Source organism: Mesorhizobium sp. LNHC209A00 (assembly GCF_000502915.1).
GTDB lineage: Bacteria > Pseudomonadota > Alphaproteobacteria > Rhizobiales > Rhizobiaceae > Mesorhizobium.
In genome coordinates, this window is record NZ_AYWT01000010.1 from 1 (window position 1) to 57,671 (window position 57,671).

At 56.3% G+C, this 57,671-nt stretch carries 52 protein-coding genes and 3 pseudogenes (1 of these 55 running past the window's edge); 37 read left to right on the forward strand and 18 right to left on the reverse strand.

The window, feature by feature from the left end:
• From X739_RS1000000169430 to X739_RS144640, 11 genes are all read left to right on the forward strand, one after another.
• Window positions 1–987, forward strand: a 987-nt coding sequence (locus tag X739_RS1000000169430) for a calcium-binding protein (protein ID WP_031252170.1), incomplete at its 5' end; no start/stop codon positions are given.
• 376 nt (window positions 988–1,363) lie between these two features.
• The gene (locus X739_RS144685) at window positions 1,364–3,103 is read left to right on the forward strand and encodes a type I secretion system permease/ATPase (protein WP_023795309.1); all 1,740 of its coding nucleotides are present in this window, start codon (window positions 1,364–1,366) and stop codon (window positions 3,101–3,103) included.
• 94 nt (window positions 3,104–3,197) lie between these two features.
• Entirely contained in the window at window positions 3,198–4,460 is a 1,263-nt protein-coding gene (locus tag X739_RS144680; protein WP_245273920.1) for an HlyD family type I secretion periplasmic adaptor subunit, read from the forward strand.
• A gap of 551 nt (window positions 4,461–5,011) precedes the next feature.
• Window positions 5,012–5,467, forward strand: coding sequence for a MucR family transcriptional regulator (locus tag X739_RS144675; RefSeq protein ID WP_023795311.1), 456 nt, complete (start codon window positions 5,012–5,014; stop codon window positions 5,465–5,467).
• 533 nt (window positions 5,468–6,000) lie between these two features.
• The gene (locus tag X739_RS144670) at window positions 6,001–7,746 is read left to right on the forward strand and encodes a DUF6538 domain-containing protein (protein WP_023795312.1); all 1,746 of its coding nucleotides are present in this window, start codon (window positions 6,001–6,003) and stop codon (window positions 7,744–7,746) included.
• Between the two features lie 299 nt (window positions 7,747–8,045).
• Window positions 8,046–9,014 (forward strand): hypothetical protein, encoded by a 969-nt coding sequence (locus X739_RS144665; protein WP_156939895.1) that lies wholly within the window; start codon window positions 8,046–8,048, stop codon window positions 9,012–9,014.
• A gap of 196 nt (window positions 9,015–9,210) precedes the next feature.
• Entirely contained in the window at window positions 9,211–9,657 is a 447-nt protein-coding gene (locus X739_RS144660; RefSeq protein ID WP_023795314.1) for a hypothetical protein, read from the forward strand.
• 93 nt (window positions 9,658–9,750) lie between these two features.
• Window positions 9,751–10,659 carry a hypothetical protein gene (locus X739_RS144655; protein ID WP_156939897.1) on the forward strand — a complete coding sequence of 303 codons (909 nt, stop codon included), beginning with the start codon at window positions 9,751–9,753 and terminating at the stop codon, window positions 10,657–10,659.
• Between the two features lie 156 nt (window positions 10,660–10,815).
• Window positions 10,816–12,405, forward strand: coding sequence for a DUF927 domain-containing protein (locus X739_RS144650; RefSeq protein WP_023795316.1), 1,590 nt, complete (start codon window positions 10,816–10,818; stop codon window positions 12,403–12,405).
• A 263-nt stretch (window positions 12,406–12,668) separates the two neighbouring features.
• Complete coding sequence (locus X739_RS144645) at window positions 12,669–13,022, forward strand: hypothetical protein (protein ID WP_156939901.1); 354 nt, start codon at window positions 12,669–12,671, stop codon at window positions 13,020–13,022.
• Window positions 13,023–13,141: 119 nt separating this feature from the next.
• Window positions 13,142–14,497, forward strand: coding sequence for a hypothetical protein (locus X739_RS144640; protein ID WP_023795318.1), 1,356 nt, complete (start codon window positions 13,142–13,144; stop codon window positions 14,495–14,497).
• A gap of 137 nt (window positions 14,498–14,634) precedes the next feature.
• Here X739_RS144640 and X739_RS144635 read toward each other — a convergent pair whose 3' ends face one another.
• From X739_RS144635 to X739_RS144620, 4 genes are all read right to left on the reverse strand, one after another.
• Window positions 14,635–15,276, reverse strand: coding sequence for a hypothetical protein (locus tag X739_RS144635; RefSeq protein ID WP_023795319.1), 642 nt, complete (start codon window positions 15,274–15,276; stop codon window positions 14,635–14,637).
• On the reverse strand, window positions 15,273–16,100 hold the full coding sequence (locus X739_RS144630; protein ID WP_156939903.1) for a hypothetical protein: 828 nt from the start codon (window positions 16,098–16,100) through the stop codon (window positions 15,273–15,275). Before X739_RS144630 ends, X739_RS144635 begins: the two co-directional genes overlap by 4 nt.
• Window positions 16,101–16,353: 253 nt before the next feature.
• Window positions 16,354–16,545 (reverse strand): DUF4238 domain-containing protein, encoded by a 192-nt coding sequence (locus X739_RS144625; RefSeq protein WP_023795321.1) that lies wholly within the window; start codon window positions 16,543–16,545, stop codon window positions 16,354–16,356.
• A gap of 92 nt (window positions 16,546–16,637) precedes the next feature.
• A complete protein-coding gene (locus tag X739_RS144620; RefSeq protein ID WP_023795322.1) occupies window positions 16,638–17,123 on the reverse strand; it encodes a hypothetical protein in 486 nt (161 codons plus the stop codon).
• Here X739_RS144620 and X739_RS144615 point away from each other — a divergent pair.
• The 9 genes from X739_RS144615 to X739_RS144575 all read left to right on the forward strand — a co-directional run bounded on the left by X739_RS144615 (window position 17,089) and on the right by X739_RS144575 (window position 26,266).
• Window positions 17,089–18,978: a RecQ family ATP-dependent DNA helicase gene (locus tag X739_RS144615; protein WP_245273912.1), complete on the forward strand. Its 1,890-nt coding sequence runs from the start codon at window positions 17,089–17,091 to the stop codon at window positions 18,976–18,978. The genes X739_RS144620 and X739_RS144615 overlap by 35 nt on opposite strands.
• 412 nt (window positions 18,979–19,390) lie before the next feature.
• Window positions 19,391–19,723 (forward strand): hypothetical protein, encoded by a 333-nt coding sequence (locus tag X739_RS144610; RefSeq protein WP_031252176.1) that lies wholly within the window; start codon window positions 19,391–19,393, stop codon window positions 19,721–19,723.
• 31 nt (window positions 19,724–19,754) lie between these two features.
• Entirely contained in the window at window positions 19,755–21,173 is a 1,419-nt protein-coding gene (gene hxsB / locus X739_RS144605; protein WP_198026153.1) for a His-Xaa-Ser system radical SAM maturase HxsB, read from the forward strand.
• A 1-nt stretch (window position 21,174) separates the two neighbouring features.
• A complete protein-coding gene (hxsC, locus tag X739_RS144600; RefSeq protein WP_023795326.1) occupies window positions 21,175–22,335 on the forward strand; it encodes a His-Xaa-Ser system radical SAM maturase HxsC in 1,161 nt (386 codons plus the stop codon).
• Window positions 22,336–22,369: 34 nt separating this feature from the next.
• Window positions 22,370–23,128, forward strand: coding sequence for a nucleotidyltransferase (locus X739_RS144595; RefSeq protein ID WP_023795327.1), 759 nt, complete (start codon window positions 22,370–22,372; stop codon window positions 23,126–23,128).
• A complete protein-coding gene (locus tag X739_RS144590; RefSeq protein WP_023795328.1) occupies window positions 23,125–23,847 on the forward strand; it encodes a DUF6602 domain-containing protein in 723 nt (240 codons plus the stop codon). The genes X739_RS144595 and X739_RS144590 overlap by 4 nt, the downstream gene beginning before the upstream one ends.
• Window positions 23,848–23,940: 93 nt before the next feature.
• Complete coding sequence (locus X739_RS144585; RefSeq protein WP_023795329.1) at window positions 23,941–24,648, forward strand: hypothetical protein; 708 nt, start codon at window positions 23,941–23,943, stop codon at window positions 24,646–24,648.
• Between the two features lie 19 nt (window positions 24,649–24,667).
• Entirely contained in the window at window positions 24,668–25,594 is a 927-nt protein-coding gene (locus X739_RS144580; protein ID WP_031252179.1) for a hypothetical protein, read from the forward strand.
• A gap of 129 nt (window positions 25,595–25,723) precedes the next feature.
• Window positions 25,724–26,266 (forward strand): recombinase family protein, encoded by a 543-nt coding sequence (locus tag X739_RS144575; protein WP_023795331.1) that lies wholly within the window; start codon window positions 25,724–25,726, stop codon window positions 26,264–26,266.
• A 1,332-nt stretch (window positions 26,267–27,598) separates the two neighbouring features.
• Here the strand turns inward: X739_RS144575 and X739_RS1000000169440 are convergent.
• Both X739_RS1000000169440 and X739_RS1000000170030 read right to left on the reverse strand, forming a co-directional pair.
• Window positions 27,599–28,309, reverse strand: a complete 711-nt coding sequence (locus tag X739_RS1000000169440) for a peptide-binding protein (RefSeq protein WP_023795332.1) — start codon at window positions 28,307–28,309, stop codon at window positions 27,599–27,601.
• Window positions 28,293–28,559, reverse strand: a complete 267-nt coding sequence (locus X739_RS1000000170030; RefSeq protein WP_198026154.1) for a hypothetical protein — start codon at window positions 28,557–28,559, stop codon at window positions 28,293–28,295. The genes X739_RS1000000169440 and X739_RS1000000170030 overlap by 17 nt, the downstream gene beginning before the upstream one ends.
• A gap of 818 nt (window positions 28,560–29,377) precedes the next feature.
• On the opposite strand from X739_RS1000000170030, the pseudogene X739_RS1000000170660 reads away from it, so the two are divergent.
• Together X739_RS1000000170660 and X739_RS1000000168340 are read left to right on the forward strand one after the other, a co-directional pair.
• Window positions 29,378–29,554, forward strand: a pseudogene (locus X739_RS1000000170660) (IS21 family transposase); the annotation flags it as partial.
• Window positions 29,547–29,771: pseudogene (locus X739_RS1000000168340) on the forward strand (ATP-binding protein); the annotation flags it as partial. The pseudogenes X739_RS1000000170660 and X739_RS1000000168340, both read left to right, overlap by 8 nt.
• Before the next feature lie 117 nt (window positions 29,772–29,888).
• Here the strand turns inward: X739_RS1000000168340 and X739_RS1000000171370 are convergent.
• Window positions 29,889–30,074, reverse strand: a complete 186-nt coding sequence (locus X739_RS1000000171370) for a hypothetical protein (protein WP_348625763.1) — start codon at window positions 30,072–30,074, stop codon at window positions 29,889–29,891.
• A gap of 183 nt (window positions 30,075–30,257) precedes the next feature.
• On the opposite strand from X739_RS1000000171370, the gene X739_RS144565 reads away from it, so the two are divergent.
• Window positions 30,258–30,806 (forward strand): recombinase family protein, encoded by a 549-nt coding sequence (locus X739_RS144565; protein ID WP_023795334.1) that lies wholly within the window; start codon window positions 30,258–30,260, stop codon window positions 30,804–30,806.
• A gap of 200 nt (window positions 30,807–31,006) precedes the next feature.
• Here X739_RS144565 and X739_RS144560 read toward each other — a convergent pair whose 3' ends face one another.
• A complete protein-coding gene (locus X739_RS144560) occupies window positions 31,007–32,584 on the reverse strand; it encodes a TcdA/TcdB catalytic glycosyltransferase domain-containing protein (protein WP_023795335.1) in 1,578 nt (525 codons plus the stop codon).
• Between the two features lie 1,366 nt (window positions 32,585–33,950).
• On the opposite strand from X739_RS144560, the gene X739_RS144555 reads away from it, so the two are divergent.
• Both X739_RS144555 and X739_RS1000000167165 read left to right on the forward strand, forming a co-directional pair.
• Window positions 33,951–35,048 (forward strand): helix-turn-helix transcriptional regulator, encoded by a 1,098-nt coding sequence (locus X739_RS144555; RefSeq protein WP_023795336.1) that lies wholly within the window; start codon window positions 33,951–33,953, stop codon window positions 35,046–35,048.
• A 999-nt stretch (window positions 35,049–36,047) separates the two neighbouring features.
• Entirely contained in the window at window positions 36,048–36,362 is a 315-nt protein-coding gene (locus X739_RS1000000167165; protein ID WP_156939907.1) for a hypothetical protein, read from the forward strand.
• Between the two features lie 162 nt (window positions 36,363–36,524).
• On the opposite strand, the gene X739_RS144550 is transcribed toward X739_RS1000000167165, so the two are convergent.
• Together X739_RS144550 and X739_RS144545 are read right to left on the reverse strand one after the other, a co-directional pair.
• Window positions 36,525–37,136: a DUF4339 domain-containing protein gene (locus tag X739_RS144550; RefSeq protein WP_023795337.1), complete on the reverse strand. Its 612-nt coding sequence runs from the start codon at window positions 37,134–37,136 to the stop codon at window positions 36,525–36,527.
• Window positions 37,133–37,525, reverse strand: a complete 393-nt coding sequence (locus X739_RS144545) for a hypothetical protein (protein WP_245273913.1) — start codon at window positions 37,523–37,525, stop codon at window positions 37,133–37,135. Before X739_RS144545 ends, X739_RS144550 begins: the two co-directional genes overlap by 4 nt.
• A 61-nt stretch (window positions 37,526–37,586) precedes the next feature.
• Here X739_RS144545 and X739_RS144540 point away from each other — a divergent pair, with 61 nt between their 5' ends.
• Window positions 37,587–37,817, forward strand: coding sequence for a helix-turn-helix transcriptional regulator (locus X739_RS144540; RefSeq protein ID WP_023795339.1), 231 nt, complete (start codon window positions 37,587–37,589; stop codon window positions 37,815–37,817).
• Window positions 37,818–37,876: 59 nt separating this feature from the next.
• Here the strand turns inward: X739_RS144540 and X739_RS144535 are convergent, their stop codons facing one another.
• Together X739_RS144535 and X739_RS0134920 are read right to left on the reverse strand one after the other, a co-directional pair.
• Window positions 37,877–38,131 (reverse strand): DUF3768 domain-containing protein, encoded by a 255-nt coding sequence (locus X739_RS144535; protein ID WP_245273914.1) that lies wholly within the window; start codon window positions 38,129–38,131, stop codon window positions 37,877–37,879.
• A 186-nt stretch (window positions 38,132–38,317) separates the two neighbouring features.
• Window positions 38,318–38,932 carry a hypothetical protein gene (locus X739_RS0134920; protein WP_032924355.1) on the reverse strand — a complete coding sequence of 205 codons (615 nt, stop codon included), beginning with the start codon at window positions 38,930–38,932 and terminating at the stop codon, window positions 38,318–38,320.
• A 613-nt stretch (window positions 38,933–39,545) separates the two neighbouring features.
• On the opposite strand from X739_RS0134920, the gene X739_RS144530 reads away from it, so the two are divergent.
• The gene (locus X739_RS144530; RefSeq protein ID WP_156939909.1) at window positions 39,546–40,244 is read left to right on the forward strand and encodes a hypothetical protein; all 699 of its coding nucleotides are present in this window, start codon (window positions 39,546–39,548) and stop codon (window positions 40,242–40,244) included.
• Between the two features lie 28 nt (window positions 40,245–40,272).
• Complete coding sequence (locus tag X739_RS0134925; protein WP_031252187.1) at window positions 40,273–41,253, forward strand: hypothetical protein; 981 nt, start codon at window positions 40,273–40,275, stop codon at window positions 41,251–41,253.
• Window positions 41,254–41,432: 179 nt separating this feature from the next.
• Here X739_RS0134925 and X739_RS144525 read toward each other — a convergent pair whose 3' ends face one another.
• Together X739_RS144525 and X739_RS144520 are read right to left on the reverse strand one after the other, a co-directional pair.
• Window positions 41,433–42,038 (reverse strand): hypothetical protein, encoded by a 606-nt coding sequence (locus X739_RS144525; RefSeq protein WP_023795344.1) that lies wholly within the window; start codon window positions 42,036–42,038, stop codon window positions 41,433–41,435.
• A gap of 2 nt (window positions 42,039–42,040) precedes the next feature.
• A complete protein-coding gene (locus X739_RS144520; protein ID WP_023795345.1) occupies window positions 42,041–42,526 on the reverse strand; it encodes a hypothetical protein in 486 nt (161 codons plus the stop codon).
• 609 nt (window positions 42,527–43,135) lie between these two features.
• Between X739_RS144520 and X739_RS144515 the strand changes: the two genes are divergently transcribed.
• The gene (locus tag X739_RS144515; protein ID WP_084056413.1) at window positions 43,136–43,453 is read left to right on the forward strand and encodes a M81 family metallopeptidase; all 318 of its coding nucleotides are present in this window, start codon (window positions 43,136–43,138) and stop codon (window positions 43,451–43,453) included.
• Between the two features lie 422 nt (window positions 43,454–43,875).
• Here the strand turns inward: X739_RS144515 and X739_RS1000000170665 are convergent.
• A pseudogene (locus X739_RS1000000170665) lies at window positions 43,876–43,989 on the reverse strand (IS1595 family transposase); the annotation flags it as partial.
• 825 nt (window positions 43,990–44,814) lie between these two features.
• Between X739_RS1000000170665 and X739_RS144510 the strand changes: the two are divergent.
• Genes X739_RS144510 through X739_RS144500 form a run of 3 tightly spaced genes read left to right on the forward strand, consistent with a single transcriptional unit; the run spans window position 44,815 to window position 48,447 of the window.
• Entirely contained in the window at window positions 44,815–46,029 is a 1,215-nt protein-coding gene (locus tag X739_RS144510; RefSeq protein WP_023782143.1) for a glycosyltransferase family protein, read from the forward strand.
• Between the two features lies 1 nt (window position 46,030).
• Complete coding sequence (locus tag X739_RS144505) at window positions 46,031–47,275, forward strand: glycosyltransferase (RefSeq protein WP_023770938.1); 1,245 nt, start codon at window positions 46,031–46,033, stop codon at window positions 47,273–47,275.
• Window positions 47,272–48,447, forward strand: coding sequence for a glycosyltransferase (locus X739_RS144500; RefSeq protein WP_023782144.1), 1,176 nt, complete (start codon window positions 47,272–47,274; stop codon window positions 48,445–48,447). Before X739_RS144505 ends, X739_RS144500 begins: the two co-directional genes overlap by 4 nt.
• 206 nt (window positions 48,448–48,653) lie before the next feature.
• Here X739_RS144500 and X739_RS144495 read toward each other — a convergent pair whose 3' ends face one another.
• Window positions 48,654–49,325: a class I SAM-dependent methyltransferase gene (locus tag X739_RS144495; RefSeq protein WP_031240451.1), complete on the reverse strand. Its 672-nt coding sequence runs from the start codon at window positions 49,323–49,325 to the stop codon at window positions 48,654–48,656.
• Between the two features lie 272 nt (window positions 49,326–49,597).
• Here X739_RS144495 and X739_RS144490 point away from each other — a divergent pair, with 272 nt between their 5' ends.
• The 3 genes from X739_RS144490 to X739_RS144480 all read left to right on the forward strand — a co-directional run bounded on the left by X739_RS144490 (window position 49,598) and on the right by X739_RS144480 (window position 53,877).
• On the forward strand, window positions 49,598–52,312 hold the full coding sequence (locus X739_RS144490) for an ABC transporter ATP-binding protein (RefSeq protein ID WP_023795348.1): 2,715 nt from the start codon (window positions 49,598–49,600) through the stop codon (window positions 52,310–52,312).
• 83 nt (window positions 52,313–52,395) lie between these two features.
• Window positions 52,396–52,845, forward strand: a complete 450-nt coding sequence (locus X739_RS144485) for a cyclic nucleotide-binding domain-containing protein (RefSeq protein ID WP_023770941.1) — start codon at window positions 52,396–52,398, stop codon at window positions 52,843–52,845.
• A 177-nt stretch (window positions 52,846–53,022) separates the two neighbouring features.
• Entirely contained in the window at window positions 53,023–53,877 is an 855-nt protein-coding gene (locus tag X739_RS144480) for an MBL fold metallo-hydrolase (protein WP_023795349.1), read from the forward strand.
• A gap of 1 nt (window position 53,878) precedes the next feature.
• On the opposite strand, the gene X739_RS144475 is transcribed toward X739_RS144480, so the two are convergent.
• Complete coding sequence (locus X739_RS144475; protein WP_023795350.1) at window positions 53,879–54,640, reverse strand: polysaccharide deacetylase family protein; 762 nt, start codon at window positions 54,638–54,640, stop codon at window positions 53,879–53,881.
• A complete protein-coding gene (locus X739_RS144470; RefSeq protein ID WP_023795351.1) occupies window positions 54,637–55,725 on the reverse strand; it encodes a glycosyltransferase family 4 protein in 1,089 nt (362 codons plus the stop codon). Before X739_RS144470 ends, X739_RS144475 begins: the two co-directional genes overlap by 4 nt.
• A 92-nt stretch (window positions 55,726–55,817) precedes the next feature.
• On the opposite strand from X739_RS144470, the gene X739_RS144465 reads away from it, so the two are divergent.
• Both X739_RS144465 and X739_RS144460 read left to right on the forward strand, forming a co-directional pair.
• Window positions 55,818–56,978 (forward strand): DUF3095 domain-containing protein, encoded by a 1,161-nt coding sequence (locus tag X739_RS144465; RefSeq protein ID WP_023782151.1) that lies wholly within the window; start codon window positions 55,818–55,820, stop codon window positions 56,976–56,978.
• Between the two features lie 111 nt (window positions 56,979–57,089).
• A protein-coding gene (locus tag X739_RS144460; RefSeq protein WP_023795352.1) for a nucleotide sugar dehydrogenase crosses the window boundary here: on the forward strand, window positions 57,090–57,671 show its beginning. Its footprint extends 762 nt past the window's final position; the window shows 582 of its 1,344 coding nt (coding positions 1–582); it begins with the start codon at window positions 57,090–57,092; the stop codon falls past the right edge of the window.

A 57,671-nucleotide genomic window follows, 5' to 3' on the forward strand; every position in this document is an offset into this window, starting at 1 on the left:
ACGGCGGCCCAGAACACCATCGGGGCCGGCAGCGATACCATCTCCGCTTTCGAGAACCTGATCGGATCGGGCTTTGGCGACACGCTGACGGGAAGCACGGCAGCGAACGTCATCTCCGGCCTGGGCGGCGACGACCTCATCAATGGCGGCGCTGGTGCCGACACCATGGTCGGCGGCACAGGCAATGACATCTACGTCGTCGACAACACCGGAGACATCGTGGACGAGACCGGCGGTGACGGCACTGATCTGGTTCGCTCGTCGATTGCTTTCAACCTTTCCGATGCTGTGCACGTCATTGGGAGTGTCGAGAACCTGACGCTGACGGGGACGGGCAACCTGGCCGGCACCGGCAATGCGCTCGCCAACGTGATCACCGGCAACACCGGCAACAACACCTTGGCGGGACTCGGCGGCGCCGACGCGCTCATCGGTGATGCCGGTACCGACACGGCCAGCTATGCGGCCTCGGCGGCTGGCGTGAATGTCAGCCTGACGACCGGTGTGGCGCACGGCGGCGATGCCGAAGGCGACACCTTCTCCAGCATCGAGGGGCTTCTGGGCTCTGCACAAAACGACACCCTCGAGGGGGATGGCGGCAACAACGTTCTAAACGGCGGCGCCGGCATTGATACGTTGAGCTACGAGCATGCAGCCGCGGCAATCACGGTGAGCCTTGCGACGACGGCGGCCCAGAACACCATCGGGGCCGGCAGCGATACCATCTCCGCTTTCGAGAACCTGATCGGATCGGACTTTGGCGACACGCTGACGGGAAGCACGGCAGCGAACGTCATCTCCGGCCTGGGCGGCGACGACCTCATCAATGGCGGCGCTGGTGCCGACACCATGGTCGGCGGCACNCATCTCCGCTTTCGAGAACCTGATCGGATCGGACTTTGGCGACACGCTGACGGGAAGCACGGCAGCGAACGTCATTTCCGGCCTGGGCGGCGACGACCTCATCAATGGCGGTGTTGGCGCTGACATCCTCATCGGCGGAATCGGAAACGATCGTTTTCTCTTCAAGGCTACAGCGGACAGCAATTCTTCAAACTGGGATACGCTGAACGATTTCCAACATGGGGCCGACAAGATCGATGTCTCGGTAATCGACGCAAATTCCTCTACTGGAGGGAATCAGACTTTTGCGTTCGGAGGGCAGAATAGTAGCGTCCTGGCCCACTCGTTGACGTGGTTCGAGGACGCCACCAATACGATAGTTCAGGCAGACATTAACGGAGATGCCGTGGCCGACTTTATGGTCATTCTGTTAGGGAAGAACCTAAATCTCGATCAGAACGATTTCGCTCTGTAGCTCATTCATCAGTTGAGCACTGGAAATTTCGGGGGCAATTCGGAGATGTCAAAAAGCAGCAACCTGTTATCCGGAAGCGTGATCCACATTGGTGTCTTTTCCGCCGTGACAAATGTCGTCATGCTGATTCTGCCCCTCTACATGCTACAGGTATACGATCGGGTTTTGCCGGCAGCAAATCTGGACACACTCGCCTATCTGACCTTATTCGCTCTCTTTTCGCTTGCGCTTTTTGGAGCCCTCGAAGTCGTTCGCGGCGTGTATGCAAGTCGGCTAGCCGCTCGACTGGACGTGTCCTTGGGTCCATCGTCTTTCCTGGGAGCGATGAGTGGGCCCCGTGCTGGGCTTGGCGACGTGCAGGCGTTGCGCGACTTGGCTACAGTGAGAAGCTTCATCGCTTCAAGAACAGTGTTTGTCCTCTTCGACCTCCCATTCGGCCCAATCTTTGTGGGTCTGCTTTATTTCATCCACCCGCTGCTTTTCCTGGTGACGGTGGTCGGGGCGACTCTATTGCTTTCGGTTGCCGTCCTAAATCAGGCGGCCAGCGCGAGGCCATCTAAGGAGGCAGCAGAATGTCTCGGCGCCTCAATGAACTCGGCGCAGGCGTTCGCGAGGAACTTCGAAACAGTACGCGCACTCGGCATGGTCGCGAACGCATTAGAGTTCTGGGGCACTCGCTTTTCTGACTCTCTGAGTGCCACCGACAAAGTCGCTCGCATAAACGCGTTTTACGGAGCGGTATCTCGTACCGCACGCTCGGTACTGCAAATAGCGATTTTGGGCACTGGCGCCTATCTGGTTTTGCACAACGAGATGACTGCCGGAATGATATTTGCATCTTCAATGATGTCGGCGCGAGCCCTCCAGCCTCTCGATCAGATCATTGGAGGTTGGCGGCAGATCATAGACGCCAGGAGTGCTTGGAAGCGGCTTTCGAGCCTTCAATGGAAGCCCGGGAAAGAAGGCGTGGCGTTGCCAACGCCTCAAGGGGTAATAGGCGCGGACCAAGTTATCTACTATCTTCCGGGCTCGGCCGATGGCGCGCCGCCGCTGATAAAGCGTTTGACGTTCGAAGTTCCCGCAGGCCAGGTAGTTGCCGTCGTCGGGCCAAGCCAGGCTGGAAAATCAACTCTTGCGCGCTTGCTAGTAGGTGCAATTGAACCTCGGTCGGGGGCTGTCCGCGTAGATGGCGGCAACATCCGGAACTGGAATCCCGAAGAACTTGGGCGTCAAATCGGATATCTCCCGCAGGATGTAGAACTTTTCCCCGGGACCATAGCGCAGAACATTTCCCGTTTCGAACCCGACGCGCCTGATGAGAAATTGATTCAGGCCGCGCAGCGCGCCCAAGTGCATGAACTCATTCTTGCTCAGAGGGACGGGTATTCCACGCAGATCGGCCCTACCGGCGTTCGGCTCTCCGGTGGGGAGCGTCAGCGCATTGGGCTTGCCCGTGCGTTCTACGGCGATCCCAAGATCCTGGTTCTCGACGAGCCCAACGCGAATCTCGATTCTGAGGGTGAAGCCGCGCTGGAGCGAGCAATCAGTCAGGCGCGGCTGCGAAGCACGACCGTGCTGGTCATAACTCATCGCCCGTCGCTCGCTTCCATATGCGATCGAATACTCATGCTGCGCAATGGCCAGATCGAGATCTACGGCTTGACCCAGGATGTGCTTGGCAGGAATGCCGAGCGAAAAGCCCAGACTCCACCGTCCAAGGTGTCTCCGTCAAACGACGACGGAGGAGTGGTGCCATTCCCTTCACCGGCTCGCGCTGAGGTATAGTTTACCCATGACGGCTACAAGCCACACGATCCAGACGGCTGCCAGATCCTATCGCTGGCAACGGAACCTCGTTACGCGGACAGATCGGATTACGCTGGCGGGGTACGGAAGCATCGCAGTTTTCTTGCTCGGCTTCGGCTCTTGGGCAGTAACAGCACCAATCGCCGGGGCAACTATAGCGCCGGGAGTAGTGGCTGCAGCAGCGGGTCAGAATGTGATGATACAGCATCTCGAGGGGGGGGTGATCTCAAGGATCAATGTCCGAGAAGGCGATAGAGTGGCGAGAGGTCAGGCGCTGATCGCAATCGACCCAACGCTGGCTCAGTCTCAGCTCAACCGTGTCGTTAAGCAGTGGGTCGCTCAGAAAGCCGAGATTGCACGCCTCGAAGCCGAGCGAGACGGTCTTGAGCAGATCGTATTTCCAAGTGATATAGCGATGCATTCGGACGGTTCCGTTTTCAGCACAGTCTTTATCGAGCAAACGAAGGAATTTCAGGCTCGACTTGCCCGCTATGCCGCGGAACAGCAGATATTGGAGCAACGAGTGGCTGCTCTCCAAGAGGCGATCGTCGGGCTGCGAGCGCAGAAAAAGTCGGTGGAAAATCAACTAGCAATTGTTAGCGAAGAGGCGGATCGAAAGAAAGGTCTATTGGAACGGGGGCTTACGAACAGATCCGAATATACGGATCTCCTCCGAAGTACGGCTGAATTGGTAGGGCAAGCAGGATCACTCGAGGCGCAGATCGCAAGCTCAGCTACCCAGACGGTAGAAGCGCGTCAACAGATCGAGCGGCTAACAACCGGCCGGGTTGAGGACGCCGTCACAGAACTGAACAAAGCACGAGCGCAGGTAGCCGACTTAGAAGAGCAAATAAACGCGGCTCACTCTGTCTTGGACAGAACCACGATTCGAGCCCCGGTCGACGGTGTCATCGTTCGGTCGGTGTTCAGTTCTGAAGGCAGTGTTATTCGGCCAGGTGAGGTTGCGATAGAACTTCTCCCAACGACGGATGAGCTGATAGTCGAGGCAAGGATTAAGCCTGAGGACATCGATTCCATTCATGTGGGCCAAGAGGCTAACATGATGTTTACGGCACTCAATGCTCGCACGACTCCTAAAGTGTCAGGAAAGGTATTTTATATTTCGGCGGACCGACTGGTTCCCACCAGCACGGGGCAGCCATACTACATTGTTCGACTCAAGATAGCGGGAAAGCTGCCGCCACAGGTGAAACCCGAGCAGGTATATCCAGGAATGCCTGTCGAGACGTTCATCTCAACGGGCGAACGGACATTTTTGGCTTATCTGACCAAACCGTTGAGAGATTCGTTCAGCCGCGCGTTTCGGGAAAGATAGCCCGGGCCCTGTCACGGTGAATGTCGCTGCAGTACGTCGTGCTGGCCAAAAGTCTCGCCAGGGTAAGCCTAGTTGATGACGCTTTGGTTTCGTAGCTCGGTCCTTGGATCCTGGAAATTGTTCTGGAGTCTTCGAGACCGCCCCAACTCGGGATCAGACAGACAACCTCTGCTTTCGGTCGGCGGAAGAGGTCATCTCTATGACCGGGACGCGGCTCAAAGCAGCTGCTTGAAACGTAGACCACTAGTCTAGGGTCACGCAGACGCGTTATCAGTAAGGCACATGTGCCAGATCGGTGCGTGCAAATTGTCCAAAACCGAATCTTAATATCCCACTTTGTCCATAAGCACCCGCAATTCCGGCTGAGGCGCGACCCAGAAAGTTCGAAAAGCTTCCAGGAACCCCAGGCGAATTGGACGCGCTCTGTGGCTTGGTCTCGGCGACGGCCATCTAACAGTATCCGATGGTGGAATTTCTCTCGGCATCGGTCACAATTGCGGTATAGGACAGATGCGTGGGGCGAGCTTTATCCCTATCGTAGGAGCTGATACTTGAGCGATCAAAACGAAGCCCAAACGGCCGATCTCGTCGGGCTGACTGCAGACATTGTCTCTGCCTATGTAAGCCAAAATCCACTACCCGTTGCTGGGTTGCCAGATCTCATCGCGTCGATTCATTCGTCACTGACAGGCCTTGGCCAGCCGAATGTGGTTGAGCTGCCGAAACAGGAGCCAGCCATCAATCCGAAACGGTCGGTAGCGCCGGACTACATCATCTGCCTCGAAGACGGGAAGAAATTCAAATCGCTAAAACGGCATCTCTCGGTACACTACGGACTCTCTCCGGACGAATATCGCGAGAAATGGGGATTGAAACCGGATTACCCGATGGTTGCGCCGAACTACGCGGCTCAAAGATCAACGCTTGCGAAGGCGGCGGGGCTAGGACGCAAACCGCAGCCGGTCTCTGCTAGGAAAGTTCCTGCCAAGCGCAAGCCCAAGGCCTAGTAGAGACAAGCTTCCGGAGCGTCCCACCTCGGGCGCTCTGGTTTTCGACCAAAACGACCCACCGGCCACGTGCCGGGGCGCACCACCTTAGCCCAGGCGCTCTTCGCCGTTTAAATGCTCGACTGAGCATCGCCGATAGTAGAAAAGTGCTTCTTCGATAGTGGGTCTCGCTGTGTAGCGGTCTACCGACTCGAACCCACATCACGGCGGGTCACCGAGGGCACTAACATGGCCACCCGAGTAGCAACGGCTATCGGCTTATAAGATAAGGTGCGGGTATGCCGGCGTCGAGCAAACAGAGAATTTGGGAACGGAACTAATCCACAGAAATATTTTGTTGGTACTTCTGTTGGTTGGCACGGTTGCTATGTGAGTCCTAACCATAAGAAAACGCAGCCGGATTTCCTTCACTTGGATTCCGCCTCTGGGCACCATCACCCTCCTAAGGTGTTGACGCAGCTGAAAAACTAGCAAAATGATATGCTTAGGCCTTCCCGAGTGCCACACACGGGTGTTACACATGGGTGTTACACATGGTCCTTGCTATGAGCCGTCCTGTCAAACATCGTAAGACCGGCGTTTACTGGTTTCGAAAGCGCCTACCGGCGGACATAGCCGCGCTGACGGGCCGCAAGGAAGTCAACAAGACGCTTGGGACGAAAGACCCTGAAGAGGCCAAGCGAAAATACGCAGTGGTGCTCGCTGAGTTCGAAGCTGATTGCTCCCGACTTCGGCTCGGTGCCGCGCGTGGCGAACTGAAAGAACAACCGACTGGAGGAATCGAACCCGCAAGACGTTCCATCACGGACCGCGAGGCGCACTCCCTCGCCCAGACGGTCCACGATGAATGGCTCAAAAAATTCTATGAAAATCCCAGCGAACAGTTGCACTGGCATACAGACTTCTATGAGGGCATGTGGACGGAATATCCCTTACCCTCGACTGACCCGATTCCGGGAGTGGAAGGGATCTCCGACCCCATTCCGGGAATTATGCCGATCGAAAACATTTTTTGGAAGTCGATGAGGGCCGTATGCATCAGCAGGGCCAAAGACCTCCTTCTACAGAACGGCTTTTCGAACGATCCTTGGAGCATCACAAAGACAGCGCGGGCGGTGGGCGCTGCTTTCCAACGAGCCAGCTTGACACTGCAAAAGCTTGAACGCGGGGAGTATGAGCCAGAACCGCTGCCAGCCGGGCGAATCCACCGTTCGGCAGAATCTCAACCCGCGGACAATCGATCATTCAAGGAGACGACTGCAGAGACGGAATCTGATTCAGCCACGCTAACGGGGTTGGTTGAAGGGTGGTGGCAAGAAAACAAGGCGGCAGGCCGGAAACCGAGCACCTATGAGAGCTATCGCAATGCATTCGCCTATCTTGTCGATTTCCTCGACCATGACGAGGCAACGAAAGTCACTACCAAGGATGTGATCGGATTCAAAAATCACCGCCTCAGCACACCGTCGCCTAAGACCGGAAAAATGGTTTCGGCGAAGACTGTTAAGGACAGCAATCTGTCAGCCTTGAAAGTTGTTTTTGATTGGGGGGTCGCAAACGGACTGGTCACCCATAATCCGGCGGCGGGCGTGACCTTGAAGGTAGGAAAGACGGCGAAGCTCAGATCGAAGAGCCTTACAAACGAAGAGGCCAATGCGATCCTGTCCGGCGCTACGTCTCATCAACGAGGACAGGAAAGTCCGAAAACTTTTGCTGCCAAGCGTTGGATTCCGTGGCTGTGCGCGTTCACCGGAGCCCGAGTAGGCGAACTGGCCCAGTTGCGAAAGCAGGATGTGTTCACGCGTGAGAGCATTTGGATAATTCGTATCACCCCCGAGGCTGGAACGGTCAAGACGAACGAGGCCCGGGATGTGCCTCTCCATCAGCAACTCATCGACCTCGGTTTTCCTGAATTTGTGCGGGCTTCTGGCAGTGGTCACTTGTTCCTGAATGTCGGTTCCTCCGAAGACAGTCGAGGCGCGCGGCGGGGTCTCAAAAACCGTCTCGCCGAATTCGGGCGCAGTTTCGTACCGGACCCGAACGTCGCGCCCAACCACGGCTGGCGACACCGTTTCAAGACCGTGGGAATGGAAGCCGGTATTCCGCCACGCATACTTGACGCAATCCAGGGGCAGGCACCCCGGACGGTGGCCGAAACTTACGGCGAGGTCACTCTAAAGACGATGGCAGGGGAAATTGGAAAGCTGCCCTTCTATCGTTTGCGGCTTCAGGAACAGAATCCAGCCTCGCGGCCAGACCAGTCGGACGCGCCTGCGTAGGTTGTTGCACGTGGGCGCACGGGGACCACGGGATGATCGGCGAACTGCAAGATTTTTCGGCCATCCCCTTGCAGGAGGTATTAGCCGTACACATTTCCTGTCTGCAGCCTCAACGAAAGTGGAACCAACCGCTTCTTTCCAGGTAACGAGTGCGGTCTCTTAGAAGACGGCCACGGGGAACTGCCCCCACCGCATATGCGGTTCACCTGTCTCAACCAAACCGAAAGTCAACCCGGTGTGGATGGGCAGTTTGATCGCGTATGGTCGTGCTGTTCATCCCCCCAAACAGGATGGACGACATGCGCGCTTATCGCGACAAGCATTTTCTCGAACTTTACCGTGGCGTTCAGTCAGTGCCGGGCAGTAGGAAGATCACTGCCCTCCTCGAACCTCAATTTCCAGACCAACAAGCAATGTTGTGGGCGGTTGCCAACGCCGACGAAAAGAGCCCTCGATTCACCGAGGACTGGCTGAACACAGCCGCCGAGCACCTTAGCTATGAGCCTGAGACGGTCTGGCTCCCTCTCGATAATAGCGAGGGGCCGGACGGCGAAACGCAGCTCTCTCAAGCCGATGCAGACCGGCTGAAGCAGATGCTCGAACCGCTGATCAGAGAGGAACAGCGGCTGCGGTTCCTTAGCCCTTCCAAGCTGGACGATCTCCACGAATGTCTGCTCGACGAAAGCAGGTTCTTCTCACAAGAAGCTGCTCGGGCCGACTACGCGCACTGGAGCCGTCTGCCTGTGTGGTCGGCCGAGGAAGCTGTGGCGCTTTCACTCGACAAGGATCCCCGATGCGTCAATGCCCGCAGCTTGAAGCCATTCAGGAAGTCGCCCTTCGCAAAAAACTTTCGTCGACTTCTGTCGATTGTGAACAGGGCCATTGAACTGGGCGAGATTCCGGAGGGCATACCGCGCGACAAACTAAAGGGGCTTTGCATTAGAATGGCTATCGATTTCCCAAGCACTTTCGAGAACGAGCTGCTTCTTCCCGAAGGCAGTGAGGGCTTGGGTGGGCAACAAGCCTCGCGTGACAAGCCGACGTTGGACAGAATGATCCTCGTCATGGCCGTGAACCATTATGGCTACGATCCTCGCGTGTTGAAAAACGGGAGGGCTTTGAAATCGATTCTTGCCGACTTAGCGGCAGTCGGTTTGGAGATATCCCCGAGCAGCGTCCGCAACAACCTGCGCGACGCGTGGAAGGGGATTAAACTGCAGCCGGGTCTCAAGGGGGTTTTGAAGAAACCGATCTCGCCAGCCGCGTAATTACGCGGGTTTACGCGATCAAGCAGCCTCGTCTTGTGCAATCGGTGCCCCGCACATCAAGAAGGAGCACTGATGGTAGCAGGCAAAAGTAAGCCCTTAGCGGAAAGTTCCGTCATCAGCAAAACAATCGGCTCTGCGCCTTGCCTTGGTAAAGGCAAGCGGGGCCTTCGTTTGTCAAAAATTAGGAGAACAAGACATGTATGAAATAACCGAGATCGCACCGGCTCTGGAATGCCTATTCAGCGACTATGTTCCAAGGGCGGACATGCTCATTACGACCACCGCGGCACAGCAAATCGCTGATATGCATAACGAGCTTAAGTTTAAGCACTTCTTCTATTTACCAAAGGCCGAGACATTACTCTTCGACCTGATACAACCAAATCTTGGCTATCCAACGGGAGTTGTTGAGTACCCGGGCCACCTCGTCGAGCTCTATATCTCCACCGTCGCTACGATGATCACGGGTGGCCAGACGGAATTGCCGCTCCTGACCTTCCTGCAAAAATACCTTCGCGCTGGGCACATATCGTGGATGGTCGCGCTAGAACAAACCGACGGGAGTTGGTTTTTGGTTAGCCTCCCCGCTTTTGAAAGCCAAGATCAGGTGCGGATTCGCGTCCGAATTCCGAACGCTGAATAGTTGCGATTGCTGGCATTGGTGACCTCGAAAGTCGCCAGTGCCGATCTCAGACCGTTCAATATCCGTCCCTTAATTGGCCACAGGTTTCGGACGATGAAGCTCTCCAAGTTCATCCATGACGTCGAATTTGATATCCGTGATCGGCTGAAAGCCATCGTCAAGGATGCCGCTGCTGCGGCAAAGGCGGCCGGGCGTCGCCACAAGGGTAATTCCTCATCCGTTACCTATTCCGTGAGGGGACTGGCGACAAAGCAGGCCAATGCCGTCCATGACGTTAAGGCGGCCGGTCTAGATGTCCGCGCCTACAAGTCGGCCATCCACGATGGATTCGACAGTCTGCAGCGGGGTCCCGCGAAGAGCGCTGCCTGCGTCTATGAGCGCTTGCGCGCTCGATTGATCGTGCTGACGAAAGTCGCGCCAATGTTCGCCGACGGCGAGAACGTGCACTCGGTTGCCCTTGCGAAGATGGGCCACCGGCAGCCGGTCGGATCACTCGACCGGTTTCGGCCTGCGGCCGCGCTAAGGATGGTCAAAGCGATCCATCGGGAGCTGCGGCAGCGCGGGGTCCCCTCCAAGGCTTTTGGGGTCGTGGAAATCTCGTTGATCGAAGTGGACGGCAAGCTGCTCTACGAGCCCCACGTCCACATGATCATTGCCGGGCCAACGCGCGAGGAGCTATTGGCGGTGGTTCCCCGTCGCCCTCGCCACAACTCTAAAATTGAGCCGGTCTACCACTCCGGTGGCTCTGGCTTGTACTTTTCTAAATTTGAGCCCGAGGAACGAGCCGGTTACGAGGATAAGCGCGGCAACCAAGGTCGGCAGCGCAACAAGATGCAGGCATCTGAACGCGCTGAGTGGCTTCAGTGGTACGCGCAACACGGCATGGCCGAACTGATGATCCTCATCGGCTTTCAGCCCGGCCTGATGCGGCAGTTCATGACGGCCGATTTGCGCGAGCTGGTTCGCGAATTCCTCGGAATACGGCATCGGGGGCGTGGTTGATGGCCTCGGGGGGCATGTTGGAGGGGTGACCTTAATAACTGCAACTGGTGACCGGTGATGCCTAACGCCAATTTTCGGCGAGCGCACAAAACAGGTGGGGAAAGGTGGGAAGGTGGGAAATCCAGAAAAAAGATGCCAACAAATCGGGAAAAAGGCATGACTGAACAATTGGCAAACAGTCCGAGCATCCTCGACAAGGTGCGGGATCAAGAGGGCCACATCCACGTCAAATACGGCACGGACAACGTGGCCATATGGTTTTCGGCGGCCGATCTCGTCAAGAACGACAAGGCTGTTTTCGCCGATTTGGTGGATGCTGGGTTCGCCTTTCTTTCTTCCAAACCTCGCAATGCCCTCTTGGCCAAGGTGGATGAGTATCCGACCGTTCGCGATGCCCTTGTAGCCAGCAGGCCGGGGTGGGTGGACGACAGCGTCTACGTGTTTGGCGATGGTACGCTGGTCGGGGAGGACAACCTCGACAGCGAAATCCTGGTCACCTTCAAGCCCGACGTCCGTTTCCAGCCGGTCGGAAAAATTAAAGCATGGAAGACCGGTATTGAAAGGATCGTCGGGGGTGAGCCGCTGGCAGCTTTCCTACTGAGCTACGCTTTTGTCGGCCCTCTTTTGCGCTTTGCCCCCTCCTATATGCCCAACCCTTCCGTTGAGCTGGTGGGGCCGCCAGAGTGCGGCAAAACCACATTCGCGATCCTAGCCTCTAGCGTCTACGCGGGAGACCCTAGCAGCCATGTAGGCGGTGGCGACACATACAACTTCACCGAGATGTCGTTTGACGACCTACGCAAGCTCTCCCGCGATTCGATGCTTCTCCTTGATGAGCAGAACGAAATGGACACATCGCTGAAGTCGTCCGGCAAAATGGCATTCAAACAGTCCTCATCCTCGGGCCGACGCAGGTTAGGCCAGAATCCGGAAAAGGGCGTCAAGGTAGCCTTATTAACCACGGCGAACGAGGCATCGAAGGATGTGATGCAAGGTGCAGCCGACACTGTTGCCGCGGCAGGAAGCCGCACGTGCACTATTGCGTTTAAAGGACCGATAATGACGGGGTGCCCTGACGGATACTCTGAACCAGTGAAGGCTATGCAGGACCTGAGAAAGTTTTGCGATGGGCAGTACGGCACGGCGGGGCGTATGTTCGTGCAAGCGGTGGCAAAACAAGCCAAGGAAGCTGGATCGAAGGCCCTTGGCGACAGGATCGAGCTGCTAATGGAGGAATTCCGCTCCCGAAATAGGAACAACGGCGGACCTGCTCGAGTCCTCAATACGTTTGCTCTGACCTACGCCGCTGGTCGATTAGCGCAGGAATGGGGCGCGCTGCCTGCTTTTGATCAAACCGTTGCCGAGGCCGTACAAACCATCTTCGGTTTGGCCAGCCGCACAAGCGCAAATTCCCGGTCTAGGGATATCGATTGTGCGATTGAACAAATTCGGCAGGTTCTGGCGAAGTATGCCGACCGGATCAAGGACCTGAGCCGTGGCGCGCCAGATCTCCTCTTCTGGGAACCTCCGTTCGCGTACCTGAAAAAGGACGACGGTGCAGAAACCTACTATGTGCCAACCGCGGTCCTTCGAGCTGAGTTGGGTCAAGACTGCGAAGCGATCTTGAGGCAACTGAAGACGGCCAATCGGCTGAAATATGAAGGGGGGAAAAAGTCCAAGCTCTCCATCAAAGCGCCGAGTTTTGTACCTTTGGACGGCCACAGAGTGTACTGTATTCGGCTATGAGCGTAGGCGGTCCTCATGTTAATTTCGGGACCGGGGACGTCGCTCGGCGGATCAAAGCGAGGAGGCCTGTTTCCTTGCCGAATCAAGATTTGGTGGTACCTTCGACTTTCATTCGATAGCCGTCACCGATCCTTCATAATGCGATTTGTCCGATGCCCTTTAGCCTTGCTCGCCATTACCAAAAGATGCTGCGATCCTACGAACGATTCGAGAAGATTAGCACAGGGTATGGGCCGAATATGGAAACCGATCGGCCTCGAGACATGGCCGAAGAATTTTTTATTTGTGCACACCACATGCTCGACTACCTAAGAAGAGATCCGAGTACCAAGCACCTAGGAGAAGTGGGAAAGCGATTCGCTGAAGCCAACCGGGCGCTCCAAATCGCCGCTCTCATAGCTAACTCGGTCAAACACGCCGGGCCGGGCAGGGATGCCAAGGCCGAAACGGTGGAAGTCGTTAATCAGCACTATAACCTCAGCACCAGTACTATGGACTGGTCGGCTCAAGTGATCGTCACCGTCAATGGTAAGCAGTACAACGCATTTCAGATTGCGAAGGAATGCATCTCGGCTTGGAAGGCATTCCTTGGCGGAAACCAAATCATTATTTTTTAGGCAGATGACGAACGGCTTCGTGCTCTAGTCGAGCGCCTTTCAGCCCGAAGAGCGGAATGCTCATTCAGTTTGGACTCAGCGACCCGTCTCAACGACTGTAGTGAATAACAAGGCCCGGTATGACAACGCTTCACGACCTTATGAAAGCTCTGATTTCAGAGCTGGCGATAGCGCAAGCGCCGGGCTTTTTTCCTGAGCAAATAGATGGAGTTCTGGCACTGCCAAGCTTCGTCTCAAATGGTCACGGGGGTTCTCTTATGTTGTCGCGGGCCATGGAGACTTCCATCGCCCGGATTAGCTCCGTTTTAAAGCAGAACAATCCAGTTTTGTCTCGTTCACATACCGACAACGAATGGAACCAAGTGCTTCGCACTGCGCTCGGTCCCCTACTTACAAAAATCGACATCGCGGGCGATCCGGACGCCAGTGCGGATGAGATTCTCGTATCCGTACGTGGCGCTTTGGCGCAAGCCAATCGCGGCGGCGTCCACGACCATGCGTTTGGTTGTACTTTGTTCAAGGATAGCGGAATCGCCCCGTTCTCGCTTGGGCCCGTCCGCTTTGAGCCGCGACTTGATTGGATAGCGCGGAAAACGGAGGAAGGTGACATTTCGTCCGTCACAACCCGCCGGGTCATAAAGACATGGGCAGGGCACAAAGCCAGGCAAAGGAAACGGGTCGCAGATCGACACCGGGAATCGGGAGTTTTGGAGGCGATCGGGAGTTGTCCTTATGTCTGCTCGGTGATCACTGATGGGCTGGCGCACGGCGCTGGTGCACTAAAGGCTCAAACTGCTGCTCGACTGGCGCTGATTTGTGTTGCGCTATGGTGGCCAACGCCTTCGCGAGCCTTAGACGGCTTCAACCTTCTAATCGACCGTGCAGTCCGGCAACAACGATCGCTCACGTTTGCGCCCGGGCGAATAGTGCTTATTGGTGGAAGGCTGCAAGGCAGGCCGCATGGCCCACAGATTAGCCCGGCCGACTGGGCTGGCATACTCCAAAATAACAGCGACGCGTTTCGGACTGTTGCAGAAGTGTTGGAATTCTACCTAAGTCCCACCGGAACTGTTGGGCGTCCTAAGCTAATGAATGCTTTGGCTCAGGCATTGCTTTGGTTCCACGAAGGATGTCGTGAGCAGGTTGATCTCATAGCAATCGTTAAGTTCGCCGCGTGTCTAGATGCTCTTGCGTCTGGCAGAGAGTCTGCCGGGATATTAAGGCTAATCAAGGCCCGTTTAGGACCGGAACCAAACGACCCGATCCGAACGAACGGCCAGACAACGAAACAAGGTGTCGAAGAGATTTATGGGAAGGGCCGCAGCCGCACCATACACGGCACGAATGAGAACTTTGGAGACGACTGGATCTCGACGCGTCGTTTCAGCGAGGAGATAGCCAGACACTGTCTAATTAGTTGCCTAGGATGGGCAGCTACGAACGCCATTGATGACCCAACGCTTCTAATGCAGTAGTGACATCGACGGACATAGGCACCGCCTGAACTGACGGAAGTCGTAATTCTAGAGCAAATCATAGCTTTGAACATAATTGCTAGCCAATTCAGCTACTTCCAAAGCCTCCTGTTACTCCAAGACAGTTTCTGGTAGGCTTAGTCGACAGGGATGTCTTCCGGGTCCTTTTTCAGTGCCGGGTCGTTGCGCCGAACTTCCACAAAGGTAAGCAGGGCCGCGCGCATCAGGCCGATGAAGAGTGCCTCTAGCTCAAAATGATCGTCCTCGGGTAAGACGGCATGGACACCGCCGCGAATGCGATGGGCCATCGCGAGATCCGCCGCGACTTGCCCCCCGGGCTCGCTACGCAACGCATTGATCTTAGCTTTGAGGGCCGACCAGTCTTGCGCCAATCGCGCCGTACGGGCCAAGGGCGCAACGTCGCCGCGCTTAAGGATTCGCAGCACGTCTGGATCGCGCCAGAGCTGTTTGAACTTCTCGAGCAGCTGAGTTGCAGTTCCACCGAGAGTGACGGCCACATGCTCCACCGCAATGGCCATTCCCTGAATATCGCTTTGCATGCCCTCGATTGCGAATTCATTGCCGCGCAAATCGTGATTCTCGAACGACTTCAGCCGCCAGAAAAAAGCCTCGAGTCCTTCGCTGGCGAGAAAGTGCACAAAGGCACCGATATCGGCTTCGCTAACAAAGAACCCCGTGTTCCTGTCTGATCTCATTGCGGACTTCAGGGTCAGGCGCGCGCGCTCTTTTTCCTCCTCGGCCCAATTAGGCCAGATCACGTCAAGGATCGGTTTGAACCCTCCGCCAAGCCTTCCAATTCGGTCTCGCAATTCGGCCGTATGAGCGTCTCGAGATCGTTGCCGCCAATGGAAAAGCGCTTGGCAGACGCCAAGGCCAAGTCTTGCCCAGCCTGCTCGTATTGTGCTCCCTCCGCTGGACTCAGGCGGAAACGCCCGCCGCCATGTTGCGTGGTGATTTTCGACAGCATGCGCGAGCGCTCCTCCGCAAACCAGACGACGGCGTCCAGCGCCTTCTCGTGGCTGGCAAAATTCCGCGCGGCATGAGCGGGCAAGAAGTTGAACGCACTTGAGGTGCCTGCAGGAATGCGACCCTGATGAATGGCCTTTTCAGCGGCACGAGCGATATTTCTATCCGCCAAATTGATCCTCATATGAATTCCAGCATCAGCCAATTCAGCGGCAAAAAGTAACTGCCAACTGCTGTAATAATCCTCGACATTGCAATCATCGAACAGTGTCTCATAAACGTCGCTACTAACGTCAACGCGTCGATCGAGCCGCCGCTCGAACGAAAAATCTTTTGGCCGCTGAACAAATTCGGTGAAGCGCGGTTCGTAATCGTCAAGAGGATGCGGGGAGATCCCATAAACGATGTAATTCTGCCAACGGTGAAGCCTATTTCGAAAATCAACGGCGGAATCCCATCGCGCCCCGTCGGGTTCAAGCGGATGTTTTAATTGGCACGGCATGTCCTCGTGCATCTCCAGCCAAAGACGGCGAGCAACGGGGTCAGGGTAGCGAAGACGAATTCGGGGAAAGAGCAAGCTAGCGGATTCGAGCCCCTCCAAAAGACTGGTGCCCATGTACTCGCTGCGAAAAGCATGTAGAGGCGCCAATTCGCGAACGAATTCGTCGGCTCTCATGAATCGATGGAACTGCATAATTTGTGAAGTTTAGAGGCATCAGCCGAGTTGTGAAAGGTCGCTAGCTGCGGACGCTTCGAAAGTGCTTTCGTTCATTCAATACTTCAGTTCTGGCGCCGAATTCGCGACCTTATACCGCACGGTCGCAGCCGAAGACGATCTTAGCAGGGTCTGATCCCTGCAGCACAGGCGATCAGATCAAGGAGGCGATCCATTCATCGTCGAATGTGAAATCGTTGAACCGGCGCTCCGCCATCATGTTTTTGGTGGATGTGACGAATGTTCTCCCCGTGTGTTTGTCGAATACCGAGACCCGCTCGTTCTTCTCGTCGGAAAGGAACTGCAGGATGAACTTAGGGACGTGATGTTGATTCTCGGACGCCATGCTCGCAATTTAGCAAATCGGTCTCCCGCCTGCCGCAAACGCGCGAATTCTAGCTAAAAGAGCTGCCCTGAGTCGCGCGACCCGATCCGCTGTCACTGGCCGCAGAACGAGAACGGTTTGATCGAGTACGTGGTCTCAGAGATCTTCGTCAGATTCCCTGATCCGACATCGTAAAAGCGCCGAACGCAGGTGTCGTACTTGTCGTTGCTGGTGTCCATCCAGTCAGCCTGCAGAAGGGTGCTGTCGATGCCATAGTGGAGTTGAAGCTGGTTGTTGTCCTCGCCGCCGAGGGGGAAATCGACCAGCCTCCCATCGCGGCCATCGATCAGAAACGCGAAAATGCAAGACGTGCCACAGCCGATTTCGATCAGGGTAAAGTGGCCGCCGTAGTTCGGGCCGGACTTCATACCGTTCCGAATCCTTGTCTTGAATTGGGCAACGGAGCCCGCAAATTTTGGCAGGGCTGACTTCCCTTTGAGATACATCTTTGTGGGATAGTCGCCAAATTTGGGCTCGGCCGCTGCCGGTGAGACGGCGAGGAAAATGGCGGCCAATAACGCTGAAATCGGTTTCATCATGCTGCCCAAATCCCTTACCGGCACGGCAATGCCTCTGGCCGCCAAACCTGTCAACAGTTTGCTACACCCGGTTTTAACTGAGACCCTTCACTATTCCGCGGAGACTTTCGAGGCTTTCGAGGGACTACCCTGCCAGCTGCTGACTACATTGGGGAAATTTGATCTGAACGTGCCATCGAATAGCTGGTCCATGATCCGGAAGCAGGTTTTGCAACGGGACGGCTTTCGGTGTGTTTCCTGCGGCATCCAGCTCAAATCGGCTAGTGCCGACATTCACCACCTTCTCCCCCGTTCGATGGGTGGAACCGATGAAATGTCGAACTTGATTACGCTCTGTGACGGCTGTCACGCGCGCCATCACCCAAACTTGGCTGGTGGTCTGGCAAGACGGGCGATTGAGAGATGGGCCGTGAGGCTCGCGAGATGGCTGGACCGCGAAGGAGTGGTGACCGAAGCCACAGGTAACTTTGGACCCGCTCTACGCCTATTTGGGCTGCAGCGATTTCGTCACGGTCAGTTGCCAATCGTATTGGCGGCGCTTTCGGGAAAATCCGTATTGGTCGTTAGCCCTACGGGCTCCGGCAAAACCCTGTGTTTTCAGCTTCCCGCGGTGCTCAGGCGCGGGGTGGCCCTTGTTGTGTCTCCCCTGAAGGCGCTGATGTCCGAACAGGTGTCCGAGCTTCTAGCCAAGAAGATACCGGCAACGTTCATCAACAGTGATCTCAGCCGCGAAGAGAAGGAGACCCGCTTTTCTCTGCTTGGCCTGAAGGCCATCAAGCTCCTCTACGTAGCGCCGGAGCGCTTCTTCGTTCGCAGCGATGCGGAGCGCAGCCAACTTAAGCGCAGCGAGCCGTCCTTTCTGATCATAGACGAAGCCCATTGTGTTGACCGCTGGGGTGAGGACTTTCGCCCCGAGTACGGGCGCTTGCGCGAGGTTCGGGAAAAGCTCGGTGCTCCCCCGGTCTTGGCTTTCACAGCTACTGCTGGAAAGGAAATGCAAGACCGGATTCTCGCTTCGCTTGGCATCCCGGACGCGAAAGTGTTCGTCCGCGATGTGGATAGGCCAAACATCGCGATGTTGCGACGGCATTGTCGATCTGAACAGCGGGCGCAGGAAATAGCATCCATGCTGGCGCTGCCCCAGTTGAAGGGGCAGAAGGCGATGAGTTTCGTCCCTACGGTAAAAGTGGGCGACGAACTGCGGACTGCTTTGTCGGCGATGGGGTTGGACATCCCATTCTATCATTCCAAGCTGGGTACTGCATGGGAGCGGCAGGAACTCGTTAAGCGCTTCCTCGGGCAGAGCCGCCCGGTTGTCGATCAGATCATCTGCACCAACGCCTTTGGCATGGGCCTCGACGTTCCTAACGTGCGGTTGGTGGTGCACTGGCAACAATCAGCATCTGTTGAAGACCTGTTGCAGGAGTTTGGCCGCGCTGGAAGAGATGGGAAGCCTTCGGTCTCGGTCATGTTCCACGACGGTAAGGGTCGAGGTGATACGGGACGCCTCAAATTCATGGCCGAGATGACTGTCTCGAATGCAACGGGCGATGAACACCAAAGAGCGGTCATCCTGGAGCAGCGGACCCAGAACATCGATCAAGTGGCCGGGATGCTCCGCTCGACTTCTTGTTTTCGTAAGTCGATCCGCAACTATTTCGGCGCTAGCGAGGGGCGGCACAAACTGAGCCTTGCAGGGCGGATCCTTGAATGGGTTTTTGGAACACGTGCGCCGAGAACCCACCACACCGCTTGCTGCGATAGTTGCGACGCCGCAACAATCAAAAAGCACGGCGCAATAGCTTATGTTGCGCGGATCGTGGGAGGTGAATTCCCGCGTTCAGGGCGAAAATGACGATCAATTGCGCTCAGAAGACGGAACTCGTCAACTCCGCGATACAGTATTTGGTCGTAATATTAGTGATCCATTAAGCACTTCTCCACAATCGGTACTTGCCCGGCTTGGCCCGTTTTGCTAATGAGTCCATACAAACGGGGGTTTGGATAATGTCGAAGCGCAGTTTCCTGTCACCAATGGCCTTGTCGGCTACAATGATTCTCAGTGGCCAAGTTCAGGCTGCCGTACTTATCGAGACAGCAAATCACCCTTCGGCCGAGCTCGCTGAAGCTGGCACGGTTAAAGCGGAGTTGGGGCAGGGTTACGTGCTCGACCGCTCAAATGGCTCGAATGTTACGGTGGCCGATTATACTACCCACTCGAGCCATGCTAGTCACGGGTCTCACTGCTCTGGCTACAGCTATTGTTGATGTCGGACACCCCTCGCGATAGCGAGCTCGTCCAAACTGCCCACGTCAATTTTGATCTGTCAGTCTTCAGCCTCGACTGTGTGAAGCGCGCGGCCTACCGGGTAACCGGGAACGCTGCGGTTGATATTACTATCGAAGACGGCTTCGCAGTCTGCACGATCAACTTCAGCAAGGCAGTCGGGTGGGTTTCGGCCGACGCGGCGAAAGAGAGGCTGCGGCTCGAGGTCTTGGACCAGGACCTGCGTAGCAGTATCGCCGCCGAAACCGCGACGGTTAGAAACGCGATACTGGCGCTGGCGTTTTCCAGATCGGGCCTGCAATCCGATGACTAAGTTTGCTCCGGCAACTGAGTTCCAACGCCCCTTGGACGACACATATCAGCTCGCGTACTTCCGTTTTTCCCAGTTGGACGACGACCGGTATGTGCTGACCAACCAAGCGGGCGAATATCTGGTATTGCCGCGCGCCGTGCTGGCTTCGTTTGTTAAACACGACCTTCCCAGCGCACACCCTGCCTACTCCCGCCTGCGTAGCAGGCAGTTCCTCTTTGACGCATCCTCCAATATCGGCAAGGAGCTGCTTGCGCTTAAAGTTCGCACCAAGGCGAAGCGGCTCGAGAACTTCACCTCGCTTCACATAATGGTGGTGTCTCTGCGGTGCGAGCACTCCTGCCCGTACTGTCAGGTCTCTCGTCAAAGCGAGGATCGCTCGGCCTTCGACATGTCGGCGGAGACTGCCGAGAAGGCGTTGGCCCTGATTTTTCAATCCCCCAGCCCGGCGATCAAAATCGAATTCCAAGGCGGCGAACCGCTGCTGAACTTTCAGCTGATCCAGCATGTCGTGCGCAGAGCTGAAGAAATCAATCAGGTTGCCGGGCGATCCTTGCAGTTCGTCATCACGACAAACCTCGCCGTCGTCACAGACGAAATCCTAGAGTTTTGTCGCCAGCACAGCATCCTGATCTCGACCTCGCTCGATGGTCCGGCTGCCCTTCACAACACCAATCGTCCGCGCCCCGGAAAAAACAGCTATGAGTTGGCCGTCGCGGGCATTCACAAGGCTAGAACGGTCCTTGGGCATGAACGCGTTAGCGCTTTGATGACCACAACGAAGGCCAGCCTCTCGCAAGTCCGCACGATCATCGACGAATACGTCAGTTTGCAATTCCCCGGAATATTTCTTCGGCCACTTTCTCCATATGGTTTTGCGGTCAAGACGAAATCATACGCGGCCTACGACGTGGATCGCTGGCTCGACTTCTACTTCGAAGGGTTGAACTACATCCTGGAACTGAACCGGAGTGGCATTCCCTTCAGAGAGTTTTACGCAGCCACTATCCTCACGAAGATGCTGACGCCGTTCGAGCCGGGATATGTGGACCTGATGAGCCCGGCAGGGATCGGCATCTCCGCCGTTGTCTACAATTATGACGCCAGCGTCTACGCGTCCGACGAAGCGCGAATGTTGGCCGAAATGGGCGATAAGACATTCCTGCTAGGGAATGTCCACGAAAACACCTATGGTGAGATTTTCGGGTCTGACGCCCTCCTCGATCCTATCGAGCAGTCTTTTGCAGGCTCTGCACCGATGTGCGCCGACTGCGCTTACGAGCCGTTCTGTGGCTCCGATCCAGTGTTCCATACCGCAACGCAGGGCGACTTTGTTGGCCTGAAAACGCGGTCGGGCTTCTGCAATCGCAACATGTCTATCTTCAAGAGGCTGATCGACCTTATGGAGAGGGACGTCACCGCCCGAGAGCTCTTTCTAAGTTGGGCGAATTAGGATGTTGCGACTGAGTGGCTTCGCTGCGTCAGCAACCGTGGGTGATTTCTCACAGCGGGTGGCACTTAGGCTCGTGACGGACCTAGCTGATCAAGCGCCTAACCCGGAGCATGATGCGTATCTCTTCAAGGGGCAGGCGTTTCATCCTGAATGCCAGTGGGTTGTCACCTTTGAGGAGCATCGGCTGGAGGCTGAGCGCCTGTTTCCAGACCGACGACTAGTCGTTCTGCCCGACGAGTTCGACTACCTCAGCGAGGGAGACGTTATCCGCTTTGTGCCGGATCGAAAGGCAGTGCGTGTCCTGTTCAGAAAGGATGCCAATGCGAACTATTTCCTCGTAACGGAGCGGTGCAACCACCTGTGCTTGATGTGCTCCCAGCCACCCAAAGACGTTGACGATCGCTGGTTGGCGCGAGAAATCATAGATGTGCTGCCGCTGCTGCCTCCAACGACACCGTTTCTCGGGATCACTGGCGGAGAGCCAACGCTGGTCGGCGAGGACTTTTTCGAGATTTTGTCCTGTGCCCGCAACCATCTACCTTCCACGCCAATCCACATTCTTTCGAATGGCCGAACTTTCAAGGACAAGGCCTTCGCAGAGAGATACCAAGCGGTCGGTCACCGACGTCTCTCGGTAGGCATACCGATCTATTCCGCTGACCCGGAGGTCCATGACTATGTGGTTCAGTCCAAAGGCGCTTTTGATGAGACCGTCCGCGGGATCATGAACCTGAAGGCCGTCGGAGCCGAGGTCGAGATACGAGTTGTCGTTCACAAGCAAACGTACCAAGGACTCGCTGACCTGTCGGATTTCATTTTCAGAAACCTGACCTTCGTCGATCACGTGACGTTTATGGGCCTTGAGATCACTGGGTTCACAAGGGCGAACATGGATAAGCTCTGGATGGACCCGTATGACTATCGGAACGAACTTCGGGCGGCCGTGCAGTATTTGGCTGCAGCTAGGATCAATGTTTCGGTCTACAACCACCAGCTCTGCCTCCTCGATGGTTCAATCCATCGGTTCGCAAAGCGGTCGATCAGCGATTGGAAAAATGAATACGTAGATGAGTGCACAAAGTGTTCGAAGCGCGCTTCGTGTGGGGGGTTCTTTGCATCCAGCACCCTAGCTCGAAGCTCGCACATTTCCGCGTACCAATAGAAGACGTGCGAAGTTAACTTCAGCGAGGGCATGGATGACTGCCGATGAATATCTGGGCGGCATTCTCTTGCGCGAGGCCGTGGATCGCAGCATGGGCTCTCCTGTCAGGGGAGTCGCGCAGACCCTTGCGCCCGTCATTCAAGCTTGGAGCGCCGGACATCTAAATAGCGTCAGTCCGAGCGGCTCATTTGCAAAGGGCACGGCGAATAGGAGCGGTACTGATATCGACTTGTTCCTGTCTCTCGCTTCTAATACGCCGTTCTCGCTAGCGGAGATTTACAACACACTATTCAATGCCTTGACGAAGGCGGGCTACACGCCGAGACGGCAGAACGTATCGATCAATGTTCGGGTTGGAGGATATGATGTCGACCTAGTTCCGGCGAAGCGACAAGATAACAATAGCTCGGATCATAGCCTGTATCGTCGGAAGGCCGACTCGTGGACAAAGACGAATGTGGATCGCCATATCGCAGTCGTCACGGCTGCCGGGTGGGAACTGGAATCCCGGATCTTTAAGTTATGGCGAAATCAGAAGGGCCTGGACTTTCCTTCATTCTATCTGGAACTAACGGTGATCGAAGCTCTCCGCGGGGCGGGCGGCACATTGTCCACGAGGGTGTGGCGCGTGTTCGAATATCTTGGCGAAAGCTTTACAGGCGCGAGGGTGATCGATCCGGCCAACACCAACAACATCATCTCCGAGGACCTCACCGCTGTTGAGAAGCTCGCGATCAAGAGAGCGGCTGACAGCGCGCTGGCGGCGAAGATGTGGGGGGAGATCGTGCGATGAGCGATTGGTCGTTGCAAGTCCTCCTTTCGGCTCTGCATGACGACATCGAGCGGCGTCTGGACCGGGCGAGAAAGGTGTTCAATCATCCAACGGTTAAGGGAGATGCCAGCGAAAGGGTGTGGCGCGACCTCTTGGAATCTTACCTGCCAAAGCGATATCAGGTTTCGACCGCGCACGTCGTGGACAGCGCCGGAGCGTTCAGCGAACAGGTCGATGTGCTAGTGTTCGATCGGCAATATTCTCCGTTTGTATTCCATTATGAGGGTCAGGTCATCGTTCCGGCCGAAAGCGTCTATGCCGCGTTCGAAGCCAAGCAAGTTTTTAATGGCGCGATGATTGCGTATGCTCAAAAGAAGATTGCGACCGTACGCGCGCTGAAGCGCACTAGTTTGCCAGTCCCAACGATCGGGGGGGAAATGCCGCCAAAGCCTCTGCAACACATCTGGGGCGGTATCCTGTCATTTGATAGTGAATGGACACCCGCCTTTGGAGCGCCGTTCTATGCTGCCCTCGACAAAGGTGTTCCCGAGGGAAGTCTTGATATCGGATGCTGCGCTGCGCATGGCGCATTCTGGAAAGACGCGCATGGAACCTACCACGTGCCTCAAGGTCGCAAGGCGGCAACAGCCTTTCTTCTGGAGTTGATTGCAAAATTGCAGTCGAGTGCGACAGTACCTATGATTGATGTTCGTGCCTATGCCGAGTGGTTGGCTAAGTAGATCCGAGCGCGAGCAGGTGCGTACTTGTCACACAGACCTACGTTGTCGGAGCCTTTCGGCGTCCTTTTCATTCAAGCGGGGTGACGTGCAAAAATGACGATCGCTCCTGACCAACTTGTTACTTGGGTAACCGCTGTTGCTGGAGTAGGGGTTGCCGTTGTTGGTGGAATAGCGGGCTACCTGTCCGCCGGATGGCGTTTTCGCGAAGTTCAGCTATCGTATGAACAGAAAACCCGAGACAGCTACCTGGACAATGCCCGAAAGGTGGCGGCGGACGTTTATGTCCCACTTTCAGTTGCCGTATCTGCTTTGTCTAGAGCCTACTTAGAATTCAAGGTGCATATCGATAGCAATGCCACACCCATCGGTGCAATCAACCGGTTCAAAGGTGCGTGTCGGAGCTTCGAGAGGACGTTGACCGGCCTCACAGATCGAGGTGCTACGGCATATCTCACGTTGTCACTCGAGGAAAAATTGGTGTCGTTCTCCTCGTTTTTGAACGAGTCTCTCACCGCTCAAACAACAATTAAGCGGCTAACTTTGCAGCCAAAATTCTATGGCGTTGCCGATACCGTCGTCTACCGTGGGGAGAACAGTTGGCTAGTCCGATGGTCGCCGGTCGTTGTCGCGATTACACAAGTGATTCCGATCGCAGGAGTTAGACTACGCGCGATCAGCGAAACCCTATGTGCCCCGATTGCCTCGGGCGATTTCGAGAAGCGCTTTCGAGAGGACACGCTGACGATCAGCGCCTTAATCAAGGAAGTCACATTGGGCTCTCGATCATCGCCGACGATCTAAACAATGAGGATGAATCGCCGTGGCAGACGTGCCGTTCGATATGGCGGGTAAAGTCGCCGATGAGTTTATCGAGTTACTGGAAGCTACGGGTGTGGATTTAAAAGCCCACTCGCAGACCGAAGGTGATGCCCTCGCCATGATGCAGGTTCTGGAAATCTGGCGAGGGCGCGCAGCGATGCCTAAAGATCCAAGAGCAGTAATACGGGCAGCTCTGGGCTTTGTTGATCTAGCCGGTAAATTACTGGCGGTCAAAGGTCATTCCGATTTCGACCAGCTCCGACCACATTTAATGAATTTGGCCTCAGGCTCAGTGCTTCAAAATCGTTTCGCTCCCGTGACTGACGCCGTGTCCAATAAAATGGCTGAGCTGTACATAGCCTCCCTCGTAATGAGTTTCGCATCGAACGTAGTAGTCGATCATCCCGATCGGTCCAAGGGCGATAATCCAGATGTAATGTTTACGTTTCGCGGGCGTCCTTGGGCCATTGCCGTCAAAACTCTGGCTAGCAAACGAAATGCGAGATCTATATACGACAACATAAAATATGGATCTGATCAGATTCAGGTCTCCGATGCAGACTTTGGTTTAATTGTCATAAACCTAAAGAATGTACTCGATCATGACGCTCTTTGGCCGCAATTGGACGGACCAATTGAAGAGGAAATGGCTAGGAACGAACTCAACTCACAAATATCGGAAATTGTTTCGTCCCTTTCCGAAATCCCCGAGTCTGATTGGGCTCTGGCATTTGGGCCTGATAGAAAAGCGGAGCCACCTATTCTATTTCTTGCCCAAGGTGTGTCGTTTGTAGTGCGCTCCACGGATGGCGGGCGCTACCTGATGCCGATGAAATTTTTTAGCACCTATCTTGATGCGAAAAAAGATAGCCATGGCGGAGTTAAGCTAGCTCATACCCTAAACGACGCGATGCAATCACTGATTTGAAGCTTGCTAAAACATTTGGGTATGCCCTGCAGTGACGTAACATGGGTCCGCGGGGACCCGTGTAACATCGGAGTTGACAGCAACTATTTGTGACAAGGTAGCCTTGAGCCTAAACCTTGAGGTGACACCATGAGCCGAATTGGCTACGCCCGCGTCAGCACGATTGACCAAGATCTCGAAACCCAAATCGCAAAGCTGAAGGCCGAAGGATGCAGCATCGTCCGGTCGGAGAAAGTCTCGGGGGCCAGCCGCGATGGTCGGGCGGAACTTGCGACCAATCTCCGGCCGGGAGATGAACTTGTCGCAACGCGCCTCGATCGGCTCGGCAGAGACACTCGCGACGTGCTCAACCTGATTTATGAGTGCGAGCAAAAAAAGAGCGCCTTTGTGACCGTCTTGGACCCGCATGTTTCGACGCGGGGCGAGATGGGTCACATCGTGCTGACGGTGCTTGGGATGGTCGCACAAATGGAGCGTCGGTTCATTAAGGAGCGGCAGCGCGACGGCATCGAGCAAGCCAAGCGCGATGGCGTCTACAAGGGCGGCAAGCAGCGGCTTGATGGAAGCAAGGAGGTGGCTCTCCGCGATAAGGGCCAGAGCCCGACGGAGATCGCAAGACCGGTGGGCTGCTCACGGATGCAGGTTTATCGAATTCGCAGAATTTCTTCTTGACAGCTTTCGACGGGTCCACCTCTGTGCGTGAGCACACTCCGTTATGACAATACGTTTTCCCCTTGCGACAGTTACCAAGCCACCCGGTTGCTCGATATACATACATATCCCTTTCTGGCGAGCTTCCGCTCCAAGAACAATTCGGAACCGGACGCACAGTTAGAGCAATGCCTTAGGCATGAACTTGGGCCATCATCGGAACGATACAGTGTTTCCAATTCTGTATTTCCCCCGTTCATCACGGGTACTCCCTAAATAGCCTTTTGGTTACATACTTGTATTCGATTTGACACGATAGGACGATTGCGTTGACTTGCTTCGTGGTGGAGTTGCCGGAGTTCAAGTAGTTTTTGAAAACCAACCTCCCCTGCACCAGAGGCCTTGGCCCAAGGATAGCCCGATCATCACTCGTCGTTTGCTCGATCCCAACTAGACACCGTTCGCGAGCGAGCCCGTCTTGCTGCCGCGTGGAGCGTCCCTGATTGCAAGAGGGGTTCCTGTTGGATCGGCGACGGTGCAACTTTGCGAATGGGCGGCATTCGCCGCACCAGGAGCTACCAGCAATGGAGCAAAACATAGTTCACGCATGCCACCGGTGTCCCGCCTCGCGGCATTGCGGGGACAACTGTATCGATCATCTAAACGTACATCGTTTTTCCATGATGTTATAAATTATATCATGTGATTGCCTAATACATCTGTTATTGTTCGGGTCAAGCGCATTAATGCACTCTGATCTAGCCCGTGAATCATTGTGAAACACGTTCACACAGTAATTAATGCCGCTTTGATAGTTCTTTAGGCACGACTCCTGCCACCATTCTACGCACGCACGATCAGCTTGTTGGCTTGTTACTGAGGGCTTCGAGGAAGCCGCTCCGCAATTCAGGTAGCTGCGGAACACCCAGCCGTCAACCGCGCCTGTTACTCGCGCCCAAGACTGTCCCTTGTAGGTCCGAAGCTCTTGTAATTGGACAATGCTACCGTTTTCGGCCGTGCCAACGATGCCGCCGTGAGGGCTGCTACGCACGTTGAGGGGAGTGCCGGTGGGATCGGCAACCGAGCAGGTCGCTGCCGCCGCGACGTTAGCGCAAAGGAATCCCATGATGCCAATTGCGATCGGTTTGATCTTCAAGGCGACTTTTCCTCCGCAGAACCGTCAGAGATTTTGGCAGCTTCGGTATACAAACTTCGCCCATTTGGCTGTCCAAACTAGGCGCTCGTGTTAGATGATAACGTCATTGCGATAACACGTATATCCGGAAATATAATTAACGCAGAAAACGACTTTCTTGGCAGTGATCTGGCGGGTCTGTTAACTTTCTATTCTAGTTAAAACTTCCTGGTATCGAATGGAACAAGCTGTGTCCTCTGACAATTGCCGACACTTATTTCATCGAATTCGCCCCAACTATGACCTAATGAATATTCCCCGGTTTCTCGATTTATCTCCTCGTCATAACCAATGCGTGAATCGGTTTTGCTGAATTCAAAATGAAGCCTGACGTTGGAATCCGAAAGACTATATATTTTACCAATATCTTTCCCTCGCCACTTAAACAGCTTTCTCTTCGGGTCTATAGTCAGTATGCCGGTTTCGTTTTTCACTATTATGTAATTTCCATTGCGCTTAACTGAGCGACGAAATTTACATTCTAAAGAAAATACTTCTGACTGATCGAAGCCAGCTCCAGAACCGCTTTCGCAATTCAGGTAGTTACGAAAAACCCACCTCGCCGCTGCCCCCGAAATCCTCGCCCATGGAAGCCCTCGATCATCATTCGCGATTTGCTCAATCCTGACCTGATCGCCGTTCACAAGCGAACCGATCTTGGTGCCGCGCGGCGCGTCCCTGATTGCAAGAGGAGTCCCCGTTGGATCAGCAACAACACATGCCGCCGTCTGAGTAGCGCCTCCGAGTACCAAGCACAGCGCAAACAAGGCAAACTTCAACGTCCCGCACATATCTGGAGGGTCGGTAATGAACGACGCGGTTTGCATACAACCCTTCCAATTCATTCGGACTTCAATTGCCTTGTGCATCGTCTCCCGAAGGCTGCAGTTGGTGCATCTGATCGCTCAAAGCTTCAGACGCGCATCGAATGCAATTTCCTGCTGCTTCACCGGCAGATTTTGACTTTTCGGAGTCATCGTTGGTATTCAATATTGTCTTCAGAGCATCCGTTGCTTCATCCATGCAGTTTTGGGCCACGTCGGTGTCTTTGTTACAAGTAGCCATTGCAGACGAGACGCTCATGTACGGCAGTATGAGGATAATTAACACTCGTTTCATTTTAATCCCTCGGTGGGTGGCCCACAGCAAAGCTTATGGATTCCTAATCGATGTCGATTTACTGTTCGGCAGGGCGAAAGTTCTCAGACTTATTTGGCGGAACACGTCTCGCACACTCCTGTGGCGTTGTTGCGTTCAGATGCACACTCCCTTCGTTGGCAGCAACCCACGAACCCACAGACAGGCATGTCAGTGGGTTGGACTTTGGGAGGGATTGGGGTCATCGGAACCGAGATCGGAATGTCAGGATGCCAAGCCCCCAACACAGATGGGGCTGCCGCCTGTGCCATGGAGGCTGAACCCAAGACGGCAAGAAACAGCGCCAACACCTGAAATCGCATTTCCCTCTCCTCTAAAATGGCTGGAACGTCTATTTTGCCCTGCGCCCGCGTTCTGTCAAATCACTTATGCATGTCCTAATGTAGCCGTTATTAATGGACCATGGATATCTGTAGTATTCCTGCGTTGGAAAAGACCGCAGCCTCCTTCGCTAAAGTCACAGGAGCTATCAGCGAAGGCGATGCGAGAAACCGCAGATGCGAAAAGGCACCGGCCAGCGCCTTTTGAGAGATCTGGTGGCACCTTGCCATTCGGCGGATTCAATCGCGTTGTAGGCGCTTTTGTCCACGTGCCGCGTCGTTCCATTAGTCATGATTGTTGAATTCCACTGAGAACTGACCCGGCAACCCAGGATATTTCCATCGAGAATTGACCCATGTTTGGCCCTTACCCTGCATTTTTTCAGCGGGGATTACGGAGTGATCTACATGGCATTATTGAGCGTGATCCGACGCTGACATTTTCGAGAGCATTTATCGATCCGAGAGATTAGCAGCAGGACTGGCCTGTCTCGGAATACGGTGCGCAAATACCTGCGGGTGGACGAGGTGGAGCCGAAGTTCAAGGTTCAAGAGCGGTCGAGCAGGCTTGACGCATTTGCCGACCGCTTGTCAGCCTGGCTGAGGACGGAGGCTAAAAAGAACCGCAACCAGCGTCATTATCACCACAAACCTCAGCTTCAGCGAGTGGGCCAGTGTCTTCGGCGACGCCAAGATGACGACCGCGCTTCTCGACAGGCTAACCCACCATTGCCACATCCTCGAAACCGGAAACGACAGCTTCCGCTTCAAGAACAGCTCTGCCGACGAACCCCAAAAAGCGAAGGAGAAAGCCAGAACCTTGACCGTTCCCACAGAACCGAAACATACATGAAGGCGGGTCAAATCTCGGGAATGCCGGGGCAGTTCTCAGTGAGAATCAACAACCGCCGCTATGGAAGGATGTTGGCCGCAGATGGCGCGCAAGGCATCGTGTCGCATGAGGCCCACGCTAACGCGCGTGAGCGGCGAGAAGGTGCAATCCAAGACAGAGAGGGTGCATTCCGTGGAGATCAGGAATGTCTCCCGGAACAAAGAACGACGTGATCTGCCGTTTACGCTCGCCAGTCAGCTTCGTGGACCCAACCAGACCCTCCAGGATCACAAATGAATGGGTGGGGCGATCTCCGTGGCGCACAATGTCCTGATCCGCCGGGTGCGAGAGAGGTGCAAGCCCAACGGCTGCGGTTCGCTAGCTGCCGGGCACACGCCGAACCGTATCAACGGCGCGCTGTAGCTGATGTGAGCTGGCCCCATCCAGCTTGACATCGACTATTTGCGTCAGGGTAGCGTCAGGCCTAAACCTTTAAGGTGACAGGCTATGGCTCGCATCGGTTACGCTCGCGTCAGCACCGCTGACCAAGATCTCGAAACGCAGGTCGCAAAGCTGAGAGCCGAGCGATGCGAGGTTATCCGCTCGGAAAAGGTGTCAGGCGGCAGCCGTGAAGGGCGCACGGAACTGGCGACCATCATCGACTTTCTCCGACCCGGCGACGAGTTGGTGGTGACGCGCCTAGACCGGCTCGGCCGCGACACGCGCGACGTGCTGAACTTAATCCACGAGTGCGAGCGCAGGGGAGCCTTCATGACCGTATTAGACCCGCACGTTTCGACCCGCGGAGAGATGGGCCACATCGTTCTGACGGTGTTAGGCATGGTCGCGCAGATGGAACGCAGGTTTATCAAAGAGCGGCAGCGCGAGGGCATAGAGAAGGCAAGACGTGAAGGTGTGTACAAGGGTGGACAGAGCCGGATAGACCGAGACCTGATATTTCGGTTGAAGCTTGCGGGTTTACGTCCATCGGAAATTGCTAAGAAGGTGGCCTGCTCTAGAATGCAGGTCTACCGCATATTGCGATCGTCGATCTAATCGAAATCGCTCGGCTAAGCGCGGCTGATGTGCGACATGGAGGGGGGCAGTTGAAATTAACGCTGTAGTGATCAGCCTGGGTGATAACCTGCCCATTCCCGGAATCTGCATTTGCTCGGATGCCTATGGACGTTTCGGAAAAATGACGTTGGCTCCGCCTGAGAGATGCAAATTTTTTGGTTGCCGCATGGCAAAAGCGCTCAGACCACAATTGCATGGCCGTCAAAAGTTCTCATCCAAGAGGATCGAGAATGGTCATACGTATAGAGTGTCTGATCCATAAACGTTATGCCGATTTTTTCTGAATATAGTGTATACGACAAAGAGAGGGGCGACACCTGATCTTTCAATTTTAGTAAACTGAACCCCAACCCCGATAGGACTTCAAAAATAAGGCCGGGTCCCGTCAAAATCACTGTCACATTGTCTTGATGATCCATGGCGTCGAAACGGTAGTTGAGCAAGCGGCCCCAGTAAGACTCCTCGAACGGAACCTCCATTTCCGACGCAATATCAACAGCCCCCATGCGGCCGAGATAACGATAGCGGCGTCGCATCTCCAACAGGATGATCCTAATAACTTTGGAGTGCGGATTAGCGATGATCACGTTGTTGTTAAAACAGTTTGTGTTGTAGGGGTCACCGGTCAAACGGATGCCTTCAGGAAATAGCCAAATCTCGTCGAGTGGCCTGAAGGCATTCTCGAGGGTAAGTGCGTGAACATCCAGTCTTATAAGGGAAACAATTTCTCTATAATGTTTATGTAGGTGCTCTGTGATCGCTTGCATATTGGACTGACGAGTGGCTGCCTCGTGATGGGGCTCGTCATTGAATTCCGGAAATTCAATCAGTGAGCCAATTTTCTCCATGTACATTTCCGACTTCAAAAGGTCGATGAATGCGAATGAGATATTATGCTGGCGGCAATGGGCGCCAGTCCGCACGAAAACGTGGTCCAAACACGGCAGCGTGTCGCAGTCAACATACAGCCCGCCGAAGAGCTGGATGACATGTAGCCGCAAGATGTCACTAGCGGCAGCCAGATTGCCTCTAAGGACGATCTCCCTGAAATAGTAGTGGCGAAACTCCTCGTCCATGATTGTGTTGGCATAATCCTGCACGTCGCAAAGCCTGAAATAGTGGGACAACCCTTGGTAGAGGCGTCGCGCCTTTTCCAACTCGAGTTCGAGTTTCCGACCAACGTGATCCAGTCCCATTCCGACAAGAAACTGAATCAACGATTCGTCGAAAGTTTGTCCGTCGGCGATCCTGGACTTAATGTAGGCATATGCCCTATTCTGGAATTTGATCACGTCACTATTTGTGGATAGCTTCAGGCCGCCCCGCTCTCTCAACAATCGACGGTAATGACTGGCTAACAAGCATCGGCTATCGAACCATAAATAAGCCTGATATCCGGGGTTTGCTCGCTGCCATAGCGAAATGTTTCGTATACTGCGGCTATCAATTGAGCCGATCCAAACAAAAAACAACTCTCTGCGGGTCAACGATTGCGTGCCCGCTTTTATTTGCTGTGGAATTAGCCCTTGAAGGCGGTCGCAGACCGCTTCCACATCCTCAGTGCCAGTTAGTTTCGAAACGAGGTCATGAATGATCGTCGTTGCCCGCAGCAAAGACCTCACGTCATTGTTGCCCAGGGCGCTCGCAAAATCATTGAAACATGACCCGATCTCCTGCACGGTGTCCAAGGTAAGGCGGTGCCTGCACAGGCGCTCTAACAATTCGCGCTTGATCTGCTCAATAACAACGTCATTCATGCGCCGTCGTCACAGCCTACGATGTGGCACACGGGCCAGTGCTGACGCCGTGGCTTCCCAAAATCAACCCTGTTCTTAGGCGAGGCGTCCAGCAGCGACAACCGGCGAGTTACCGCCCGCCTGCCCGGCATTCTTAATGGACCTACCGCTACTGCGGCGGCGGCTGCTCCGGGGGTGGCTCCTGCGGTGGCGGTGGCGGCGGCGGCGGCGGCGGCTGCGCGTTATGGGCCCCCGTGACACAGCCTTGATCGCCGGAAAGTATCGTTTGGATGGGGCTGCTCGTGTATGGGCTGTTTATGTCCCCTTCTTGTGCCTTTGCCTCGGTCGAAGCCAAGTTGAGGAGTACGCTGGCTGCAATCAGTGGGACGCCTATTTTCGCTTTAGGTACCTGGCGGGAAACTACCTTCTTCATTTCTCAACCTTCCAAACTGGGGATGCGCAGTGGTCCGAGCACATCGCTTGCTTTTCAACAAAGAAAACAGGTGAGAAGTATGTCTCGATACCTCAACCTCCCTGAGACAATCGAACTTGCCTCGGTTTCTATTTGGTCACGCGCTCAGCGAGACGCACAGGCACACGACCGCACCTGTCCTTCAGTGCACGTGGATCCATCATCGCAAGTTTCTGACCAAGCGATATTGACCGATATAGCCAGTATAGCAACAAATGCCATGACAAACGACTTCATTTCTCGCTCCTTCTGCATTGCATTATGGCACCGCGTTTCATTCGACGCATTGACGCGTATGTAGCGCGCCTTGCTCTCAGCGACAATTGTCCTATGGGCAATCCGAACCGCAGAAATGGCAATCCTCGCATGGGCTATTCGCGGTATTCCCACGCTGGCAAGGCCCGCAGTATCCCTCACTATACTTGTCACCGATAGGTACATTTGGCACTTTACCTGCTAGGCACGTAGTTGGAAGATTGCCTCATTTCCTAATGGCTGCGCATCACCCATTTGGGTTATGCAAGGAGAGCAGAGCAACCAATAATATTCGTTTCATATCTTTGATCCCAAATTGGGTACTGAGAGCGCACGGACGTCGAGGAAATGCCTCCTCGATTTTTTTATCTGGAGCAGCACTTGGGGCTCCGTAATGGTCGATGTCTCCCGCACCTCGGATTCGGCCAATCGTCGCAGGTGCCGAAGTACTCCGCATGACCCATTTGCGCTATCTTATTACCAGCGCCATCTTCCCAAGCGGTCAATGCGAACGCACAGGTTCTAGGCATTCATGTCGGCCGATCGAAGCGCATTAATGAAGGAAGGCGTGTGCTCTTGGCGAAGAGCGAGTGACGTTTGGGAAGAAATACGATAGGTTGAACCTGGCCTGATAGGAACCACGGCGTCAGGGGGATCACTTTGACCGCCACTTTTGATTTTGACACTCTCAGTGCAGCCCTCGCCGACGCCGCAGTTGATCCGACCCGATGGCACGCCGCGATGGAAGTGGCCGCCCAAGTCACGGGCAGCGCGGGTGCAGTCCTGTTCGACACAAATGGTCATTTGCCTGATCTGCCGCATAGCCCATCGATGCGTCCTTCGTTTGAGGCTTATGTCCGCGATGGTTGGAATCATCGTGACGAGCGATATCGGATTGTTCCGTTGATAGAGCGCCGAGGAGTTGCCACCGATCTCGACCTCTTAACGGCAGACGAGATGGACAAACATCCATATTATCAAGAATTTCTGGCTCCCTTTGGCCTCCGCTGGTTTGCCGGGGTCAAGGCTGCGGCTGGCAATGATCTATGGTGCATGTCCATTCAAAGATCCAATGAGCAGGGTCCCTTTTCCCCTGATGAACTTCGCCAATTAGCAAGTTTTTCCAGGCAGTTAGGCTCGATGGTAGCAGTTGCAAAAGCGTTGGGTTTTGCACGGGCCGAAGCGGCGCTTGAGGCTTTTGATTTGACCCAAACAGCTGCCGCGATGCTGGACAGGCAGGGACAAGTGGTGCGGACGAATGGTCCGGCTGACCGATTACTTGGCAGCGATCTTCAGATTACCCATCGCCAATTGGTGTCGTATGACAAGGTCGCCACGGACGCACTGAGATGTAGGCTGCGAGAGATACTTTGGTTGCCAGCTCCTGCGGTTTCAACCGCTCCGATCCTGTTACCCCGAATGAATAAGCGCCCACTATTGGCTTACCTGCTGCGTTTGGCGGCAGTTTCCTACAATCCCCTAGCTCCATGTCAGGCGATAATCGTTTTTGTTGATCAGGAGCTTCGCTGCACACCCGATATTTCTGTCTTACGAAACTGCTTTGGACTGACTTCGGCTGAGGCCAAATTGGCAGTCAAAATCTCCTTGGGCCTTCAGGTCGAGGTGGCAGCGGATGGACTGGGAATTTCATATGAGACTGCTCGGAACCAACTAAAGGCCGTATTCGCCAAAACAGAAACGCATCGGCAGGCCGAGCTTGTAGCTTTGTTAGGGACCTTCAAAATTGGCCAACGGTAAAGATTGGGGGAGAGCGGCTACCGTCGGATGAACTTAACCCAAATGGGTCAAGCGCGGTACTGGCCAAAATTGTTAAGATATTCTTTGGTTGCCGTCGCAAAGCGCGCTTTGCGGCGACAACCATTCGGCGCAACGTAGGCATCATCTATATATTTTGGGGTCACCTTTATGATATTCAGATTGATCGGGAGGATAACTGCCTTCAATGCTCCGGCGGCGATATTAACAAGCTTGCTATGGACAAGCCCTGCTGCGGCGGAGACATGTACAGTCGCCGACCCAACCGGGACCCCGCTGAACGTACGCCTCAGCCCTCGGGGTGACACAATCGGCACGCTCGCGAACGGAGAGAATGTGCAATTACGAGAGCTCCGGACCTTCGAAGGGAAATCTTGGGCGCATGTAGCAGGCCCGGCCGACGGTTGGGTTTTCCGAAACTATCTTGATTGCACCAGTTCTGCAAAGTTGATAGCCGCGCCACTTTCAGGCGCAGCTTTCACGCTTGAATGTTCCGAAGAGAATGACTGGTACAGGGGAGAGTCTCTGATAAGAAAGACTCCGTTAGATTGGGTTTTTACTTTGGATCCGATTCTGAAAACGTTCCGGATAAAGGGCTCAGAGTCTGAACCAATAGCCCGGATAACACGACATGAGTATACGCTTCGGGAATCTGTCCAAGGTTATTGGAAGATAAACCGAGAAACCTCAGAGATCAGTTCGTTCTATAGAAAAGATAAAGATGGACTTTCCATGTTTGGTGCAGGGCGGTGTAGGCGTATTCCGCTTGAAACTGATGAACCTAAATTCTGAGCGACGAAATTGCGGTATTCAGCTTGATGCCCGTAAGGTCTGCTGGGCCATTGTGGGCGACACCCACAACCACAGCAAACCGTCAGGCGGCCCGGAGTCTCCCGCAAGGGCAACGAGACCCAGAAGCATGACGGAACACACGCGAGAGGGCCGCCGGGAGTGCTCGGCTCACGGTGGTCAGATGATTTGTTGCCGCAGCCGCTCGAACTGAGCCCGATCGATCACTTCGTCATCGAGCAGTTTTTTGAGCCGCACAAGGCGCGTGAGGGTGTCGTCGGACACTGGCAGGCTTTTGAGTGGCGGCGGCGGTGCAGGCAGCGCTGGCGGGGCGTTGACGACGCGGACGGCACGATGTCGTTGGCGGCAAGGTTGAGGCCCGATTTCCCACCGTTGCTGCCGTTTGGGTCGTTGCTGATGTTGACCGCCATACAGGCCCAGATCAGGCAGCCGAACCAGACGATGCCGGTGCCGCCCAAGATGATGTTAAGCAGCAGAATGATCTAGCGGTTCGGGTGGCCCCGCCAGAACGCGACGATGGTCGGGATCAGGTAGATCACGAAAATGATGATCAGCCCGGTAATGAATTCGCTTGTGTCCACGATCAGCCCCCGTGAAGCAGCCGGGCGACAGGGGGCCCGGCTGTTTGCCGTTGTTGTCCCGGTTGGCTCAGCCTCCCGCCAGCGCAGCCACCGTGATGACATAGGCCACGAAGCAGGCGAACCATATCCAAAGAAACTTGATTGATGTCCTAGTGATCGCCCAGCGCCGCCAGAAGTAGCCGATCGGGGTCAGCAGCACGAACGGCACCATCGTCCGCATTTGCGGATTGCGTCGGCTGCGATTGAGGTTGCGGGCGTCGCCCCATGCCAGCAGCAGGCCGAGCCATGCGCCTACCACCGGAACTTTGTCCCCCGGCGCGGGAAACAACGGGTTGTAGAAAACGATCTCCATCACAATCAACAGCAGCGGCGAAAAAGCCAGCAGATAAGCCCAGAGGTCATTGGGCGGGGCGAATGGCGGTGAGTAGGCTGCCACAGCTTGAGTTGCGCTTGTGGGGGACTGTGCGGCTGTGCTGCCCGGTGCAACCAACGGCGGTGGCACGACACCCGGCGACTTCGCCAGCGGCGTTTGCGATGCGGGCCGCCATTCATTGCCGAAGGCCTCTGTCCAGACCCGTGTTTCAAACGGCAACAGCCTGTTGGCGAACATCATTGCGAGATCGTTCTCGACAATCGGTCCACGTGACTGCCCGTTTTCTTCGTAAAACCAGTTCGTCATTTCTGGACACCTCCCGACGCTTTGACCCGGGTTGCCCGTGCGCGTCTACATGCGAAGAAGGCCATGGCGGCGAGGATCAGGTCGGCGAAGGCCCATATCTTCATGTCGGTGAAGGCGCTGGCCGCGATGAAGGCGAACATGCTACCGACGACAAATACGATCGCCGAGACAAGCGGCAGCCCGAACGCAAAGGCCCCGCCGACGAAAAACAACAATCCGACCAATACCCCGACCGACCCTGCTCCCGCGAGGTCATGATTGGCGGCGATGCTGCCCCCAGTCGCCACTGCGCAGGACTGCAGCATTGAAATCAGCCCGAGCAGAATACCGATAATTCCAACTGCGATTTTCAATTTAGATCCCCCTTGTATGAAGTGCTCGAACCCCATCGAGCAAGATACATATTATAGTTGATAACGGAGCCGACCGGAATCCGCAACGCAGTGGCTCATGGATATGCGCACATTGGTGGGTGAAAACTTCGCTCGGTTGCGAAAGGCGAAAGGTCTTACGCAAGAGGAAGTCGAAGCGCGTTCTGGCTTCAGCCAGCAGTATCTGAGCGGTCTCGAGCGCGGCAAACGCAATCCGACAGTCATAACCGTCTATGAGCTGGCTGAGGCTATCGGCGTCAATTATCTGGAGCTGCTGACGCCGTATCCTAAGGACGGCATCCGCGAGTAACGCTCGGGTGGTGAACGCATTTGGCCGACGACTCCCTGTGCCCTGTGTAGCGGAGATCATCAGTATTCCTCCGGCAGCATAACCGTCATAACGCGGATCGTGACAGCCGGATCGGCCGGGTTCGGCGACAGGTTGCTCAGAGACCTGTCATAGCAATCGATTTTGAAGAACAGCTGCCGCTCGCCGACATGCAGGAGGGCACAATCGTGTTCGCCCCATGGATCGTTGTCGGCATCAAAGGCATCGAAGCTGGCGATCGCCAGCAGGATAGCGGCAATCTCGCTGGCAGGTAAGGCAGCGACACCGGCGGTCATCACCATTCTCCCGCCGACGCCGGTCTTCCGCAGTTGGTCGTTGAGGGTTCGAATGCGTGTCTTCTTATCGGTCACAGCAGGCCGATCGACGCGCTCTGTTGAGCAAGTCATGATTTGATTCCTCTAGGTGGATGTTGCTGGAAGGGTGACGGGCCAGGACGAGCCCCAGCCCGTCGCGAGGCCAACTTACTTCTTCGCCAGTTGCCGGGGGTGGATCAGGCCGAGCTGGTAGTAGCTGCGGTCGATCTGCGGCGCGTCTGGGTAGTCCCTGAACCTCAGGCTGAAGATGCCCTTCGCCTTAACCTTCATGATCCGGGCTTCGAAATATCCCTCGTCGGGGCCTTCCGATGCCAGCACCATGTCGCCGACCGCCAGCTTGCCCCACAGGTCGTTCGAGCCGCCGTCGCCTGAGCCGCCGCCTTGCTCATCGTCGCCATGGCGCGCCACGGCCTCAGGCGAGGCCGCTGAAGCGTTTTCGCCGGTTTCACTGGCCTTGCCGCCACCCGGCCCGCCCTCGGGCTCGTCAGCGATGCCTGCTAGGGCCGCGATGCGCTGGTAGGTTTCTCCCTTGACGAACGGCACGAACGCCTTGCCGCTGTCGAACAGCTTGCCAGCGGGAAGGCGCATAACGATCTCGGGTGCTTCGCCGGGCTCGATGCGAAGTGAGTGCATCCCCATCATATTGGCAGCACTTTCTGCCGCCTCCACGTCAGGCAGCAGGAAGACCGAGGCATGGGGTTTCCGGGCGTCGTCTCTGCCAAAAACAATGAGCGAGCGCGTGGTCTCTGAGGCGACACTCATTGTCTTGCCCCCAGATATGACAAAGGGGCCCAGAGGCCCCCTTGTGCGAGTTCAGTTGGCTGTCGGCACAGGGTGCCGGGTCGGTCTGTCATAGGCATATTCGAGCTCCTGTTAGGTTCTGGCCTAGCTTCATCAACCGACGAAGCTCACCGCAATTAGCGTATAGGAATTTTTTCCTATTGTCAAGACACTGAGTAAAATCAGCTACTTACTTCCAGCAACTTGGTCGTCGAGGATGGGGTTCGCGACGATTCTTAACGACAAGGCAATGCCTCGCTTTTTGTGGCGGCATGTCGCGCTCGACCACCAACTGTCGGAATCTAGCTCAATGCGGTGCGCAATTCTGATCAGGCGGGCATCGAATTGTAACCCGATGAGCGGCCTGGACGGTGGCACCTACCGTGCAAAACGGTCAGATTCAGATTTTGCCAAAACCTTCCAGTAAAATCGTGTTCTGGCTGATTCCTCCTGATTCCACATGACTTTGAATTTGCTCACTAATTCCATCTGTCAGTTTTTACACGCAGATTTTCTTGCATCGCAAATCAGTTTTTCTTAGTAAATTGCACCCCACAGTCGCTGAAGAAACGTGGGGCAAAAGGGAGTGAGCCTCATGTTTAAGACACCTTCGATCCCCGACAGCATTCGCCGCTTGAAGCCTCCACTGAATTTCGTCAACCCACTACAGATCGGAATAGACGGCCCGAACCTGTTTGGCACGGAAACACTGTGCGGAGATTGGGACGGGGATCTATTGCTGTTGGCGCAAGATTTCGCGCCCGCCGACGAAGTGCGAGCGGTTCTGAAAAAGCATGGCTCGGAAGGCGCGTGGCGTCACAATGACGGAGATGGCCGTTATGGGATCGGAATGATCACCAACGAAAACATTTGCAATCATCTTGGAAGCATCGGCAGGAACATTGACCTGTCAGGCAGAAAATCGTTCGACAGCGGTGTGCTTTACGGCAACGCCTCATTTTTCCTCAAGGAAGGGAATGTCCCCCCCACCAAGGGGGTCAGGGCGTCGGCCCCGGTGTTTCAGTTCGTCACGGACAATATGCGGAACCTGAAGGTTGTAGCTTGTCTCGGAAAGCCTGCTTTCGAGGGTGTGATGGGCTGGCTGAGCAGTTCCGCCGACTGGCGAACGCATATGAACACCCGGAAGCCGGTTAGGTACGGTCAACTGTCGGTCTTTGCGCTCGCTCATCCCGGACAACTTGGGATCAACGGCCGCCTACCGAGTGCTATCTATTCAGAGCGACTTGCGGCCATCGCGGCTGATTGGAGAGCCGTGGGCAAGGCCCTAAACTGAACGTTGCAACCTCAGCACAAGGTGATTCATGTCTGACACTGCGTTTGCCCATCGATATCTTGACGAGGAATTTCTGACGGCGCTTGACGATCTGGCTAGGTCAGCTTCAGGGAATTGGTGGCGTGACGTATTACTCCGGCCAGATGTCGTTATAGCTGTTCGTCGCAATTCAATTAATGTCTACAACCATGGCGCTTCGATCTTTAAGATCGATTGGAACGGCAGAACGATTTTATTATCCACTCACGCCAAATATCTCGTTAGGCAAGAGCAACAATATATCCCACTCACTGAATCGGGGTTTGAGATTACTACGGATAGGCTTTTTTGGCGAACCTATGAAGGACCCAAAACGCTCGATTCGATGATAAAGGCAGCAAAGACGCTTGCGGGGTGGGAAAAGACAGCGTTGCACCCCATGCTGATTAGCGATCCAAGGGTAATCGATGCCGAAATTGCGTTAGTGCGCCCGACAGAAGCCGAGAAAGAGGAAGAAGAGGACGAGAAGATCCTAGCCCCTCCCGCGACAAGGCGACAGGATCGGTTGGATGCCGCCGTGGTTCGTAGTTCGACGGAAGGCCCCGCTATCGCCTTTTATGAGGCGAAGCATTTCTCGAATGGGGATTTGCGAGCGCTCGGGGACGGTCCACCGGCTGTGCTTGCGCAGATAACAGCTTACGAAAAGGCGTTGTCTACCTACGCCCCATCACTGGCCGCAGGATATGTCAACGTTGCAAAGGCATTGGTGAAGCTGTCCACCATGCGGCAACATGTGACAGGAGATGGTCTCAACGGGCAACTCGATCCGTTGGTGTTGAGCATCGCGGAGAGCTCATCACCTCCAATAATCGACTGCAAGCCAAGGCTCCTGATCTTGGGGTTCGACAAGGCTCAGCGCGACGATAGAGGTTGGCAGGCCCATCTGGCCAAACTGACGTCGGCGAAGGAACTCGGGCCTAGGCGAGTGCAGGCCGTTGGCCGGGCCAACAGCAAGACGCGGTTCTCCTAAACTAGGCTTGCTTAGCCTTTTGCTCGCCTCTGGTTTTAATGCTGTCATAACTGTCTAGGATGCGCTCGGGTTCAACCCAGAGCTCACTAAGCGCTGTGCTGTGTGCCATCGGGCGGTTCGAGCGCACCCATAAAGGAGCAGAGGTCGTGGCCTGCAGCCGGTTTAGCCGCGAACAAGTCCTATAATTTGCAATCGACTTGCTGCTTAGCGCCCGTCTCGAGCGTTCCCTTCCAAAGGCAGTCCGGATGGGTTGGCCTTGTCACTCGCACCACCACGTCGCCGGGATCGACCCGATACACCCCCTTCTCAACACTCGTTACCGTTTCACCGTTTATCTCGGTTACATAGTCTACCGGCGGCACTGGCTCGACAACCACGATGATACTGGGAAACCGATCAAGGGAAGCGTAAATTAGCTCTGGCTCAAGAGCTTTCGATATCGCTTCGAATTGCCCGGAATCCTCCCAAGCGAATGTGTATTCGCCGGTCGACCACTTTGCAGTAACGCCATGGGGCTTGGCCACGACGTAACCTGCGTCCGTTATAGCCAACGCAATTTTGTCAGCGGCTTCGTGGTTCAAGCCCGCTGAAATTGCTTTAGTGCTAAATCCCTCAGCAGCAGCTTTTAGCGCGGCCTTTTGGGCAGATGGAGTGACGATTTCCCCTCTCCCCTTCGCCCATTCCGCGATCAACCTGTCGTAGTCGACTTCCTGCGACTGTGCCGCGAACGGGGTGGCGACCGCGATGGCAATGACCATTGCTCTGAGGGCTTTCATCTGCATCATGATCACTCAGCCTCTCTGACGCGTTGAATTGCGACCAAAGCCACAAGCACCGCGAGCAGAACGATTCCGATCATAAAAAAATTGAAACTCCAACCGTAACGGTATTGAAGAAACGGAGCGTCAATTTTCTCCCAGCACTCGTTGAACCAAAGATTCGCGATTCCAGCCTTCCACCAGAGTCCATACAAGACGGCCTGTGCCAAGCTGATCATCGACCCTGCGAGAATGGCGCTTATCCATGGCGTTGGTCGCAATGTTCCTTGGAGCCCTAGCAAAAGCCCTGCCCCCAAGCCAATCATGGCCGTTGCCAACGTCAGTCCAAGTTGAATAATGCTATCAAGAAATTCTACAGTTTTCTGATATGGGTCGCTCAATGCCGACGTATCGCACACTCCTATGTGCGTTTCGGGCATCCAAAAATAGGCTCTTGCTGAAACAATCCCTGCCACGGCTGCAACAACGCCGATCCCAACCCATTTTTTGCTCATTTCCCCTCCCGGTCCGCATCATCTGTCGACGAAGAGCCGTCCAAGAACGATTAACCCATTTGCTTGGATCAGTCGATTCTATCACCAAAATCAGCGTCTACTCTTGCCGCGAATAAGGAAACATTATTCCGGCGAAGGTAATCCCCACCATCAGCCTTTATTCCACGCCTGAGAAGGTAGTTTAGCGATCAAAGCACAGCCGGAGCCGCGCCTTGGCCTCACTTAGCCGCCGATTGGCGGTTTGACCCGCAAGCACAGGAACTCGACATTGCCCTACACGAGTGCTACACAAGCAGCTCGCAGTCGACCTGCCTCGCCTCTGATTTTGTTATCTTTTCTCTGCGTTTTGCCCATTCCGCCTCTGGGCACCAATTTCAATCTCACGCTCGTCATCGCGGCAGTCTCGACCGTGCTTACGCTGGTCTCGCTGGTCCTGATGAGCACGATCGAGGTCGCGCGGCAGCGCAGTGGCCAAGGTCGCCTTGCGTGAGGGTTTGCGCCGAGGAAGCAGCGCGCCCGAGCAGTTCAACATTGGGCGATAGCGCGGCCTGGGCGCCAAACATCATTCTTGGGAGATAGAGTTGACCGAAAGACGGATACTGGTCGGGCGTGCTTTCATGTTCGCACAGTTTCACTCCGCAGATTACTTGGCGTGACCGCTTCGAAATCAGGCGAAGGAAAGATGTGATTGCGCATGCAAGGCAATCCGGAACGACCTTTGGCGGTATCGTCAATCGCGTCGAGGAACTCGGCTATAAGGCTATTCCAACGGTTTCGGCTGTTGCGCCGCCTGGCGGCCTTGTGGATTACGACTTCTACGTTGAGATACGCGCCGCGCTGATAGCCCAGGCTCGCCAGGAAATATATGACGCGATCGCGCTTGAGCTGCACGGCGCCATGGCGACGACCGGCCACAGGACGACTTGAGGGACTGGCCGGTAGGTTTAATTTGGTGGTCGTTCTCATGCGCCTTAGCCCGTCCTTCCCTGTGGTTTGTGTGCATCAACGCCGGTGATTCGGGAAAATCACCGCCGTTTGGATTCGAACCACGGAAGACAGAACTGGCAATCCCTCTCGCCGGTCAGGTGTAGAGCGTCGATGTGCAGTCGCATTGCGCACCAGGATATCGCGCACAGCGGCCTTGGTGGCTTGCCGTGAACCATGCGGACTTGCCGCCACGCTCGACCAGACCGATAACGGCGCGCTTCGGCTTCATCTTGCGCTTCAATCGCGCCTGGCCCTTGCGCTGAGGTGAAGGTAATCGCGGTCCACGCGCCCGATGCCAGGTTTCGTCGGCCTACGATCTTGCCTTCGCCACCAAGCGGCCCAGAAGACTTAATGTCTCCCGCCATCGCTTCTCGAATGCCGTGAACCATGAACCAAGCGATTTTGTTGGTGACGCCGAGCATACGGCGCGGTTGGTGCTCGGAGATGCCTTTCTTGGACGACGCGTAGAGCTGCGAAGGCCAGAGAATGGCAGGCGCCATGTGTTGCACTTCTGGAAGCCGGGCGAGTAGACCTGCGGTGAAGCTTGGTTATGCGATCTGGATTGGCATTGCCGCAATGTGAGCAATAACGGACCACGCGGCCAATGAATGGCCTCCAAAGGCTCGCGAGCCTTCTCGGCGGCGTGGTAAATTCGGTTGGTCATGGTCGAACCTTGCGAGATAACTAGAGGCCATCGCGATCGACGGGCAAACGGTCTTGCACACGCATACCTGCGGGCGGTGCGTTGTAAGCGCTAGCATCCACTCGATTCTTCCTGGAATTCCGGCTAGCTTGGCGACAAATGGCTCAGTTCTGGTCGGTGGATCACAATCAAACCGCCCGTCAACAGATTGATGGGCAGCACCTTTGGTCCCCCAAGACCGAGGGTAATGGCGCGCGAAGTGAGTTCCACAACAAATATGGGCCGGGGACGCGTGGCGACCAATCAATTGGCCACATGGGCAGCAGAGCGGAATTCGCCTTCCCCGCTCCGAACCGATGGAATTCGCAGACACCGGAACTTTTTGGAATCAAGAGGGATGATTTCTGCCGATCTTTTGGATACCACATTCCCCTTCGATCCCTCTCAAAACGACAACAGGGGTCTCGGCCCGCTCTCGCAAGGCGATATTCGCCAATCCAAGTTTCGGACCCAGACAATCGGAAGGCCTGTCTGACCGGCATCCCACGGAAGTAATACAGATTGAAAATGGCGGCCTCCTATTTCAAAGCCACGATGGTTTCGAAGCCGGCCCGTCGCTCACGGTCCTCAAGGCGAGAATTCTAAGAGACGTTCACCAATGACCCAGCACGCAGAAAACGCTCGAATTCTCATGTACAGCCACGACACGTTCGGGCTCGGCCACCTGCAGCGCTGCCGGACTATCGCGCATTCGCTGGTCGAGGAATTCCGGGGACTTCAGGTACTTATCATTTCGGGTGCGACCATCGCTGGCGCCTTCGACTACCGTGCCCGTGTCGACTTCGTGAAGATCCCCAGCGTCATCAAATTGCGCAACGGCGAATACACCTCGCTGGAAAAGGATATCGATCTGCATGAGACGCTGAGGCTGCGCCAGTCGATCATCCGCCACACAGCCGAGACCTTCCGGCCGGACATCTTCATCGTCGACAAGGAACCGCTCGGCCTGCGCGGTGAGATAGAGGATACTCTGTCCTATCTCAAGACGCGCGGCACCACGCTGGTGCTTGGCCTGCGCGAGGTGATGGATGCGCCGCACCTTCTCGAGGCAGAGTGGGCGCGCAGGGATGTGATGCGCAAGATAGGCCTGTTCTACGACAAGGTCTGGGTCTACGGCCCGCCCGATTTCTACGATCCGCTGACCGGCCTGGATGTGCCGCCGGCTGTCAGGGCAAAGATGAGTTTCGTTGGTTTCCTGCAACGGAGCCTGCAGCGGAACGAGTTGCCCGGCCACCGGCCCGACGGCGACTATATCCTGGTTACCACCGGTGGCGGCGGCGATGGTGCCGAATTGATTCACGACGTCTTCGATGCCTATCAGCAGGATCCTCAACTGCAGCACAGGGCCCTGATTGTACTTGGGCCCTACATGCCGGCACGCAAGCGCAACAAGCTGCTCAAGAAGGGGTCCAAGATCCCCTACATCAAGATGATCGAGTTCGACAACCGTATGGAAGACCTGATTGCAGGCGCCAAGGCGGTAGTTGCCATGGGTGGTTACAACACCTATTGCGAGATATTATCTTTCGACAAGCCGGCGCTGATCGTGCCGCGGATTGAGCCCCGCCAGGAACAACTGATTCGCGCTCGGCGCGCAGCGGAACTCGGGCTGATCGAGCTGCTTCTGCCGGATGAAGCCAAGGACTCCCAGCGATTCGCCGATGCACTAGTGGCTCTGCCAGACCGGTCCCGCCCCTCACAGAGTAACCCGCATCTGACGCTGGAAGGACTGCCTCACATTTCCGAGATTGTCGCGTCATTGCTCGACCGGCGGGCCGGCCATCACCTTTCGGTCGTTGAAGGAACCAACTGACTTGCAACGTCGCAAGATCGTCGTGGTCCTGAAGGGCTATCCGCGGCTGTCGGAAACTTTTATCGCGCAGGAACTGCTCGGTCTGGAACGCGCAGGGTTCGATTTGATTCTCGTCGCGCTCAGGCGCCCCACCGACGCAAAACGGCACCCCGTGCATGACGAGATCAAAGCGCCCGTCCACTACCTGCCGGAATATCTGCACGACGAGCCGCTACGCGTGCTTCGCTCGTTGTTTGCCTATTTGCCGCGGCCGAGCTTCTGGCGCGCGCTCGGATCGCTGGCCGCCGATATGCTCCGCGACTTTACGCGCAATCGTGCACGTCGCTTCGGGCAAGCGCTGGTGCTGGCGGCCGAATGGCCGGAAGACGCGGGATGGTTGCATGCGCATTTCGTGCACACACCGGCATCGGTGACGCGCTATGCCAGCCAGCTTCGTAGCCTGCCCTGGAGCTGCTCAGCCCATGCCAAGGACATCTGGACTTCGGCGGACTGGGATTTGGCTGGCAAACTTTCCTCGGCCCGCTGGACAGTCACCTGCACGAAAACCGGCTTCGATCGTCTGAAAAAACTCGCCAACGGCAACTCGTCTGTGCATCTGAGCTATCATGGGCTCGACCTTCATCGCTTCGGCAGTTTCGGCGACGCGCGAAAACAGCATGACGGCTCGGAGCCGGCCGGAGCGGTTGTCGTACTGAGTGTCGGTCGCGCCGTCGAAAAGAAAGGTTACGATACCTTGCTGGAAGCCCTTGCCCTCTTGCCGGGCGATTTGGCCTGGCGTTTCGAGCATATCGGCGACGGCGAGGAACTGGAACGGCTCAAGGCGATGGCGCAAAAGCTCGGACTGGACGATCGCGTCGCCTGGAAAGGCGCGCTTGCGCAGGAGCAGGTGCTTGAGCACTACCGCTGCGCCGACATCTTCGCCCTGGCCTGCAGGATCACGGCAAATGGCGACCGGGACGGCTTGCCAAATGTTCTCGTGGAGGCAGCTAGCCAGCGGCTTGCCTGCGTGTCCACCGATGTTTCTGGTGTGCCGGAGCTTATATCGCCCGATGAAACCGGGCTTCTGGTACCGACAAATAGCCCAATCGCACTGGCACAGGCGCTGGAGCGCCTGATCCGGGATCCCGTGCTGCGCGCCCGCCTGGGCGATGCCGCAGAGCGGCACGTGCGCGGCAATTTTGATCATATGGCCAGCATTGGACAGCTGACGGAACTGTTCGAGCGCGAGTGGCGGGCCGTCGATTGAAGCAGCTGCGCGCCTTCCTCTATGTTCAGCACCTGCTCGGTATCGGGCATCTCGCACGGACCAGCCACATTGCGGCGGCTCTGGTCGATGACGGGTTTGACGTAACGATCGTGACCGGCGGACCTCCGGTCGCTGGGTTTCCGGGACTGGGGGTAAAACTTGTAACCCTGCCGCCTGTCACCTCCGGTGATGAAAGATTTTCCGGACTTGTCGACCTGCAGGGCATACCCATAGACGTGGATTTCAAGAAACGCCGTTCAGAGATGCTGCTCCAGGCATTCCGGGATTGCAGGCCTGATGTCGTGATTGTCGAGGCGTTTCCATTTGGACGCCGGCAGATGCGATTCGAACTCTTGCCGCTGATCGAGGCTATCAACGCGTCGTCGCCCAGACCGCTGCTGGCGACGTCCATTCGTGATATCCTTCAGGAGCGCGTCAAGCCGGGCCGAAACCAGGAAACGCTTGATCTGGTCAATAGGCATTTCGATCTTATTATGGTCCACGGCGACCCGGCTTTTGCAACCCTCGACAAGACATTTCCACTGGCCGGGGCGATCAAGACCGAGGTCACCTACACGGGGCTCGTTGCCGGGCCACCATCGCCCGCCGCCTCCGAGCGCTTCGACGTTCTGGTGTCAGTTGGCGGCGGGGCTGCCGGAAACAGCCTTGTAAGCTCCACCATCGAAGCTGCGCGGAATGCCAGGAACGGTTGGAAATGGTGTTTGATCACCGGCCCAAACCTGCCGAAAGACCAGTTTGACGCGATTGCACACGACGTCCCGCCGGGCCTGTCCATCTTCCGGTTCCGCAAGGATTTCGCCAGCCTGCTGACGGGTGCCCGCCTGTCAGTCTCGCAGGCGGGTTACAACACGGTCTGCGATGTCCTGCGCGCGGGATGTCGCTCCCTGCTCGCCCCATTTGCAGCCGGCGGTGAAACAGAACAAACGGTTCGCGCCCTGCTGCTCGAAGAACTCGGCCTTGCAACGGTTGTGATGGAAAGGGACCTGACGCCTGAAGGTTTGGCGAAAGCGATCGAAGCCGCGCTTGTGGCACCTGGACCATCCGCCCATCGTCTCAACCTGGACGGCGCCCGTCACTCGGCGCAAATCCTGCGCGACCGGCATCGAACATGGTCCCTAAGACAGGGGCTTCGTCTCAACAAAAGCTCATGATCGAACGGACGACAAATCCCAACGCCGTTCAGGTTTCGCGGAAAACGCAGAACAGCTCTACCTCTTTGTCTTGACGCAAGTCCGGACAGAGAGCCGCTCACATTTTCCTGGATTTGCTCTGACGCGCGTCGCTTCTGGTGAGCTTCGTGCGACGCGCTCCACGGCGTGTTTTATGGATCGAAAACCGCTAGGCGGTTGGGCGAAAGCTAGACCGTTCCAATCAGCATGAAGCGCGTATAATTTTTGGTGGGCAGCTCGCCGGAGAACCGCACCTCCCGCAGCGCCGCCATTGCTTCGAAGGCTGCCAACGAAGCCACGCAGTTGACGTGCGTTGGCTCGCTGAAATAATCGTTCGATTGCAGCAGAACAGTCGTCCCCTGCGGAAGCAGAGCAAGCCAGGCGGGCAGATCGGCTATGTGTTCGCAGCTCGTATTGACGGTCAGGTCGGGACGCCCGGCCGCATAGTCGAGTGCGTACATATCTGCCGTCAGGGCCCGGAACCGGTCGCCGGCATCCCGGTTTAACGTCTGGGCGACAGGCGCGACTTCGGGATCGATGTCGATGCTATCAACCGCTGCGATGTCGAAGCGGGCATCGTTGAAAAACATTGCCGACAACACGCCATACCAACCACCCAGAACCCATATTCGCCCGAAGCGCCCGCCGCTGTTTTCGAACAGCCTATCGAGCGCCCACATCTTGCAGGCGACCTGTTTGTGGTTGAAGGCGTTGCCTATATCGGCGTTCGGATGCTGGGCGATGACGCGCGCCAGCCCTGCCACGAGAGGACGGTCGGCATAGGCCGCAATTCCGCGCGTGAGGTCCAAGGCTTGCTCGCGCCAGTCCATGCCGGCATTGCGTGGTTGCGTGACATCCATCATATTCGTCTTGTATGGTGGGAGTTCGGGCGACACAACGCAATCTTGCCCCCCGCAAGGCCGTTTTGATCCGGGGATTTGATTATGCTGTTAGCCGCTTCGCCATTGCCCGGTGCCGGAGAGAGCCGACTGCATCTGTCGGGACAATCGGCGTCTTTCGTGCACTGCATGTTCGAGCTTGTCATCGGCGACGAAGAAATTGCCGATACGCCATGCGCCGGTAGCCGCTTCTTCATCCCCCATCCTTCCAACTGAAGGCTCCACGGCCGCATATGGAACCCAGTCTCGCCCGCTATATCTGGACGCACACCAAAAAGCAGCAGCTTTGGATATTGATGATCGTCGTGCTTTCGATGGTCCCGTATTTCATGTCCTTCGACCTGCCGAAGCTCATCGTCAACGGCCCAATTCAAGGTAAGGGCTTCGAGCAAGTGGGCGCGACCCAGCCATTCATGAGGCTGCATTATAGCCTGCCGTTCCTTGGCGACGTCCTGTTCTTCTCCGGTTTTCAGCTCGGCCGCAAGGCGACGCTGTTTGCCCTGAGCCTTGTGTTTCTCCTCCTGGTCGTCATCAACGGCCTATTTAAACTCTACATCAACACCTACAAGGGCCGTCTCGGCGAACGCATGCTGCGGCGTATCCGCTTCGATCTGGTCGATCGTGTGCTGCGGTTTCCGCCGGTTTATTTCAAGCGGGTGAAATCCGCCGAAGTGGCGACCATGGTGAAGGACGAGGTGGAGCCGCTGGGCGGCTTTATCGGCGATGCCTTCCTGCAGCCGGTACTGCTCGGCGGTCAGGCGCTGACGGCCATGCTCTTCATCATGGTCCAGAACGTCTGGCTCGGACTGATAGCGGTCGTGATCGTGACGATCCAGATCGTGCTCATCCCGCGAATGCGGCGGCGGCTGATCGTGCTCGGGCGCCAACGGCAATTGACGGCGCGCGCACTTTCGGGCCGGGTTGGCGAGATCGTCGACGGTATCGGCGCGGTTCACGTCCACGACACATCAAACTATGAGCGTGCCGATATAGCTGCCCGGCTCGGGCTCATATTCAAGATCCGCTTCGATCTTTACCAATGGAAATTCATGGTAAAGTTCCTCAATAATTTTCTCGCACAGCTCACGCCCTTTCTGTTCTACATGATCGGCGGCTACCTAGCCATTGAGGGTCGGCTGGACGTCGGCCAACTCGTAGCCGTGATCGGCGCCTACAAGGATCTGCCGGGACCGATGAAGGAACTGATCGACTGGGATCAGGATCGGCAAGATGTCCAGGTCAAATATCAGCAGGTCGTTGAACAGTTCACCGTGGAGGGTCTCATTGAGCCTAGAATTGGGGCGTTGGCGATCGACGATCCCGATCCGATGACCAAACCCCTGTCGGCGATCGGTCTGTCCATAGCAGACGATGGCGGTGCGATGCTTCTCAACCGTGTCTCCCTCCAGGTCAAGCCGGGTGAGACGGTGGCGCTGGTCAGCACCGCAACAGGCGGAGCCGAAGCGCTTGCAGAAGCCTTCGCGCGGCTCAACTGGCCCGACAGCGGAAGGATCGCTTCGGGTTCCGACGACCTGCTTGAACTCCCCGAAGCAGTTACCGGACGGCGCATGTCGTATGCCTCGTCGGATGTTTTCCTGTTCCAGGCAAGCCTCCGCGATAACTTGCTCTACGGATTGAAGCATGCGCCGATGACACCGGTGACTTATGACGGTGCCGCGGCAGACCAGCACCGCTGGGACATGGAAGAGGCGCACCGGTCGGGCAATCCAGATCTTGATATCCGCAGCGACTGGATCAACTATGCTTCCGCCGGGGCCACCGGCCCGCACGACCTATTTGAAGCCGTGCGCCGGGTGCTCGACGCGGTTGTTCTGTCGCGCGACATTCTGGATCTTGGCTTGCGCTCGTCGGCCGACCTCAAACGTCACACGGAACTTGCCAGGCGGATCGTCGAACTGCGAGCGGCGTTGCGAACCCGGCTTGAACAGGAAGGGCTGAGCGGACTGGTGGTTCCCTTCGAACCGGGCGCCTACAACAAGGAAGCGACCATCGGCCAGAACCTGCTCTTCGGCGCTGCGGCCGGCCCGGAACTGGCGGACAGGGCGCTGGCGGCCAACCCCTATTTTTCTTCTGTGCTGAATCAAGCCGGCCTCGACCGCACGCTCTACGAAATGGGCATGGAAATCGCCGAACAGGCGATCGAGCTCTTTGCCGACCTGCCAGCCGATCACCAGTTTTTCCAGCAGCTCGCCTTCATGAGCGCCGAGGAGATACCGGCCTACGAAACCTTGCTGCAACGACTCAAGAACCGTCCCTACGAGGCGGTTTCGGAGACCGACCGCGCCATGATCGTCAGCTTGAGCTTTGCCTATATCGAGCCCCGGCACCGCTTCGGCCTGCTGAGCGATGAACTGATGAGCAAGATCGTCACTGCCCGCAACCGGTTCTATGAAAACCTGCCGACCGAGCTGCATAGCGCGATCGAACGGTATGATCCGGGCAAATACATCGCCGCGGCTACTGTCATGGACAATGTGCTGTTCGGGCGTGTGGGCAACAACCACCCCGACGCGCCGGACCGCATACGCTCAATCCTCTATGACATTCTTGACGAGCTGGGGCTTTATGGCGAACTTCTCAATGTCGGCCTGGATTTCAACGTCGGGGCCGGCGGCAGGCGGCTGACCGGTGGACAGCGACAGAAGCTCGACGTTGCCCGAGCCCTGCTCAAGCGTCCCGATTTTCTCATTCTCAACCGGCCGCTATCGGCGCTCGATCAACGCATGCAAGATAGGGTGTTGCGAAACGTGCTCGAGGAAGCCAGGCGCGACGGCCATTCGCCAGCAATTGTGTGGGTCGTGACGAATCCGTCAATGGCGATGATGTTCGATCGCGTCATCGTCTTCGACTCGGGTGAATTGGTGGAAGACGGAACACACGAGACACTTTTGGCAGGCAACGGTGTCTTCAAGGAACTGGTGTCGTAGAGGGACGTCGCGGATGCGGAACCAATTCCATCTGGGCGCGTGTTGCTCTAGTCTGGCAAACGCTAATTTTGAGGTTTGCGACAATGCTGCTCAAGGATGAAGTTGGAATGCTGCAACGCGTTCCCTTGTTTTCTGGCATCGAGTTGACAAAGCTCAAACTGCTTGCGTTCACATCCGATCGCGTGAGCTACGGCGCGGGCCAGATTCTGTTCCGGCAGGGCGACGAGGGAGATGCCGCCTATGTCATCCTTTCAGGCAGGGCAGAGATTCTGGTCGATTCCGACAGAGGGCCGATAAAAGTAGCCGAAATGGTGCCAAATTCAATTGTTGGCGAGATCGCCATACTTTGCAACAGCTCGCGCACTGCCACCGTCAGAGCGGCAAGTCAGCTGGAAGCCTTGAGAATCCGAAAGGATCATTTCCTGAGGCTCATGAAGGAGTCCCCCGAAATGACCATTGAGATATTGCGGGTTCTTGCCGATCGCCTAAGCCACACCACCGCCGATCTGATCGATGCACGAAGTGCCAAATAGCGAATGAACCGCGGTCGATGCTTCCCGTAATCATAGCGCGGGCCTCTTGCTGAAAAGGTCACTGGGAAAACCGGTCTGGCCTCGTTCCGGGCGGAAAGCGGTTCACACTTTTCCTGAATTTGCTCTAGCGGCAGTTGTTTGGCTACGATGAGCGACGGGAACTGCGAAGGGGCTACCATGGACGACGACGTTTTCCTGGTCAGGTTTTGGGGGGTGCGCGGCAGCATCCCGGTATCGGGGCCAGAATTCTCTCGCCATGGCGGCAACACAAGCTGCATTGAGATGCGCTGTGGCAAGCATACGCTTCTGTTCGACGCGGGCTCTGGCATGCGGCCTGCCGGCGGGGCGCTTCGGACGTTGGGCGTGACCGATTTCGACCTACTTTTCACCCATTGCCACTACGATCACATTATCGGGCTGCCGTTCTTTGCGCCGATCTACGACCGGAGCGTCACGGTTACGCTTTGGTCCGGGCATCTTGCAGGGCGCATGACGACGCGGCAAATGGTCGATGCTTTCATGCGGCCGCCTTGGTTTCCAGTGAAGCTGGAGGTCTGCAAGGCAAGCCTCGACTACCGCGACTTCGTGTCCGGAGACGTGCTTCGGCCGCGCGAAGGGGTGGTGATCCGGACGGGCAGTCTTGTTCACCCAGGCGGCTGCATCGGCTACCGGGTCGAATGGGGCGGCCGCGTCGTGTCGGTGATCACAGACACTGAGCATGAGCCCGACAAACTCGATCGCACGGTGCTCGGCCTGATCGAAGATGCCGACCTCGTCATCTACGACTGCACCTACACCGATGAGGAAATGGAACGCCGCCGCGGTAACGGGCACTCGACATGGCAACAGGGGGTCAAACTCTGTGGGGCGGCCGGTGCGCGAGGGCTTGCGCTGTTTCACCACGATGCGACACGCACCGACGAGGAACTGGATGAGATCGAGAAACTGGCCAAAGACAGGTTTGCTGGCGCTTTTGCCGCGCGGGATGGGCTGACCCTCGAATTTCCAGTCTCGTTGCACAAAGAGCGCTGAGCTATTTTCCTCTGCCTGCGCAGCGCCCGATCAATGTCCTGATTGGAACCCATGCGCAGGTTTCGATTTGTGCAGTGACTGTGAACAGCCGTTCAAGGAAACCCCACGCCGATTCATCATGTACGAGATGATGGGTGAGCAGGCCGACCGGTTCGTCGTCCGCATGCTGCAAGTGCGCGATGATTGCCTGGACCAATAGGCCGTGATCGCGACAGCCCCGCGTGCCATGCCAATCCATGATGTCGACATTGCTGTTGATGACCGCCAGTGGAGCCGGCTTCGGCGGCCCGAAGACCGACAACGCCGCAAATCCTATTGATCCAAGGTCGGATACGAGGTCGGCGTCGATCCTGTTCCAGGGGGGCACGAGCATCGGGACGGCGCGCGCGCCGTGCAGGTCCGTTAAGTGCGACAGCCCGCCAGCCAATTCATCGAGGACGGCCTCGCGTGGCCGATGCGCGCCGAGTTCCTGCTTTTTCTGGCCTTCGGGCGCATGATTTCGATGCGCCCAGCCATGGATGGCGACTGTGGCATGCGGCGCCTCGTCGAGCCGGGCGACAAGCTTCTCATCCGTGAAAGCCGGAATGACGGCCAGAGTGGCAGGAACCGCGAATTCACCGGTGAGGTCGAGCAGCCGATCAAGTGCAGGCATCGGATCCACGGCATCATCGTCGCGCAGCCAGAACTCTGACTTACGACCCGCCCCTTGCCGGCCCGCCAGTTCTTCAACCAAGGGCTGCCAGATCCGATCGGAAGATCTCATGAAGCCGAGACCTTCGAAAGAAGTTCGGCCAGATGCGCCGCTGCAACGTCGAGGGAACGTTCTTCAAGGATGAAACGTCTGGCTTCTTCAGCCATGATGGTTCTCTCGTCTTTACGGGCCAAAAGCCTTTCAATGGCAGAAGCGAAGGCCGCCACATCGTGCGGCGGGGTGAGAAATCCGGTCTGGCCATCTCGTACAACTTCCGGCACGCCGGCGATGTCCTGAGCCACCACCGGAAGGCCGGCGGCCTGTGCTTCAAGATAGGCAACGCCATAGGCCTCCCCGTAACCCGGCCAGACGTAAATTCCTCCACCATAGAGGACATCCGGCACGGCGGCTGGGTCAATCGCGCCAAGCCATTCGATACGCTCGGCGGCAAAGCCGGCGAATAGCGCCTTGACGTCCTCACGGGCAGGCCCGTCGCCGACGACCGACATGGTCCAGGGCAGGTGGCCGATCTGACCGAGCGCTTGCGCCAGCATGCGATAGCTTTCGACTTTGTCACCCGGTCGCATCATGGCAACAGCAACGAGGCGCGTTGGGCAACCTCGTGCCGGCATTTCATGGAAGACCGATGTGTCGATGAAGGGTGACAGCATATGAAGAGCGACCTGGGGTATCGCATCTGCCAATCCCTGACGATCCCTTTGCGTGAAGCAGATGTTCAGCGCCGCCTGTTCGACGGCTTGGACCACCAACGCTTGCGTATCAGCCCACAAACCGGCATTGCGTCGCCTCGAATAGGAAGCTTCCGCTGTCACATATGGGACATCAAAGGTCGACGCCAACTCGGGCCCGATCAGGTCGGGCGCCTTGTAATAGGTATGATAGCAGAACCATAGATCGGGCTTGCCGTCACGGTCCCAAAGGCGGGCCAGCCGCGCGGCTTCCTCTCGGGCCTCTATCTTGAGCGCATCGAAACTTTTCGGCTCCGGTTCGCGTAGATAGAAGCGCAATTCGGATGCCAGTTCGACGCTGTGTCCTCCATGCTCCAGCGCCTTGACCAGCATGCGTGCCATCTGGCGGTCGCCGGAGGCAACGGAATGATTGGGTGACTTCAGCGGCGCGTAGAAGGCAATTCGCATTGTGCGACCCTATCATCGGAAAGCATGCGCAAGTCAATTTCGAAGCATCATCGACTGCACCTTCAAGCAGCGGAATGTGCTATCTGATGCTCATGGAGACAGCTGCCGCCTCGGACCCGTTTGTCGCTTCTCTGCCGGTCTTCGCAAAGTTCGAAAGCGTGGCCGACATCGACAACTATCGGCCTCTGCCCGATGGGTGGGCGCTGGCAACAGCCGACATTGTCGGCTCGACCAAGGCGATCGAGACGGGACGCTATAAAACGGTCAATATGGCCGGCGCCAGTGTCATTTCGGCCCTGCTCAATGCGCTAGGTCGGCAAGATCTTCCCTTTGTCTTCGGCGGCGACGGGGCGCTCGTGGCCTTTCCCGGCTCGGCGATGGAGCCCACCCGCAAGGCGCTGGCGGCTGTCCAGAGATGGGTGGCGGACGAACTGGACCTAACCCTGCGTGCCGCAATCGTGCCGATATCGGATATTCGAGCGCAAGGCCTCGACGTTCGCGTGGCAAGGTTCCAAGCATCAGATGCCGTCTTTTATGCCATGTTCGCCGGCGGCGGTGGCAGTTGGGCGGAAGCCGAGATGAAAGCGGGGCGCTACCGCATCGATCCTGCTGCGGCCGGCGCACGGCCGGATCTGACCGGCCTGTCCTGCCGCTGGAACCCTATCGAAACCCGGCACGGCGAAATCGTCTCGATCATAGCCACACCGGGCTCGTCGCGCGACCTGCGCGGTTTTCAGTTTCTGGCGTCCGACATCATTGCCCTTGCCGCCAGGCAGGAACGCGGTGGCCACCCCGTGCCGGTGAACGGGCCGGGTTACAGCTTGCTGCCCGCCGGCCTCGATATCGAGGCGCGGGCGACGGCGCCGGCAGGACTGCGGTGGCTGTCGAAGTCGTGGATAGTGTTCCTGATGGCGCTTACGGCCGTCACCGACAGATATGGCTGGACGATCGGCAGTTTCGATCCAAAGATCTATAAACGCGAAGTGGCCAGCAATTCGGATTTCCGGAAATTCGACGACGGCCTGAAGATGACCATCGACGTTGACGCTGATGTGTTGCAACGGATCGAGAAGCGGCTCAAACAGGCGGAAGAGGCGGGCATCTGCAACTATGGCCTGCACCGCCAGAAATCGGCCTTGATGACATGCCTCGTCGCCTCGCCGCTGCACCGCGATCACGTTCATTTCATAGATGGTGCCGCCGGCGGCTATGCAATGGCGGCCGCAAACCTGAAGGCAAAGTTGCCGGTCTGATGACGGCTTGCGAGAATCCATTTTCCCAAATATGCCTCGGCCATGGTTCCTGGGACTGGTAAGCCGCGCCTGGCAGCGGCCAGCCTGTCCCAATTAACGGGGAAGCAGATTTTGGGCGCTTCACGATCGGCATATGACCGTCTGTTGAACCGTATCTCGACGCACGCCGCGCAAGTCGGCGTGATCGGATTGGGCTATGTCGGGTTGCCGCTGGCAATTGCGGTCGCACGCGCCGGCTTCCCGGTTTTCGGCTTCGACATCGAAGCCCAGAAGGTCGAGAGTCTGAACAACGGCCAATCCTACATCGAGGCGGTGACGTCGACAGCCCTTGCCGGCCACGTGGCGAGTGGACGGTTCCGCGCCACGGCGGATTTTGCCGAACTGTCAGGCTGCGATATCATCATCATCTGCGTTCCGACACCGCTGACGAAAAACCGTGAGCCGGACCTGTCCTTTGTCAGGAACACAACTGGCGTCATCGCAAAGCATCTGCGTCTCGGTCACCTCGTCGTGCTGGAATCTACCACCTATCCCGGCACCACCGACGATGTGATCAAGCCCATACTGGAAGAAACCGGCTTGCAGTCGAAGATAGACTTCTTTCTCGGCTTCTCGCCCGAACGCGAGGATCCCGGCAACCGCAACTTTGAAGTCGCGACGATCCCCAAGGTCGTGGCAGGTGACGGCATTGAC

What these genes read in the sequence shown, in the direction of transcription:
- X739_RS144685 (WP_023795309.1), top strand. Translation starts at nt 1,364, where the DNA reads ATGTCAAAAAGCAGCAACCTGTTATCCGGAAGCGTGATCCACATTGGT.
- X739_RS144670 (WP_023795312.1), top strand. Translation starts at nt 6,001, where the DNA reads ATGGTCCTTGCTATGAGCCGTCCTGTCAAACATCGTAAGACCGGCGTT.
- X739_RS144665 (WP_156939895.1), top strand. Translation starts at nt 8,046, where the DNA reads ATGCGCGCTTATCGCGACAAGCATTTTCTCGAACTTTACCGTGGCGTT.
- X739_RS144660 (WP_023795314.1), top strand. Translation starts at nt 9,211, where the DNA reads ATGTATGAAATAACCGAGATCGCACCGGCTCTGGAATGCCTATTCAGC.
- X739_RS144655 (WP_156939897.1), top strand. Translation starts at nt 9,751, where the DNA reads ATGAAGCTCTCCAAGTTCATCCATGACGTCGAATTTGATATCCGTGAT.
- X739_RS144650 (WP_023795316.1), top strand. Translation starts at nt 10,816, where the DNA reads ATGACTGAACAATTGGCAAACAGTCCGAGCATCCTCGACAAGGTGCGG.
- X739_RS144645 (WP_156939901.1), top strand. Translation starts at nt 12,669, where the DNA reads ATGGCCGAAGAATTTTTTATTTGTGCACACCACATGCTCGACTACCTA.
- X739_RS144640 (WP_023795318.1), top strand. Translation starts at nt 13,142, where the DNA reads ATGACAACGCTTCACGACCTTATGAAAGCTCTGATTTCAGAGCTGGCG.
- X739_RS144630 (WP_156939903.1), bottom strand. Translation starts at nt 16,100, where the DNA reads ATGGGCACCAGTCTTTTGGAGGGGCTCGAATCCGCTAGCTTGCTCTTT.
- X739_RS144625 (WP_023795321.1), bottom strand. Translation starts at nt 16,545, where the DNA reads ATGGCGTCCGAGAATCAACATCACGTCCCTAAGTTCATCCTGCAGTTC.
- X739_RS144615 (WP_245273912.1), top strand. Translation starts at nt 17,089, where the DNA reads ATGGCGGCCAATAACGCTGAAATCGGTTTCATCATGCTGCCCAAATCC.
- X739_RS144620 (WP_023795322.1), bottom strand. Translation starts at nt 17,123, where the DNA reads ATGATGAAACCGATTTCAGCGTTATTGGCCGCCATTTTCCTCGCCGTC.
- X739_RS144610 (WP_031252176.1), top strand. Translation starts at nt 19,391, where the DNA reads ATGTCGGACACCCCTCGCGATAGCGAGCTCGTCCAAACTGCCCACGTC.
- hxsC (WP_023795326.1), top strand. Translation starts at nt 21,175, where the DNA reads ATGTTGCGACTGAGTGGCTTCGCTGCGTCAGCAACCGTGGGTGATTTC.
- X739_RS144595 (WP_023795327.1), top strand. Translation starts at nt 22,370, where the DNA reads ATGACTGCCGATGAATATCTGGGCGGCATTCTCTTGCGCGAGGCCGTG.
- X739_RS144590 (WP_023795328.1), top strand. Translation starts at nt 23,125, where the DNA reads ATGAGCGATTGGTCGTTGCAAGTCCTCCTTTCGGCTCTGCATGACGAC.
- X739_RS144585 (WP_023795329.1), top strand. Translation starts at nt 23,941, where the DNA reads ATGACGATCGCTCCTGACCAACTTGTTACTTGGGTAACCGCTGTTGCT.
- X739_RS144575 (WP_023795331.1), top strand. Translation starts at nt 25,724, where the DNA reads ATGAGCCGAATTGGCTACGCCCGCGTCAGCACGATTGACCAAGATCTC.
- X739_RS1000000169440 (WP_023795332.1), bottom strand. Translation starts at nt 28,309, where the DNA reads ATGCACAAGGCAATTGAAGTCCGAATGAATTGGAAGGGTTGTATGCAA.
- X739_RS1000000170030 (WP_198026154.1), bottom strand. Translation starts at nt 28,559, where the DNA reads ATGAAACGAGTGTTAATTATCCTCATACTGCCGTACATGAGCGTCTCG.
- X739_RS144565 (WP_023795334.1), top strand. Translation starts at nt 30,258, where the DNA reads ATGGCTCGCATCGGTTACGCTCGCGTCAGCACCGCTGACCAAGATCTC.
- X739_RS144560 (WP_023795335.1), bottom strand. Translation starts at nt 32,584, where the DNA reads ATGAATGACGTTGTTATTGAGCAGATCAAGCGCGAATTGTTAGAGCGC.
- X739_RS144550 (WP_023795337.1), bottom strand. Translation starts at nt 37,136, where the DNA reads ATGACGAACTGGTTTTACGAAGAAAACGGGCAGTCACGTGGACCGATT.
- X739_RS144545 (WP_245273913.1), bottom strand. Translation starts at nt 37,525, where the DNA reads ATGGGGTTCGAGCACTTCATACAAGGGGGATCTAAATTGAAAATCGCA.
- X739_RS144540 (WP_023795339.1), top strand. Translation starts at nt 37,587, where the DNA reads ATGGATATGCGCACATTGGTGGGTGAAAACTTCGCTCGGTTGCGAAAG.
- X739_RS144535 (WP_245273914.1), bottom strand. Translation starts at nt 38,131, where the DNA reads ATGACCGCCGGTGTCGCTGCCTTACCTGCCAGCGAGATTGCCGCTATC.
- X739_RS0134920 (WP_032924355.1), bottom strand. Translation starts at nt 38,932, where the DNA reads ATGAGTGTCGCCTCAGAGACCACGCGCTCGCTCATTGTTTTTGGCAGA.
- X739_RS144530 (WP_156939909.1), top strand. Translation starts at nt 39,546, where the DNA reads ATGTTTAAGACACCTTCGATCCCCGACAGCATTCGCCGCTTGAAGCCT.
- X739_RS0134925 (WP_031252187.1), top strand. Translation starts at nt 40,273, where the DNA reads ATGTCTGACACTGCGTTTGCCCATCGATATCTTGACGAGGAATTTCTG.
- X739_RS144525 (WP_023795344.1), bottom strand. Translation starts at nt 42,038, where the DNA reads ATGATGCAGATGAAAGCCCTCAGAGCAATGGTCATTGCCATCGCGGTC.
- X739_RS144520 (WP_023795345.1), bottom strand. Translation starts at nt 42,526, where the DNA reads ATGAGCAAAAAATGGGTTGGGATCGGCGTTGTTGCAGCCGTGGCAGGG.
- X739_RS144510 (WP_023782143.1), top strand. Translation starts at nt 44,815, where the DNA reads ATGACCCAGCACGCAGAAAACGCTCGAATTCTCATGTACAGCCACGAC.
- X739_RS144495 (WP_031240451.1), bottom strand. Translation starts at nt 49,325, where the DNA reads ATGGATGTCACGCAACCACGCAATGCCGGCATGGACTGGCGCGAGCAA.
- X739_RS144490 (WP_023795348.1), top strand. Translation starts at nt 49,598, where the DNA reads ATGGAACCCAGTCTCGCCCGCTATATCTGGACGCACACCAAAAAGCAG.
- X739_RS144485 (WP_023770941.1), top strand. Translation starts at nt 52,396, where the DNA reads ATGCTGCTCAAGGATGAAGTTGGAATGCTGCAACGCGTTCCCTTGTTT.
- X739_RS144480 (WP_023795349.1), top strand. Translation starts at nt 53,023, where the DNA reads ATGGACGACGACGTTTTCCTGGTCAGGTTTTGGGGGGTGCGCGGCAGC.
- X739_RS144475 (WP_023795350.1), bottom strand. Translation starts at nt 54,640, where the DNA reads ATGAGATCTTCCGATCGGATCTGGCAGCCCTTGGTTGAAGAACTGGCG.
- X739_RS144470 (WP_023795351.1), bottom strand. Translation starts at nt 55,725, where the DNA reads ATGCGAATTGCCTTCTACGCGCCGCTGAAGTCACCCAATCATTCCGTT.
- X739_RS144465 (WP_023782151.1), top strand. Translation starts at nt 55,818, where the DNA reads ATGGAGACAGCTGCCGCCTCGGACCCGTTTGTCGCTTCTCTGCCGGTC.